This window comes from Mycobacterium sp. IDUB_28 (genome assembly GCF_055419285.1).
The window spans coordinates 169,364-227,034 of the sequence record NZ_JBVAXK010000007.1; the positions used below are offsets into that span (position 1 = coordinate 169,364).

50 protein-coding genes, 1 tRNA gene and 2 pseudogenes (2 of these 53 running past the window's edge) are annotated in these 57,671 nt (G+C 66.5%); 29 read left to right on the top strand and 24 right to left on the bottom strand.

Features of this window, described 5'->3' with window-relative positions; translation table 11 throughout:
• Together arfB and arfC are read left to right on the top strand one after the other, a co-directional pair.
• A protein-coding gene (gene arfB, locus ACZYZ9_RS16525) for a channel accessory protein ArfB (protein ID WP_463827344.1) crosses the window boundary here: on the top strand, positions 1-118 show its 3' portion. It extends 86 nt beyond the left edge of the window; 118 of the gene's 204 nt are visible here — the last part of the coding sequence; its start codon lies off the left edge, out of view; the stop codon is at positions 116-118.
• A gap of 47 nt (positions 119-165) precedes the next feature.
• Entirely contained in the window at positions 166-822 is a 657-nt protein-coding gene (gene arfC, locus ACZYZ9_RS16530) for a channel accessory protein ArfC, sunset domain variant (RefSeq protein ID WP_463827506.1), read from the top strand.
• Here arfC and ACZYZ9_RS16535 read toward each other — a convergent pair.
• Positions 819-2,159, bottom strand: coding sequence for a HAMP domain-containing sensor histidine kinase (locus ACZYZ9_RS16535; RefSeq protein WP_463827507.1), 1,341 nt, complete (start codon positions 2,157-2,159; stop codon positions 819-821). The genes arfC and ACZYZ9_RS16535 overlap by 4 nt on opposite strands.
• A gap of 16 nt (positions 2,160-2,175) precedes the next feature.
• On the bottom strand, positions 2,176-2,877 hold the full coding sequence (gene prrA / locus ACZYZ9_RS16540) for a two-component system response regulator PrrA (RefSeq protein ID WP_036364553.1): 702 nt from the start codon (positions 2,875-2,877) through the stop codon (positions 2,176-2,178).
• A gap of 275 nt (positions 2,878-3,152) precedes the next feature.
• Between prrA and ACZYZ9_RS16545 the strand changes: the two genes are divergently transcribed.
• Positions 3,153-3,794 carry a 6TM ABC transporter family protein gene (locus ACZYZ9_RS16545; RefSeq protein WP_463827345.1) on the top strand — a complete coding sequence of 214 codons (642 nt, stop codon included), beginning with the start codon at positions 3,153-3,155 and terminating at the stop codon, positions 3,792-3,794.
• Here ACZYZ9_RS16545 and ACZYZ9_RS16550 read toward each other — a convergent pair.
• Together ACZYZ9_RS16550 and ACZYZ9_RS16555 are read right to left on the bottom strand one after the other, a co-directional pair.
• On the bottom strand, positions 3,760-4,371 hold the full coding sequence (locus ACZYZ9_RS16550; RefSeq protein ID WP_463827346.1) for a TetR/AcrR family transcriptional regulator: 612 nt from the start codon (positions 4,369-4,371) through the stop codon (positions 3,760-3,762). The genes ACZYZ9_RS16545 and ACZYZ9_RS16550 overlap by 35 nt on opposite strands.
• A 105-nt stretch (positions 4,372-4,476) precedes the next feature.
• Positions 4,477-5,961, bottom strand: coding sequence for a carboxyl transferase domain-containing protein (locus ACZYZ9_RS16555; protein WP_463827347.1), 1,485 nt, complete (start codon positions 5,959-5,961; stop codon positions 4,477-4,479).
• Between the two features lie 28 nt (positions 5,962-5,989).
• Between ACZYZ9_RS16555 and ACZYZ9_RS16560 the strand changes: the two genes are divergently transcribed.
• From ACZYZ9_RS16560 to ACZYZ9_RS16595, 8 genes are all read left to right on the top strand, one after another.
• Positions 5,990-6,721 (top strand): enoyl-CoA hydratase, encoded by a 732-nt coding sequence (locus ACZYZ9_RS16560; RefSeq protein ID WP_463827348.1) that lies wholly within the window; start codon positions 5,990-5,992, stop codon positions 6,719-6,721.
• Between the two features lie 5 nt (positions 6,722-6,726).
• Positions 6,727-7,845, top strand: coding sequence for an MBL fold metallo-hydrolase (locus tag ACZYZ9_RS16565; protein WP_463827349.1), 1,119 nt, complete (start codon positions 6,727-6,729; stop codon positions 7,843-7,845).
• A gap of 58 nt (positions 7,846-7,903) precedes the next feature.
• The gene (locus ACZYZ9_RS16570) at positions 7,904-9,487 is read left to right on the top strand and encodes a serine hydrolase (protein WP_463827350.1); all 1,584 of its coding nucleotides are present in this window, start codon (positions 7,904-7,906) and stop codon (positions 9,485-9,487) included.
• Positions 9,484-11,871 carry a cation-translocating P-type ATPase gene (locus tag ACZYZ9_RS16575; protein ID WP_463827351.1) on the top strand — a complete coding sequence of 796 codons (2,388 nt, stop codon included), beginning with the start codon at positions 9,484-9,486 and terminating at the stop codon, positions 11,869-11,871. Before ACZYZ9_RS16570 ends, ACZYZ9_RS16575 begins: the two co-directional genes overlap by 4 nt.
• A gap of 70 nt (positions 11,872-11,941) precedes the next feature.
• Entirely contained in the window at positions 11,942-12,121 is a 180-nt protein-coding gene (locus tag ACZYZ9_RS16580; RefSeq protein ID WP_463827352.1) for an antitoxin, read from the top strand.
• 6 nt (positions 12,122-12,127) lie between these two features.
• Positions 12,128-12,604, top strand: coding sequence for a type II toxin-antitoxin system Rv0910 family toxin (locus ACZYZ9_RS16585; protein ID WP_463827353.1), 477 nt, complete (start codon positions 12,128-12,130; stop codon positions 12,602-12,604).
• 69 nt (positions 12,605-12,673) lie between these two features.
• A complete protein-coding gene (locus ACZYZ9_RS16590; protein WP_463827354.1) occupies positions 12,674-13,447 on the top strand; it encodes a VOC family protein in 774 nt (257 codons plus the stop codon).
• 39 nt (positions 13,448-13,486) lie between these two features.
• Complete coding sequence (locus ACZYZ9_RS16595; protein WP_463827355.1) at positions 13,487-13,921, top strand: hypothetical protein; 435 nt, start codon at positions 13,487-13,489, stop codon at positions 13,919-13,921.
• 43 nt (positions 13,922-13,964) lie between these two features.
• Here the strand turns inward: ACZYZ9_RS16595 and ACZYZ9_RS16600 are convergent, their stop codons facing one another.
• The 3 genes from ACZYZ9_RS16600 to ACZYZ9_RS16610 form a co-directional block, all read right to left on the bottom strand.
• A complete protein-coding gene (locus ACZYZ9_RS16600; RefSeq protein ID WP_463827356.1) occupies positions 13,965-15,488 on the bottom strand; it encodes a carotenoid oxygenase family protein in 1,524 nt (507 codons plus the stop codon).
• Between the two features lie 2 nt (positions 15,489-15,490).
• A complete protein-coding gene (locus ACZYZ9_RS16605; protein ID WP_463827357.1) occupies positions 15,491-16,711 on the bottom strand; it encodes an acetyl-CoA acetyltransferase in 1,221 nt (406 codons plus the stop codon).
• Positions 16,712-16,997: 286 nt separating this feature from the next.
• On the bottom strand, positions 16,998-18,188 hold the full coding sequence (locus ACZYZ9_RS16610) for a PucR family transcriptional regulator (RefSeq protein ID WP_463827358.1): 1,191 nt from the start codon (positions 18,186-18,188) through the stop codon (positions 16,998-17,000).
• 84 nt (positions 18,189-18,272) lie between these two features.
• Between ACZYZ9_RS16610 and ACZYZ9_RS16615 the strand changes: the two genes are divergently transcribed.
• The 4 genes from ACZYZ9_RS16615 (at position 18,273) to ACZYZ9_RS16630 (ending at position 23,066) form a co-directional block, all read left to right on the top strand.
• Positions 18,273-19,400, top strand: a complete 1,128-nt coding sequence (locus ACZYZ9_RS16615; RefSeq protein ID WP_463827359.1) for a ferredoxin reductase — start codon at positions 18,273-18,275, stop codon at positions 19,398-19,400.
• Positions 19,401-19,410: 10 nt separating this feature from the next.
• Entirely contained in the window at positions 19,411-20,559 is a 1,149-nt protein-coding gene (locus tag ACZYZ9_RS16620; protein WP_463827360.1) for a fatty acid desaturase family protein, read from the top strand.
• A 128-nt stretch (positions 20,560-20,687) separates the two neighbouring features.
• The gene (locus tag ACZYZ9_RS16625) at positions 20,688-21,446 is read left to right on the top strand and encodes a YoaK family protein (RefSeq protein WP_463827361.1); all 759 of its coding nucleotides are present in this window, start codon (positions 20,688-20,690) and stop codon (positions 21,444-21,446) included.
• Positions 21,447-21,710: 264 nt separating this feature from the next.
• Positions 21,711-23,066: a DEAD/DEAH box helicase gene (locus ACZYZ9_RS16630; RefSeq protein ID WP_463827362.1), complete on the top strand. Its 1,356-nt coding sequence runs from the start codon at positions 21,711-21,713 to the stop codon at positions 23,064-23,066.
• A gap of 51 nt (positions 23,067-23,117) precedes the next feature.
• Here the strand turns inward: ACZYZ9_RS16630 and ACZYZ9_RS16635 are convergent.
• A tRNA-Arg gene (locus tag ACZYZ9_RS16635) sits at positions 23,118-23,193 on the bottom strand.
• Positions 23,194-23,368: 175 nt separating this feature from the next.
• Positions 23,369-23,929 carry a TetR/AcrR family transcriptional regulator gene (locus tag ACZYZ9_RS16640; protein WP_463827363.1) on the bottom strand — a complete coding sequence of 187 codons (561 nt, stop codon included), beginning with the start codon at positions 23,927-23,929 and terminating at the stop codon, positions 23,369-23,371.
• Positions 23,930-24,036: 107 nt separating this feature from the next.
• Between ACZYZ9_RS16640 and ACZYZ9_RS16645 the strand changes: the two genes are divergently transcribed.
• Entirely contained in the window at positions 24,037-25,554 is a 1,518-nt protein-coding gene (locus ACZYZ9_RS16645; RefSeq protein ID WP_463827364.1) for a carotenoid oxygenase family protein, read from the top strand.
• Positions 25,555-25,628: 74 nt separating this feature from the next.
• Here the strand turns inward: ACZYZ9_RS16645 and ACZYZ9_RS16650 are convergent, their stop codons facing one another.
• The 4 genes and pseudogenes from ACZYZ9_RS16650 to ACZYZ9_RS16665 all read right to left on the bottom strand — a co-directional run bounded on the left by ACZYZ9_RS16650 (position 25,629) and on the right by ACZYZ9_RS16665 (position 29,009).
• Entirely contained in the window at positions 25,629-26,447 is an 819-nt protein-coding gene (locus ACZYZ9_RS16650; protein WP_463827365.1) for an LLM class F420-dependent oxidoreductase, read from the bottom strand.
• A 31-nt stretch (positions 26,448-26,478) separates the two neighbouring features.
• A pseudogene (locus ACZYZ9_RS16655) lies at positions 26,479-26,892 on the bottom strand (gamma-glutamylcyclotransferase family protein); the annotation flags it as partial.
• Positions 26,893-28,152, bottom strand: coding sequence for an Nramp family divalent metal transporter (locus tag ACZYZ9_RS16660; RefSeq protein WP_463827508.1), 1,260 nt, complete (start codon positions 28,150-28,152; stop codon positions 26,893-26,895).
• Between the two features lie 65 nt (positions 28,153-28,217).
• A complete protein-coding gene (locus tag ACZYZ9_RS16665; protein WP_463827366.1) occupies positions 28,218-29,009 on the bottom strand; it encodes an SDR family oxidoreductase in 792 nt (263 codons plus the stop codon).
• 331 nt (positions 29,010-29,340) lie between these two features.
• Between ACZYZ9_RS16665 and pstS (ACZYZ9_RS16670) the strand changes: the two genes are divergently transcribed.
• The 3 genes from pstS (ACZYZ9_RS16670) to pstA are packed head-to-tail and all read left to right on the top strand — an operon-like array spanning position 29,341 to position 32,344.
• Entirely contained in the window at positions 29,341-30,450 is a 1,110-nt protein-coding gene (pstS, locus tag ACZYZ9_RS16670; RefSeq protein ID WP_463827367.1) for a phosphate ABC transporter substrate-binding protein PstS, read from the top strand.
• An 11-nt stretch (positions 30,451-30,461) separates the two neighbouring features.
• On the top strand, positions 30,462-31,436 hold the full coding sequence (gene pstC, locus ACZYZ9_RS16675) for a phosphate ABC transporter permease subunit PstC (protein WP_463827368.1): 975 nt from the start codon (positions 30,462-30,464) through the stop codon (positions 31,434-31,436).
• Positions 31,433-32,344 (top strand): phosphate ABC transporter permease PstA, encoded by a 912-nt coding sequence (gene pstA / locus ACZYZ9_RS16680; RefSeq protein WP_463827369.1) that lies wholly within the window; start codon positions 31,433-31,435, stop codon positions 32,342-32,344. Before pstC ends, pstA begins: the two co-directional genes overlap by 4 nt.
• A 4-nt stretch (positions 32,345-32,348) precedes the next feature.
• Here pstA and ACZYZ9_RS16685 read toward each other — a convergent pair whose 3' ends face one another.
• The 4 genes from ACZYZ9_RS16685 to ACZYZ9_RS16700 all read right to left on the bottom strand — a co-directional run bounded on the left by ACZYZ9_RS16685 (position 32,349) and on the right by ACZYZ9_RS16700 (position 37,968).
• Complete coding sequence (locus tag ACZYZ9_RS16685; RefSeq protein WP_463827370.1) at positions 32,349-34,583, bottom strand: serine/threonine-protein kinase PknD; 2,235 nt, start codon at positions 34,581-34,583, stop codon at positions 32,349-32,351.
• Between the two features lie 299 nt (positions 34,584-34,882).
• On the bottom strand, positions 34,883-36,004 hold the full coding sequence (gene pstS / locus ACZYZ9_RS16690; RefSeq protein ID WP_463827371.1) for a phosphate ABC transporter substrate-binding protein PstS: 1,122 nt from the start codon (positions 36,002-36,004) through the stop codon (positions 34,883-34,885).
• Positions 36,005-36,118: 114 nt separating this feature from the next.
• Complete coding sequence (gene ku, locus ACZYZ9_RS16695; protein ID WP_463827372.1) at positions 36,119-37,039, bottom strand: non-homologous end joining protein Ku; 921 nt, start codon at positions 37,037-37,039, stop codon at positions 36,119-36,121.
• Between the two features lie 53 nt (positions 37,040-37,092).
• The gene (locus ACZYZ9_RS16700) at positions 37,093-37,968 is read right to left on the bottom strand and encodes a carbohydrate kinase family protein (RefSeq protein WP_463827373.1); all 876 of its coding nucleotides are present in this window, start codon (positions 37,966-37,968) and stop codon (positions 37,093-37,095) included.
• Between the two features lie 37 nt (positions 37,969-38,005).
• Here ACZYZ9_RS16700 and ACZYZ9_RS16705 point away from each other — a divergent pair, with 37 nt between their 5' ends.
• From ACZYZ9_RS16705 to ACZYZ9_RS16715, 3 genes are read left to right on the top strand one after another with little or no spacing between them, the layout of a single operon-like run.
• Entirely contained in the window at positions 38,006-40,273 is a 2,268-nt protein-coding gene (locus ACZYZ9_RS16705; protein ID WP_463827374.1) for an ATP-dependent DNA ligase, read from the top strand.
• On the top strand, positions 40,270-42,195 hold the full coding sequence (locus tag ACZYZ9_RS16710) for a fumarylacetoacetate hydrolase family protein (protein ID WP_463827375.1): 1,926 nt from the start codon (positions 40,270-40,272) through the stop codon (positions 42,193-42,195). Before ACZYZ9_RS16705 ends, ACZYZ9_RS16710 begins: the two co-directional genes overlap by 4 nt.
• Before the next feature lie 60 nt (positions 42,196-42,255).
• Positions 42,256-43,071, top strand: coding sequence for an enoyl-CoA hydratase/isomerase family protein (locus ACZYZ9_RS16715; protein ID WP_463827376.1), 816 nt, complete (start codon positions 42,256-42,258; stop codon positions 43,069-43,071).
• A 3-nt stretch (positions 43,072-43,074) separates the two neighbouring features.
• Here ACZYZ9_RS16715 and ACZYZ9_RS16720 read toward each other — a convergent pair whose 3' ends face one another.
• The 4 genes from ACZYZ9_RS16720 to ACZYZ9_RS16735 all read right to left on the bottom strand — a co-directional run bounded on the left by ACZYZ9_RS16720 (position 43,075) and on the right by ACZYZ9_RS16735 (position 47,117).
• Positions 43,075-43,944 carry a TIGR03619 family F420-dependent LLM class oxidoreductase gene (locus ACZYZ9_RS16720; RefSeq protein WP_463827377.1) on the bottom strand — a complete coding sequence of 290 codons (870 nt, stop codon included), beginning with the start codon at positions 43,942-43,944 and terminating at the stop codon, positions 43,075-43,077.
• A 1-nt stretch (position 43,945) separates the two neighbouring features.
• Positions 43,946-44,710, bottom strand: a complete 765-nt coding sequence (locus ACZYZ9_RS16725) for an STAS domain-containing protein (protein ID WP_463827378.1) — start codon at positions 44,708-44,710, stop codon at positions 43,946-43,948.
• Between the two features lie 371 nt (positions 44,711-45,081).
• The gene (locus tag ACZYZ9_RS16730; protein ID WP_463827509.1) at positions 45,082-46,014 is read right to left on the bottom strand and encodes a DUF4873 domain-containing protein; all 933 of its coding nucleotides are present in this window, start codon (positions 46,012-46,014) and stop codon (positions 45,082-45,084) included.
• Between the two features lie 197 nt (positions 46,015-46,211).
• Complete coding sequence (locus ACZYZ9_RS16735; RefSeq protein WP_463827379.1) at positions 46,212-47,117, bottom strand: AurF N-oxygenase family protein; 906 nt, start codon at positions 47,115-47,117, stop codon at positions 46,212-46,214.
• A 138-nt stretch (positions 47,118-47,255) separates the two neighbouring features.
• On the opposite strand from ACZYZ9_RS16735, the gene cobF reads away from it, so the two are divergent.
• From cobF to ACZYZ9_RS16765, 6 genes and pseudogenes are all read left to right on the top strand, one after another.
• Positions 47,256-48,008, top strand: a complete 753-nt coding sequence (cobF, locus tag ACZYZ9_RS16740) for a precorrin-6A synthase (deacetylating) (protein ID WP_463827380.1) — start codon at positions 47,256-47,258, stop codon at positions 48,006-48,008.
• Between the two features lie 194 nt (positions 48,009-48,202).
• A complete protein-coding gene (locus ACZYZ9_RS16745; RefSeq protein WP_463827381.1) occupies positions 48,203-49,963 on the top strand; it encodes a PE family protein in 1,761 nt (586 codons plus the stop codon).
• Positions 49,964-50,080: 117 nt separating this feature from the next.
• A complete protein-coding gene (locus tag ACZYZ9_RS16750) occupies positions 50,081-51,589 on the top strand; it encodes a PE family protein (protein WP_463827382.1) in 1,509 nt (502 codons plus the stop codon).
• Positions 51,590-51,604: 15 nt separating this feature from the next.
• A pseudogene (locus ACZYZ9_RS16755) lies at positions 51,605-51,847 on the top strand (DNA-formamidopyrimidine glycosylase family protein); the annotation flags it as partial.
• Positions 51,848-52,000: 153 nt separating this feature from the next.
• On the top strand, positions 52,001-52,468 hold the full coding sequence (locus tag ACZYZ9_RS16760; RefSeq protein WP_463827510.1) for a zinc finger domain-containing protein: 468 nt from the start codon (positions 52,001-52,003) through the stop codon (positions 52,466-52,468).
• An 18-nt stretch (positions 52,469-52,486) separates the two neighbouring features.
• Positions 52,487-53,236, top strand: a complete 750-nt coding sequence (locus tag ACZYZ9_RS16765; protein WP_463827383.1) for an SDR family oxidoreductase — start codon at positions 52,487-52,489, stop codon at positions 53,234-53,236.
• An 88-nt stretch (positions 53,237-53,324) separates the two neighbouring features.
• Here ACZYZ9_RS16765 and pgi read toward each other — a convergent pair whose 3' ends face one another.
• The 3 genes from pgi to ACZYZ9_RS16780 all read right to left on the bottom strand — a co-directional run bounded on the left by pgi (position 53,325) and on the right by ACZYZ9_RS16780 (position 56,414).
• Entirely contained in the window at positions 53,325-54,983 is a 1,659-nt protein-coding gene (gene pgi / locus ACZYZ9_RS16770) for a glucose-6-phosphate isomerase (protein WP_463827384.1), read from the bottom strand.
• Between the two features lie 67 nt (positions 54,984-55,050).
• The gene (locus ACZYZ9_RS16775) at positions 55,051-55,992 is read right to left on the bottom strand and encodes an esterase family protein (protein WP_463827385.1); all 942 of its coding nucleotides are present in this window, start codon (positions 55,990-55,992) and stop codon (positions 55,051-55,053) included.
• A 107-nt stretch (positions 55,993-56,099) separates the two neighbouring features.
• A complete protein-coding gene (locus ACZYZ9_RS16780) occupies positions 56,100-56,414 on the bottom strand; it encodes a chorismate mutase (RefSeq protein WP_463827386.1) in 315 nt (104 codons plus the stop codon).
• Positions 56,415-56,643: 229 nt separating this feature from the next.
• Here ACZYZ9_RS16780 and pcrA point away from each other — a divergent pair, with 229 nt between their 5' ends.
• Positions 56,644-57,671 carry the 5' end (the start) of a DNA helicase PcrA gene (pcrA, locus tag ACZYZ9_RS16785; protein WP_463827387.1) on the top strand. It continues 1,288 nt past the right edge of the window, so 1,028 of the gene's 2,316 nt are visible here — the first part of the coding sequence; it begins with the start codon at positions 56,644-56,646; the stop codon falls past the right edge of the window.

Genomic DNA, 57,671 nt, shown 5'->3' on the forward strand with positions numbered 1-57,671 from the left:
GTCCGAAGGGCCGGACGAGACCGTTGCTGAGCCGGCCATCCAACCGGAGCCGGTCCGGCCGGCCGAGTCCGCGCAGCGCGCCGAGCCCGAGTCGTCGGAGATCGGGGCGAAAAGGTGAGCGGCCAGCTGCACTGGTGGCCGGCCGCCGCCTCATTCGGGCTCGGCATGATGCTGACCCTGGCGTTGTTGTTGCGACCGGCCAGGATTCAGATGCCGGCGTGGGTGTTCGCCGACCCGACGTCGGGTCCAGGGCGCAAGCCGGCCGCCAAGGTCTCGGCCAATGATGCCCCGACACAGCGCATTCCGGTCGCCGGGCCGCGGCCGGTGAGAAAGGCTGCCGCCAAAGCGCCGCCGAAGAAGCGCAGACCGGTTTCCGCCGATGCGGTGACCGAACGGATACCGATCGCCGCGAACAGGCCGGCGAAGAAACTGCCCGCCAAAAAGGCTGCGGTGAAGAAGGTTCCCGGCGCCAAGGTCCCGGGCAAGAAGCTGCCGCCGAAGAAGGTCAGGCCCAAAGATCCGACGCGACGGGTCTCAGTCGCGAAAGATGTTGCGACGGAGAAGATTCCGGTCAGTGATGCGGCGACGGTAGAGACGCCGTTGGTGCCCTACGCGCCCTACGGTCCCGGATCGATGCGCGCCGAACCCGACGGGTCCGGGCCGCAGGGTTGGTTGGTGAAGGGCCGCACCGATTCTCGATTGTTCTACGGACCCGATGATCCGGGTTACGACGAACTCGTCGCCCAAGTCTGGTTCGAGAACGAAGATTTCGCCAAGCGCGCGTTTTTCCTGCCGGGTCGCAACAGCGCGCGAAAAGACTAGCTCGGCCCGGGCAGTCGCAGCACCAGGCGGGCACCGCCCATCGCGCTGCTCTCCAAAGACGCTGTCCCGCCGTGCAGATGGGCCTGCTGCGCCACCAGGGCCAGGCCCAGCCCGGAGCCCGAATGCGATGCTGTCGAGCCGCGGGAGAAGCGTTCGAACACCACTTGGCGCTCCTCTTCCGGCACGCCGCTGCCGTCGTCGTCGATGGCGATCTCCACACCGGCCCGCGAGCTGACCGCCGACACCCGCACGTGGGTAGCGCCCCCGTGCTTGACGGCGTTGGCAATCGCGTTGTCCACCGCCAGCCGCAGTCCGGCCGGCATGCCGACGATGATGCAGGTGGGCGACGGCACCAGGGACACCTCGAGGTCGGGATAGCTGCGGGTGGCGTCGTGCGCGGCGCGGTCGAGCAGATCGGTGATGTCCACCGGCACGTGGTCATCGGAGGTGGACAATTCGCCCTGGGCCAGCCGCTCCAGTGCGCTCAAGGTGGCTTCGATCCGCGACTGGGTACGGATGACATCGCCCAGTACCTCCTTGCGCTGGTCGTCGGGCATGTCGAGGGTGGCCAGCACTTCGAGGTTGGTCCGCATCGCCGTCAGGGGGGTGCGCAGTTCATGTGAGGAGACCGCGGCGAAGTCACGGGCCGACGCCAGCGCTTCCTGCGTCCGGTTTTGTTCGTTCCAGATCCGTTGCAGCATGCCGCGCATGGCCTCGGCGATCTCGACGGCCTCGCTGGCGCCGTGCACTTCGACCCGCGGCGCTTCGTCGCCCGCGTCGATCGAGCGGGTCTGTTCGGCGAGTTGCTTGAACGGTCGCACCGCGAAGGCCGCCAGCAGCCAGGCGAACACCGCCGCCGCACCGATCGCGAAACTGCAGATCAGCAGCACTCTGCGGTGCAGGTTGTTGGTCTCGGCGTAGGTGGTGTCGTAGGTGGCGCCGACGGCCATCGACGTCGGTTCCGGACCGGGGATCTCGACGGTGCGTACCCGGTAACGCACCCCGTGGATGTAGGTGTCGGCGTAGTCAGACTGCAGCTTGGGCAGTTCGATGTCGGAGTTCGACTTGACCACGTCGCCGCGACGCAGCGTGATCAGGGCATCCCGGTCGTCGGGGGAGGGCGGAATTTCGTTGAGTCCGCGCGGCACGAAGGGGATTGCGAAACCGGCGGCTTCGTCCAGCCGGCGGTCCAGCCGTTCCTTGCGGTCCTTGGTGATGCCCACCCACACCACGGCGCCGACGATGAGCACCGGGATCGCGGCGCCGATCACTGTCGCAACCACCACCCGGGTCCGAAGCGACGGTGTGCGGGCGAAAATCCGCGACAGGATGTTCATCAACAACGGCAGGGCCCTACTGCATCCGGAGGACGAACCCGACTCCCCGTACGGTGTGCAGGAGACGCGGGCCGCCATTGGCCTCTAACTTGCGCCGCAGGTAACCGATGAAGACGTCGACGACATTGGTGTCGGCAGCGAAGTCGTAACCCCACACCAGCTCCAGCAGCTGCGCGCGGGACAACACCGCGGTCTTGTGTTCGGCCAGCACCGCCAACAGGTCGAACTCCCGCTTGGTCAGATCGACGTCGACCCCGTTGACCCGGGCCCGCCGGCCGGGGATGTCCACCTCCAGCGGGCCCACGGTGATGGTTTCCGACGAGGACGTCGCGGTGGCGCCGCGGCGACGCAACAGCGCGCGCACCCGTGCCACCAGCTCGGCCAGCACGAACGGCTTGACCAGGTAGTCGTCCGCGCCGGCTTCCAGGCCGGCGACGCGGTCGTCGACCGAACTGCGCGCGCTCAGCACGCAGACCGGCACGTCGTTGTCCATGGCGCGCAGGGCCGTGACGACGCTGACGCCGTCGAGCACCGGCATGTTGATGTCGAGCACGATCGCATCCGGCCGGGTTTCGGTGGCGCTGCGCAGGGCCTCGGCGCCGTCGACGGCCGTCGACACCTCGAACCCGGACAGCCGCAGACCGCGCTCCAGGGAGGCGAGCACATCGGAATCGTCGTCGACGACCAAGACCCGCGGTGAGTTGACACCAGTGTCCATGGGTTTATCTTGCCTGATTGTCGGTGACCGCGGTGGGAGGCGCGAGTTTATCGCGGGATCGGGCGCAACAGCCCGCATCACGCGCCGGTGTTGCAGCTACTCGGCAGGCAACTGTTACGGATTCGACGCCGCGCAGCGACCGCCGTTCGTCAACCGACATGCCATCATCGAATCCTGTTGGCAGGTCTCGACATCCAGCGTTGCGACCGAAACTCGATTATCCGCTTGGCTTTTCGGTCAACGCTGCGCAAACGGGATCTGGAGACGAATTCGTCGTGACTGACGTGCTGAATGCCTCACCGCCTCCGTCGCCGGTCGGCCAGCGCGCCGTGTCCGACGGGTGGCGCCGGATCGCCGGCCACCTTCGGAACCGCGCACCGTGGCGGCCGACCCTGCCCGGTGTGATCACCATTCTGGTTGCGGCGGTGGGGATTCCGTTGATAGCGCAATCCTTGGTCGACGGACCGGTGCGACACCTCGACCACCGTGGGCTGTGGGTTCTGGGCACGGCGGCGACCGCATTGGCGGTGTCCGAAACGGTGATGTTCGCCGTTCGTCGTCGGCTCGACGGGCACGCGCGGGTCACCGCCGACGTTCTGCAAACCGCCGTGGTGACGGGGTGCCTGTTGGCACTGTATTGGCCGTTGGGGTTGGTGGTCTCGGCCACGATAATGCTGTACTACCTACATGAATCCATTCGCCGCAGCGAATCGCTGGCGGCGCCGTGGCGGGCCGTGCTGGAGGTCATCCCCAACCTTGCCGGGGTGGTGCTGCTGGGGCATGGGGCGTACGCGGTGCGCCACGGCCTGATCACCATGGGCACCCTGGTCGCGTTTCTCATGATGACGCTGTCGTTGGTCGGACCGGTCATCGCGCTGTCGGCTACCGCGTCAGGACGACGTTCATCAGCTGGGTGAGCCAGGCGCGTGCGGCCGACGGGTCGCTGTCGAGCAGCAGCTGGACAGTGACACCGTCGTAGGCGGCGACGATGGCGCGTGCGGCGTCGGCGACGCTGTCGATCGATGTGTGGAATGGGATGCCATTGGCGACCATCCGCTCCTCGATGACGTGGCGCAACTGCGCCCGATGCTTCTCCCAGCGGTGCGCGAGCTCAGGCTTGCGGGCCGCATACAGCAGGAAATCGAACTTGATGAGCAGCCAGTCACGTTCGAAGAGCAGGGTGTCCACGATGCGTTCGACGGCTCCGGGCAGGTCGTTGACGGGATCGGTACCTTCCATGGCGGCGCTGACCTGGTCGGCGGTGCGGACCGCCCACTGGTCATAGAGCAGGAAGAACAATTCCTCGAGGCTGTCGAACTGCGAGTAGAAGGCACCCCTGGTGTAACCGGCCGCTTCGCACACGTCCTCGATGGTCACGTGGCCGTAGCCCTTATCGGCGAACACCCGGAATGCCGCGTCCATCAGCCGGGCACGGGTCTCGGCACGCCGTTTGGTTACCCGCGGCGTCTTGGCGGCGGTGGTTGACGTCGGCAACTCAACCTCTCCTCGATCTGCTTACTTGACGAATACGGTGCCACACGTGATCTGTATTATCCCTGTGCCACTCGCGGTGATGAGCGGACCGCCAACCCGCTGGCGTCAGCGCGTTTCGGGCAGACCGATGCGCCGGTAACGCCGCAACCGCCCGCGCAGCCGCTCGGCGTCGGGAACCGCGCGCAGCGCGTGCACTTCGACGGCGATGGCGCGCGAGAGCCGCTTCGCGAACTCCACCGGCTCGTCGGCGGCATCGGGGTGCTCGGGTACGACGGCATCGACGATCCCGGCCGCTAGCAGGTCAGTTGACCGGATTCCCTGCGCTGCCGCGAGTTCCGGCGCATGGCAGACGTCGCGGAAGACGATCGCACTGCCACCCTCCGGCGGCAGCGGTGCCAGCCAGCTGTGCAGCGCGGCCAGCACCCGGTCGGCGGGCACCATCGCCAGCGCCGGCCCGCCGCTGCCCTGGCCCATCAACACCGACACCGTCGGGGTGTCCAGCGTCACCAGCTCGGCCAAACATTGCGCAATTTGGCCAGCCAGTCCACCTTGCTCGGCCGCGGCGGACAACGCGGGCCCGGCAGTGTCGATCACCAGCACCAGCGGCAGACGCAGTTCGGCGGCTACCGCCATACCGCGCCGGGCCTCCCGCAGCGATGCCGGTCCGACGGCGTTGCCACTGCCGCCCTGAGTTCGTTGCTGACCGAGCACCACCACCGGCTGGCCGGCGAACCGCGCCAATGCCAACAGTGTCGCCACACCCCGGCCGGTTCCGGACAGCGGCACCACATCGGTGGCGCCGTGTCGCAGCAAATCCCGCACGTCGGGGCGGTCCGGGCGGCGGGAGGCCAGCACCGAATCCCAGGCGGGCACATCGGGCAACGGTTCGCAGGGTTCGCGCGCCGGCGGCGGTTGGGCTGGATCGGCGATCACCGTCAGCGCCCTGTCCAGGGTGGCGCGCAAGTCCTCGATCGCAACGACGTCGTCGATCACGCCGTGGCGCTGCAAGTTCTCCGCGGTCTGGACGCCCGGCGGGAACGGTTCGCCGTACAGCAACTCGTACACCCGCGGGCCGAGAAACCCGATCAGGGCACCCGGTTCGGCGAACGTGACATGGCCCAGCGAGCCCCACGACGCGAAGACCCCACCCGTCGTCGGATTGCGCAGATAGACCAGATACGGCAACCGCGCCTGCCGGTGCAGGCGGACGGCGGCGGCAATCTTCACCATCTGCAGGAACGCGACCGTGCCCTCCTGCATGCGCGTGCCACCAGAGCACGGCGACGCCAGCAACGGCAGCCCCTCAGCGGTCGCCCGCTCTACCGCCGAGGTGATCCGTTCGGCCGCGGCCACCCCGATCGAGCCGGCCAGAAAGTCGAAGTCACAGACCACCACCGCCACCCGGCGTCCGAACACCCGTCCCTCGCCGGTGGACACCGACTCGTCGCGGCCGGACTTCGACCGGGCTTCGGCCAGTTCACGCGCATAGGCCGGCGGAATCGGCAATGCAGGCGGAGCGCTGTCCCAGCTCAGGAACGAACCCTGGTCAAGGACCGCATCACGCAGTTGATCGGTCGTGATACGGCTCACACAGATGAGGCTATATATCGTGGTGCCCATGATCGGTATCACCCGGACCGAAGCCGTCCTGACCATTGAGCTGCAGCGGCCGGACCGGCGTAACGCGCTGAACTCCCAGCTCGTCGAGGAGCTGCGCGAGGCGCTGCTCAAGGCGGGCGACGGGTCGGTACGGGCGATCGTGCTGACCGGCCAGGGGTCCGCCTTCTGCGCGGGCGCCGACCTGTCCGGCGACGCTTTCGCCGCCGACTATCCCGACCGGCTCGTCGAGCTGCACAGGGTCATGGACGCCACATTGATCCCGGTGATCGGCGCCATCAACGGCCCCGCGATCGGCGCCGGGCTGCAGCTGGCCATGCAATGCGACCTGCGAGTGGTCGCGCCGGATGCCTTCTTTCAATTTCCGACCTCGAAATACGGTCTGGCGCTGGACAACTGGAGCATCCGACGGCTGTCGTCGCTGGTCGGCCACGGACGGGCCCGGTCGATGCTGCTGACCGCGGAGAAGCTCACCGCCGACACCGCGTTGCAGACCGGAATGGCCAACCGGATCGGCACGGTGGCCGACGCGCAGGCGTGGGGCGCCGAAATCGCCGGACTGGCACCGCTGGCTATCCAGCATGCCAAGCGGGTACTCAACGACGACGGCTCCATCGAGCAACCCTCACCGGAGCACAAGGAACTCTTCGACAAGGCCTGGGCCAGTCAGGATGTGATCGAGGCGCAGGTGGCCAGGATCGAGAAGCGGCCACCGAAATTCCAGGGAGCTTGACGGACATGACGAACCGGGCGCTGCGACTGGCCGCCGGCACCGCCTCGCTGGCGGCAGGTGGCTGGTTGATGCGGGCCCTGCACGGTGCACCCTCGGCGTTGGGCGCCGACCCCGCGGCCCTCGAAGCCGCCGCAGCGGGGTCACCGAACTACCGCGACGGGGCCTTCGTCAACATCGACCCCGGCTCGCTGTACGTCATGAACCGTGAACAGCTGCGTCAGATCGCCTGGGAGCTGGTGGGAGCGCGCGTGCACAGCCGCCCCGCGCGTCCCATCCCGCTGGCCTCGCCCGCCATCTATCAGGGTGAGCCGGCGCAGCTGGCGGTCAGCTGGTTCGGTCACTCGACGGCGCTGCTGGAAATCGACGGTTACCGCGTGCTCACCGACCCGGTGTGGAGCGACCGGTGTTCACCGTCGGATCTGGTGGGCCCGCAACGGCTGCATCCGCCGCCGGTGCAGGTGGAAGGCCTGCCCGCGGTCGACGCCGTGGTGATCAGCCACGACCACTACGACCACCTCGACATCGACACCGTGCTCGCGCTGGCCCGCATGCAGCGGGCGCCGTTCTTCGTACCGCTCGGTGTCGGCGCACACCTGCGCTCCTGGGGCATCCCCGAGCAGCGCATCGTCGAACTCGACTGGAATCAGAGTGCCCAGGTCGACGAGCTCACCATCGTCTGCGTGCCGGCGCGGCACTTCTCCGGGCGTTTCCTCAGCCGCAACAACACCCTGTGGGCGTCGTGGGCGTTCGTCGGGCCATCACGTCGTGCCTACTTCGGTGGCGACACCGGCTACACCAAGAGCTTCGCCGAAATAGGCGCCGAGCATGGACCGTTCGACCTGACTCTGATGCCGATCGGTGCCTACAACACCGCGTGGCCGGACATCCACATGAACCCCGAAGAGGCAGTGCGGGCCCATCTGGATGTCACCGACTCCGGGTCGGGCCTGCTGGTGCCGATTCACTGGGGGACGTTCCGGTTGGCGCCGCATCCGTGGTCCGAGCCGGTCGAGCGGGTACTCAAAGCGGCCGAGCCCGATGGGGTTCAGGTTGCGGTACCCAACCCGGGACAGCGGATCGACACGGTCTCGCCGGTGCGGTTCAACCCGTGGTGGCGGCTCTGAGTCGGTAAGTGATGTGCGCCGTGGCCGGCGCGCATCGTCGTCGGGCTAGTGTGCGGCCATGACGAATCGCGCGGCGGCAGCCGCAGTCGTACTGCTGATGGCGGCTCTCGTCGGATGCGGGCCCGGGCAGCCGGCAGCCAACCCCTCGTCTCCGCTGCCCCAGGTGCCCCCCAACGAATTCTCGGGCCTGCAGATCCCGGCCAGCCGCATCGACGAAGCCGTCGCCCGGGTGGACGGCCTGGTGGCCGAGCTGATGAAGAACAGCGGTATCCCGGGGCTGGCGGTGGCCATCGTGCACGGCGGAAAGACGTTGTACGCCAAGGGCTTCGGTATCAGAGATGCCGGCAGACCGGACAGCCCGGAGAACAGGGTGGACGCCGACACGGTGTTCCAGCTGGCCTCGATCTCGAAGTCGGTCGGTGCGACGGTGGTGGCGCACGAAGTCACCACCGGTTCGATCACCTGGGACACCCCGGTGGTTTCGAAGCTGCCGTGGTTCGCGCTCAGCGACCCCTACGTCACCGAGCACGTGAGCGTCGCTGACCTGTACTCGCATCGCTCCGGGCTGCCCGATCACGCCGGCGATGCGTTGGAGGACTTGGGTTACGACCGTCGGCAGGTGCTGGAACGACTGAAGTACCTGCCCCTGGCGTCGTTTCGAAACAGCTACGCCTACACCAATTTCGGTGTCACCGCCGCCGCCAGCGCGGTAGCCGCTGCGGCCGGTGAGTCCTGGGAAGACCTGTCCCGCGAGGTGCTCTACCGGCCCCTGGGCATGGAGTCGACCAGTTCGCGGTTCGCCGATTTCCTGGCCCGCCCCAACCGGGCGGTCGGCCACCTCAAGGTCGGTGACAAATGGGAGGCCCGCTTCCAGCGCGACCCCGATGCCCAGACCCCGGCGGGCGGGGTGAGTTCCTCGGTCAACGACATGGCGCGCTGGCTGACCATGCTGCTGGCCGGCGGCACCTACAACGGGCAACGGATCGCCTCGCCCGAAGCGTTGCTCTCCGCGTACACCCCGCAGGTGATCTCGACCAAGACGCGGAACCCGAAGGCACGGTCCGGCACCTACGGATACGGATTCAACGTGTCGGTGACCTCGTCGGGGCGCACCGAGTACAGCCATTCCGGCGCTTTCGGACTCGGCGCCGCAACGAATTTCGTAGCGCTGCCGGCCGAGGACATCGCCATCGTCGCCCTGACCAACGCGGCCCCGTACGGCGTGCCGGAGGCGCTCACCGCCGAGTTCATGGATCTCGTGCAGTATGGCCAGGTACGGGAGGATTGGGCCACGTTGTACCGTCAGCAACTCGCCCCGATGAACAATCCGGACGGTTCCCTGGTCGGTAAGCAACCACCGGTCAGCCCTGCCCCGGCCCGGCCGCTGAGCGAGTACGTTGGGGTGTACGCGAGCGACTATTGGGGGCCCGCCACCGTGACCGATCACGACGGCCGATTGCAGCTGATGCTGGGGCCGAAGAACCAGATATACGACCTGTCGCACTGGGACGGCGACATCTTCACCTTCGGGCTCTCGAACGAAAACGCATTGCCCGGAACGATTTCCAAGGCCACCTTTACCGGCGGCGAACTGAACCTGGAGTATTACGACTCCGACAAACTCGGAACCTTCCACAGATGACCGCCCCGCCGTCCGTCGCCGGACTCACCGATGCCGAAGTGGCGCAACGGATTAACGACGGCCGCAGCAACGACATCCCGGAACGCGCCACCCGCAGCATCGCGCACATCGTGCGGGCCAACGTCTTCACCCGGATCAACGCCATCCTGGGTGTGCTGTTCGCCATCGTGCTGGTGACCGGCTCGGTGATCAACGGGCTGTTCGGGCTGCTCATCGTCGCCAACAGCGTCATCGGGATGTTCCAGGAGATCCGCGCCAAGCAGACGTTGGACAAGCTGGCCATCGTGGGTCAGGCAAAGCCGGTGGTGCGCAGGCAGTCTGGGACTGGCGAGATCCCTCCCGACCAGGTGGTGCTCGACGACGTCATCGAGGTCGGCCCGGGCGACCAGATCGTGGTCGACGGCGAAATCCTCGAAGCCGACAACCTGGAGGTCGACGAATCGCTGTTGACCGGCGAGGCGGACCCGATCGTCAAGGAACCCGCAGACCTGGTGATGTCGGGCAGTTTCGTCGTCGCCGGCACCGGAGCCTACCGCGCCACCAAGGTCGGCCGCGATGCCTACGCTGCCCGCCTGGCCGCCGAGGCCAGCAAGTTCACCCTGGTCAAATCCGAACTGCGCAATGGCATCAACCGAATTCTGCAGTTCATCACCTACCTGCTGATACCGGCAGGCCTGCTCACCATTTACACGCAGATGTTCACCACGAACGTGGGTTGGCGCCAGTCCGTGCTGGCGACCGTGGGAGCGCTGGTGCCGATGGTGCCGGAAGGTCTGGTGCTGATGACCTCGATCGCGTTCGCGGTCGGCGTCGTCCGACTCGGCCGGCGGCAGTGCCTGGTCCAGGAATTGCCCGCCATCGAGGGGCTGGCCCGGGTCGACGTCGTCTGCGCCGACAAGACCGGAACGCTGACCGAAAACGGCATGCGGGTCGCCGACGTCGAAGAGCTGGACCCCGCCGGGGAGAGCCTCGACGAGGTGTTGGCCGCCCTGGCCGCGGCCGACCCCCGCCCCAACGCCAGCATGCAGGCGATCGCCGAGGCGTATCCCACCGCACCGAATTGGACCGCCACGGCCACAGCGCCTTTCAAGTCCGCGACGAAATGGAGCGGGGTGTCCTACCGCGACCACGGCGACTGGGTGATCGGTGCGCCCGATGTGTTGCTCGAACCGGATTCGGCTGCCGCCGCGCGGGCCGAGGAGATCGGCGGGCAGGGCTTGCGGGTGCTGCTGCTGGGGGCGAGCGCCACCGCGGTGAACGATCCTGACGCGCCGGGCGCCGTCACCCCGGCTGCGCTGGTGGTGCTGGAACAGAAGGTACGTCCGGATGCCTGCGAGACCTTGGAATACTTTGCCGCCCAGGGTGTCACGGTCAAAGTGATGTCCGGCGACAATGCCGTGTCGGTGGGCGCGGTGGCCGGCGCACTCGGCTTGCACGGCGAGACGATGGATGCCCGTCGCCTGCCCTCCGAACCCGCTGAACTGGCCGACGCGCTGGATTCCCACACCACCTTCGGCCGGGTCCGGCCCGACCAGAAGCGCACCATGGTGCACGCCCTGCAGACACGCGGGCACACCGTGGCAATGACCGGCGACGGGGTCAACGACGTGCTCGCCCTCAAGGACGCCGACATCGGCGTAGCGATGGGAGCGGGCAGTCCCGCGGCACGCGCGGTGGCCCAATTGGTGTTGCTGGACAACAGGTTCGCGACGTTGCCGTATGTGGTGGCCGAAGGCCGCCGGGTGATCGGCAACATCGAGCGGGTGGCCAGTCTGTTCCTGACCAAAACGGTGTACTCGGCGCTGCTGGCCTTGCTCGTGGGGATCGAGTGCCTGCTCGCCAAGCCGCTGGGGGCCGATCCGCTGCTGTTTCCGTTCCAACCGATTCACGTCACGATCGCGGCCTGGTTCACCATCGGCATTCCGTCGTTCATCTTGTCGCTGGCGCCCAACGACGAGCGTGCCTACCCGGGTTTCGTTCGGCGGGTGGTGACGTCGGCGTTGCCGTCCGGCCTGGTGGTCGGAATCGCGACCTTCACCTCGTATCTGACCGCCTATCACGGCCGCCACGCGACCGGGGTACAGCAGGACCAAGCGTCGACCACGGCGTTGATCACCTTGCTGGTCACCGCGGTGTGGGTGCTCGCGGTGGCGGCGCGACCCTATAAATGGTGGCGGTTGGCGCTGGTGATCGTTTCGGTGTTGGCCTACGTGCTGATCTTCAGCCTGCCGTGGGCGCAGCAGAAGTTCTTCCTCGATCCCTCGAATCTCTGGGCGACGACCAGAGCGCTGGGTATCGGTGCGCTGGGGGCGGCGGCAATCGAGGCGATCTGGTGGCTGCGGGCCCGGATCCTCGGCGTCAAACCGCAGGTGTGGCATCGATAGCGGCGGCAAGTAGGGTGGACCGGCGAATCAGGGTTTCCCCGGGGAGGAGACCCTGGGAAAGGGAAATGGCATGGGATTCATCGACAAAGCCAAGGACCTGCTGTCGCAGAACGCCGACAAGGTCGAGACCGTGATCGACAAGGCCGGCGATTTCGTGAACGAAAAGACGCAGCACAAATACTCCGACACCATCCACAAGGTGCAGGAGGGGGCCAAGAAGGCGGCCGGCCCCGGCGGCCGGCAGGGCTAGCGGCAGATGGCGAAACTTTCCGGGGCCATCGACGTCCCGCTTTCGCCCGACGAGGCGTGGCGGCACGCCTCGGACCTGACGCGGTACAAGGACTGGCTGACCATCCACAAGGTCTGGCGCAGCAAGCTGCCCGAGGTGATCGAGAAGGGCACGGTCCTCGAGTCCTACGTCGAGGTCAAAGGGATGACCAACCGGATCAAATGGACGATCGTGCGCTACAAGCCGCCGGAAGGCATGACGCTCAACGGTGACGGCGTGGGCGGTGTGAAGGTCAAGCTGATCGCCAAGGTCGCACCCAAAGACGACGGGACCTCCGTGGTCAGCTTCGACGTGCACCTCGGCGGCCCGGCTCTGTTCGGACCGATCGGCATGGTGGTGGCTGCGGCACTGCGCAGCGACATCCGGGACTCGCTGCAGAATTTCGTCCGGGTGTTCACCCGTCCCGACCCGGGTATGAACGGCGATCGAGTCGCGCAGCGCTGAGCTGTCGATGAGTTTCCGGGTCGGGCCGAGTCACTACTTGCGACCCCCAACCGACCGAGGAGGAAACTCGTGCCAACCCGTACCGACGCCCCGCTGGGCGCCCCCTGCTGGATCGACCTGACGACATCGGACGTCGACCGCGCCCAGGACTTCTACGGCACCGTGTTCGGCTGGACCTTCGAGTCCGCCGGACCCGACTACGGCGGTTACATCAACGCCGCCAAGGACGGTCGCCCGGTCGCGGGCATGATGGCCAACAACCCGGAATGGCAGATGCCCGACACCTGGGCCACGTACTTCCACACCGCCGATATCCAGGCCGGCGTCGCGGCGCTGAAGGCCGCCGGTGGCCAGGGATGCCTGGAACCGATGGAGGTGCCCGACCAGGGCTTCATGGCCGTGGGCACTGACCCGTCGGGGGCGACCCTGGGTTTGTGGCAACCCCTCGAGCACCGCGGTTTCGAGGTGATCGGCGAGGCCGGCGCTCCGGTCTGGCATCAGTTGACCACCCGCGACTATCGCGCCGCCGTCGACTTCTACCGCGAGGTCTTCGGCTGGCACACTCAGCAGGAAAGCGACACCGACGAATTCCGTTACACCACCGCGTGGTTCGGTGATCAACAGCTGCTCGGTGTGATGGACGGCGCTGCGGTCCTGCCCGCGGGCACGCCGTCGCAGTGGAGCATTTTCTTCGGCGCGGAGGATGTCGACAAAACCCTGCAGATGGTCGTCGACCAGGGTGGGGCGGTGGTGCGGCCGGCCGAGGACACCCCCTACGGGCGACTCGCCGCTGTCACCGACCACACCGGTGCACGGTTCAACTTGTCGTCGCTGCAGGGCTGACACCCGGCGGCGCGGATCGCGTCAGATAACCTCGCACCCATGAGTCGCCGCCCGCGCCCCGGCTGGATGGTGGCCTTGTGTGCCGTGGTGCTCTCGGCCAGCACCTGGATGCCGTGGTTGACGACGAAGGTCAACGGCGGCGGCTGGGCGAACGCGATCGGCGGCACCCACGGCAGCCTGGAGCTGCCGCGTGGATTCGGCGCCGGCCAGCTCATCGTGTTGCTGGCATCGGCGCTGTTGGTGGCCGGTGCGATGGTTGGCCGGGATTTGTCGGCGCGGGCGGCTTCGGTTGCGGCACTTGTGATTTCATTGCTCATCAGTGGCTCGCTGGTGCTTTACTACCAGCGCAATGTCAGTGCGCAGGTATCGGCCGAGTACGGGCTCTACGTCGCAGCGGGCGCTGCTGCCGGCGCGGTGGTGTGCGCACTGTGGGCGGTGGTCGCGGCGACATTGCGGGGTCGGTCCGAACGGTAGTCCGGCGGTGACATCACCGATTCGCAGGAGAACCCGACGAGGCTCACAGCCCGATCGCTGATGCTGCCGACTCCACATCGTCCCACCGGCGGAGCTCCGCGCCGGCCACCCACGTCGAATGCGTGCCGCTGGAAACACGTTCGGGCAGTGCGAGTTTGCAGACGGGTCCGGCGCTGACCCGGGCCGCGTCGAACACCAGGCAATACGATGCGTCGGCGTTCATGTCGGTTGTCAACGTCACCAGGTACCCGTCGTCCTCACCGGCACCGCCCACCCGTGGTGCCATGGCGGTTTCGCTGCCGTACACACCGTCGCCGAAGTCGAACCGCTCCTCACTGCCGGTACGCAGATCGTGTTTGACCAGCCCGTCGAACAGGAACCAACCGGGTTTGCCGCTGGCCGCATACACGTAGCGGTAGTCGCGGGTCAGGTAGTCGGCGTTGATCATCCCGAACTCGGTGATCGACTCGGACAGCGGACCTTCCCGCACCTGGCCGGTGACCAGATTCAACCGCCACCGGTGTAGGCGGGCCTCCATGCGATCCAAGGCGAGGAAGCGAAACAGTTTCTCCCACTTGCCGCTTGGCCCGGCACCGCTCTCCAGCGGTTGCGGAGCCCCTTCGAAGAAGCCGTCCAGCACGATCTCGTCGCCGTCCTCGTAGGCATTGGTGAAATGCAACACGAACGTCGGGTCGGCCTCGAACCAGCGGATGTCGGCAGTGTCGCCGCGGCGTGGTATCACGGCGAACCGCGACGGCATGTCCGGGTAGAAGCGCGGCAGGTGGACCTGATGCTCGAGCAACCGGGGATCCCAGAACAGCGGGAAATCGTTGAGGATGGCGTAGTTTTCGGTGAACGCCATGTCGTGCGGGAGCCGCGGGCCGGGCAGCGGGATGTCGACGTAGTGAGCCAGATCGTTGTTCGCGTCGACCACGCCGTATCGCAGATACGGATCCTGCTTGCTGTAGTTGAAGAACAGCAGTTCGCCGGTGGTGCTGTCCACCTTGGGATGTGCCGACACCCCCCAGTCGGACGGAAAGGCGCCGTTCCAGTTCTCTTTGCCCAGCGTGTTTCCCGAGCGGGGGTCCACCCGGTACAGGTCACCGCACTGGTAGAAGCTGGTCAACGCGACGCCGCGGTGCACGATCACATCGGTGCTGGACGCGTCTTTCATCAACCCCCGTGCACCCCAACCCGTTTCCCGCTTGGCGAACTGCACCGGCTCTGCCAGTCCGGGCCAAAGCGGTTCACCCGCTTCATTTTCTGCGAGGAATCCGGTTGTCTTGACGAACCGGTTGCGGTAGAAGGCGGTGCCGTCGCGGAACCCCACGACGTGCAGCATGCCGTCGCCGTCGAACGGGTGATAGGTCTTGAACGCCGGGTGCAACGGATTCTCGGTGTTACGCAGATAGATGCCGTCCAAGTCGCGGGGAATCGCACCTTCGACCACAGTCAGGTCGTCGGCATCCCATTCGGTGGTCTGCGGTCGCCACGGACCCGTGCGGTACGGGTGGTCATCGTCCTCGGGCAGCGTCGACAGATATTTCCCGACGATGTCCACATCCATCGTCAAACGCCTTTGCTGACAACGAAACTGACCGTGGTAGCGGTGCTGCCCCCGAAGTTGAGGGTGCCGAATCTCCGCGCGCCTTCCACCTGGTAGTCGCCGGCTGCGTCGCTGACCTGTTTGGCGGCGTCCAGCAACATCCGCACCCCGGACGCCCCGACCGGGTGCCCCCCACCGATCAAGCCGCCACTGGGGTTGATCGGCAGCCGGCCACCGATCTCGATGTCGCCGTTCTCGATCGCCTTCCACGATTCACCCGGCCCCGTCAGCCCGATGTGGTCGATGGCCAGGTATTCGCTAGGTGTGAAGCAGTCGTGCACCTCGAACCCGTCGACCTCGTCGAGGCTCACCTGTGCGCGGCGCAGCGCGTCGAGCACCGCCGACCGCACGTGCGGCAGCACGTAGGGATCCTCGGCCGCACGGTCCAGCTTCTGCCGCAGTCCCAGGCCGACGGTGCGATGCCCCCAGCCGTCGATTCGCCCGATCGGCCGGGCCGACGGGTGCTTGCGCAGGTAGGCATCGTTGACCAGCACCACACCCGCGCCACCGTCGGTCATCTGGCTGCAGTCGAACCTGCGTAACCGGCCCTCGGTCACCGGGTTGGATTCGTCGTCGTCGGTGATCGGGTTCGGGACGGCCCAGTCGCGGGTCTGGGCGTTCGGATTGCGACGCGCATTGGCGAAGTTGAGTTGGGCGAGTGCCCGCAGATGCGTGTCGTCCAACCCGTACCGCCGGTCGTATTCATCGGCGACCTGCGCGAACATCGAGGGCCACAGGTAGCGCGCCCCGGCCCCTTCATGCCCGGTCCAGGCCGCCGCGCCGAGATACTGCGCGGCGGTATCGCCCGGAACGGTCTTTTCCAATTCCAGCCCGACCACGAGCGCGGTGTCGTAGGCCCCGGATCGCAGGTCGGCGATCGCCGCTAGGGCGGCGATGCTGCCTGAGGCGCACGCGGCCTCGTGCCGGGAGGCGGGTGTGTCCCACAGCCCGTCGCACACCGTGGCCGGCATGGCACCCAGGTGGCCCTGGGCGGCGAACATCTCGCCGAATGCGTTCCCGACGTGCACGACGCCGATGTCGGCCGCCGTCAACCGCGCCGCAGCCAGCGTGGCGCGCACCACCTCGGCGGTCAGGGCGGCGAAGTCACGCCGCTCCCGGGTGAGGTTGCGAGCGAAGTCGCTCTGGTAGCCGCCCAGAACCCACACGCCGGTGACACCGTCCATACCGGCACGGTACTCCCGCGTGCAGGACCTGATCGGGGCTTCGCCCGACCCGACGAAGGGGCCGAAAATTAAAGCGGTCCCGTCGGCTCTCGGGCTGAACCGACGGGACCTCGGTGGGCATATTGGCCGGCCGATATGCCCACCTCTTTTGGGTCATTGCCAGCAATGTCGATTGACAAACATGTTGGGTGATTTCTCTGGCTAACGAACTCGCATCGGGGTGCCGGTGCAGTTGGTCTGCCGACCTTCAAGGCGGAACGCTGGTATCTGCTGCTATGGCAAGGGATTACGCGTGTCCGCCGAGGGCGACGGTCAGCTCCAGCACGGTGCGGGGGTCGCTGAGCCGGTCGCCGTACAGTTCGCGAAGTTGGGTCATCCGATAGCGAACGGTCTGGGCGTGGACGAACAGATCGGCGGCCATCGCCTCGCGCCGACCCTGGTTCAGCACCCAAGAACGGAGCGTCTCGGTGAGCCGTGCGGCGGTGTTCGGCGACAGCCCGGACAGCGGTGCCAGGACGCGGACGCTGAGATCGTCAGCAGCTTCCGGGTCGGCGCCGAGCACGATTTCCACCAGGTGGTCGTCGGTGTCGACCGCGGTGTGGGTGCTCACCAGCGTGCGGGCCTGCAGCGTGCGCTGGTAGGACACCTGGACGCGATGCCACGGTCGCGCCGGCCCCACCACGGCCCTGCGGTTCGTCACTGCCGACAGCAGGTGACGTCGCTGGATTCCCGCCATGTCTGGCACCAGCAACACTGCCAGGGCTTCTGACCTGTCCACCCCGGGCAGGTCCTCGGACAATTGCAGCGTCGACTGGCCGAACTGCGCGGCCAGACCGCGCGTCTGGGTCTGCGGCAGCAGCACGGCTGTCAGCGTGTCGGCCGGCTGCCAGCCCGCCATCTCTGCATCGGCGAGCAGAGTCGACTCGGGTTGGCCGACCAGCAGATCCTGGGCCAGCCGTTCGAGGTAGCGCTGTCGAACGCGTCCCGATGTCGCCAATTCGTCGGCGTGGCCGGACACGCTGGACGCGGACAGTTCGTCGATGTAGGCGAACACCAATTCGGCGAATCTGGCGATAGTGTCTGCGGGCACACCGGCTGCCACTGCGGTCGTGGACAACTCGCGCCAGGCCACCCGCGCACCCACCCGGAAAGCTGACAGCAGGGCATCGATCGAGCGGCCTTGGCGCGCCTCCCCGCGACCGAGCTCATAGGCACCATCGAGCGCGGGCGACAGCGGCGGACCGGGATCGGCGTCGTCTGCCCGGGTCGCCAGGCGCAGGAAGACGCCCAGCGAGGTCTGCACCGCGTCCTCGATGTTCTGGCCCATCCGCCCGCTGAACGCGCGGGCATAACTGGGCACTTCAATGGTGATCGCTGTCACTGTTCGCTCGGCCATGGCCGGCAACGTCGCTTCCAACGCTCTGACCACGGGCTCGTCCAGGTGCAGCCCGGTCAGGCGGGGGGACAGATCCGGCAAGATTGTTCCTTTCGAACAAATATGTCCTGAATATTCACTCAGGTAAGTCAAGACTTTACATCTAGGCACAACGACGATGGAGTCATGACAATCACGGCGCTTCGACCCAACGTCGGCGGTGCATTGCGTTCGCGGGTGATGAAGTTTGCCGAGCGGATCGCGATGCCGCTCGCCACGCCGCTGGTCCCGGCCGATTACCTCGACGTCATCGACCCGCTCCGCTCGGCTACGACGCTGCGGGGTCGGATCGTCGCGATCAACCCAGAAACGCGCGACGCCGCCAGCCTGGTGATCAAGCCCGGTCGGGGCTGGCGCCCGCACCTGCCCGGTCAGTACGTGCGGGTCGGGGTCGATGTCGACGGCGTCCGACAGTGGCGGGCCTACTCGCTGACCTCCACGATTCACCGGCGGGACGGCTGCTTCGCGATCACCGTGAAGGCCATCCCGGGTGGCGTCGTCAGCAACCATCTGGTGCGGCGCGCCACCGTCGGCACCGTCATCCACCTCGACCGGGCTGCCGGTGATTTCACCCTCGGCGATCGGCCGCCCGCCAAGATTCTGTTCCTGACCGCGGGCAGCGGCATCACACCGGTGATGGGGATGTTGCGCAACATGGCCGACGTCGGTGACGGCAGCCCCGACATCGTGGTGGTGCATTCGGTACCCACGGCCGACGACGTCATCTTCGGCTGGGATCTGCGGATGCTGGCGCGGCAGGGCCGAATTCGCTTGGTGGAGAGGCACACCGACACCGACGGAATGCTGGACGTGGCGCGCTTGGCCGAGGTGGTCCCGGACTTATCCGAGCGCCACACCTGGGCGTGCGGTCCAGCCGGGTTGCTCGACGCGATCCAGCAGCGTTGGGCCGCTGACGGGATCGCCGACCGGCTGCACATCGAACGATTCCGCCCGGCCGTCGTCGCCACCGGAGAAGGTGGCACCGTCACATTCGCCAAGAGCGGCAGGGTCGTGCAGGCCGACGGTTCCCAGACGTTGCTCGACGCCGGGGAGCGGGCCGGAGAGCTGATGCCTTCCGGGTGCCGGATGGGCATCTGCTTCGGCTGCGTCGTCCCCCTCAACAAGGGTGCCGTACGCGATCTGCGTAACGGCGCGATCACCATGGCCACCGACGACGGCGGCGACCCCGGATCCCGGGTGCAGGTCCAGACCTGCGTGTCAGCTGCCGCCGGCGCTTGCGAGCTCGAACTTTAGAGGAGCCAATATGACTGTGTCCCAGACCGACCCGACCGCTCACCTGTCCGACCGCGACATCGAGGAGCTGGGCCGCGAACTCGACGCGATCCGCGAACACATCCTGGCCAGCCGCGGCGAACGGGACGCCGCCTATATCCGCCGGGTCATCACCGGTCAGCGCAGACTCGAACTCGCCAGTCGCGCAATACTGTTGTTCTCGCTGTTTCCGCCGGCCTGGGTGATCGGCACGGCCGGCCTGGCGATTTCCAAGATCGTGGAGAACATGGAAATCGGACACAACGTGATGCACGGACAGTGGGATTGGATGCGTGATCCCAAGATTCATTCCACCACCTGGGAATGGGACAACGCATCGCCGGCGTCCATGTGGAAGCACTCGCACAACGAGGTGCACCACACCTACACCAACGTGCTGGGCAAGGACCACGACCTCGGTTACGGCATCATGCGGGTCGACGAGAATCAGCGGTGGAAGCCGTTCTACTTGGCCCAGCCGCTGTGGAACTTCATCAACGCCTGCCTGTTCCAATACGGGATCGCGGCTTACGATCTGGAGATCGGCAAGTATCTGCAAGGCCGCAGCGACAAGGACGAGTTCCGCCGCCAGGGCAGGCAGGTGCTGGCCAAAGTGCGCAAGCACCTGGCCCGCGACTATGTATTGCACCCGCTGTTGTCCGGACCCGCAGCGGTGACGACGTTGACCGCAAACCTGACCGCCAACCTGATCCGCAACTGGTGGACCCATTCGGTGATCATGTGCGGGCACTTCCCGGACGGCGTGCAGACCTACGAAAAGTCGTCCATCGTTGGCGAAACCCGCGGTCAGTGGTACCTGCGCCAGATGCTGGGTTCGGCGAACATCAGCGGGAATGCCTTCCTGCACTTCATGACCGGCAACCTGTCCTTTCAGATCGAGCACCACCTGTACCCCGACCTGCCCAGCAATCGCTACCAGGAGATCGCACCGAAGGTGCAGGAGTTGTTCGAGCGTTACGGGCTCACCTACACCACCGGTAGCCTGCCGCGTCAGGTGGCGTCGGCGTGGAAGAAGGTCTTCAAGCTCTCGTTGCCCAACGATTTCCCGCGCCGAGCAGTGCGGACCATCGCCGGCGAGTTGAACGTCGGCAGTCCGCGTCCGGTCGGTCGGGCCGCCTAGGTCGACCCTGAGCTCGAGGAAATACCTGCGACGAAAACACAAGGGTGGCTTATGGTTTCGTCCCTGGGCTAGCGAGTTCGCCAGGCGGCGGTGTTTCACCGGACGGCACCACCGGGTATGCATCGGTAATGCCGCAGTCCAAAACCCGGGAGTCCGGGTCGCCGCCGCGTGGGCTGACGCTGGGCTACACCGCGGTTCTGGCGCTGATCGCCGGCTTCGTCAACGCGGTGGCGTTGCTGATCCTGGCCTTCCCGGTGGGCAATCTCACAGCAGTAACGACCCAGCTGGGCATGAAAACCGCCAACCCGTGGCTCTACGAGGGCTACATCCTGGTCGCCATTCTGGTCGGATTCCTGGGCGGCGCCACGCTCGCGGGGGTGCTGCTGGCGCCCACCCAGGCTCTCACCGGTCGACGGCATGCCGTGTTGCTCATTCTCGAGGCGGTGCTGCTGGTGCTCGCCGTGGTGGGGGTGGAGTTGCGCCCGATCAAAGATTTCATTGCCGCGACCCCCATCGAGCCCGCGTCCGTGCAGGCGATGCTGGCGGCCGCGGCACTCGGCCTGCAGAACGGTTTGACATCGAGCATCCGCGGAATGTCGGTGCGCACCACCCATTTCACCGGAACCGTGACCGACCTCGGGCTGCTGCTCGGCCGCAGTCGCGAGCACGGAATCGACAAGTGGAAGGCGGCGATCCTGTCCACCACGCTGTTGCTGTTTCTCGCCGGTGGCGCGATCGGGCTGCTGTTCGGCGCCCGGATAGGCGTGCACGCCCTGCTGATACCGGCGGCCTCCTGCGTCGCGGTAGCGGTCGCCAGCGTGCTGTACAGCCGCAGTTATCGCGATGACCAGCGCGACGACGCCGTCGAATCGGTCCCGGCCAACTGAGCGGACCGGCTGTGACAATGCTTACCTACCGCAGGCCGGGCGTGGGCATCGTGATAGCGTGCAGTTAACCGTCTGACGTGCCAATCGCCTGCGCGTCGTAGACCGTTCTCTCGCTGGCGAAACTGGGTTTATCCAATCATCCAGCCCTCGAAGCTTTGAACGTAGTTGCCGGGCAACCGCTTCGGCGCTATTGCGGCGATCGATTTTGCCCACCGGCAATCTCGCCACCTCGGTCCGAACCGAAGACTCTGAAAGCACTCTCCTATGACAACAACTCCATCCTTCGCCGACCTCGGTGTCGGCGAGCCGATTGTCCGCGCGCTCGCAGCCGGCGGCATCACCACTGCGTTTCCCATTCAGGTTGCGACGCTTCCCGATACGCTGGCCGGTCGGGACGCGCTCGGTCGCGGCAAGACCGGAAGCGGTAAGACACTGGCCTTCTCCATTCCGCTGGTGGAGCGAGTGGCCCAGCAGCGCCCGTCCCGCGGACCACGAGGACTGGTGCTCGCGCCCACCCGGGAATTGGCCTCCCAGATCGCCGCGGTCCTCGAACCGTTGGCAGCCGCACACCGACTGAAGGTCACCACGATCTTCGGTGGGGTGCCCCAAGGCCGGCAGGTGGCAGCCCTACGGGGCGGCATCGACATCGTCGTCGCGTGCCCGGGCCGACTCGAAGACCTGATGAAGCAACGGCTGGTCAGTCTCGATGCGGTCGCGGTCACGGTGCTCGACGAGGCCGACCACATGGCCGACCTGGGTTTCCTGCCGGCCGTCACGCGCATTCTGGCCGCGACGCCGGCGGACGGCCACCGGATGTTGTTCTCGGCGACGCTGGACAACGACGTCGACAAACTCGTCCGGCGATTCCTCCGCAACCCGGTGACACACAGTGTCGATGCTGCCGACTCGCCGGTACCAGCCATGACCCATCACGTGTTCCACGTCGACGGCGTGACAGCCAAAAGAGAGCTCGTGCATCGACTTGCCTCCGGCAACGGCCGCAGGGTGTTGTTCATGCGGACCAAGCATCAGGCCCGGAAACTGGCCAAGCAGCTCACGGAGGCCGGCGTGCCTTCAGTTGACCTGCACGGCAACCTGTCTCAGCCTGCGCGGGACCGCAACCTGGCAGCTTTCACCACCGGCGCGGCGCGCGTCCTGGTGGCCACCGACATCGCAGCGCGGGGCGTGCACGTGGACGCGGTGGAACTCGTCGTGCATGTGGATCCGCCCGCCGACCACAAGGCCTATCTGCACCGCTCCGGTCGTACCGCGCGCGCCGGCAACGCCGGCGACGTGGTCACCGTGGTGCTTCCTGAACAGCGCAGAGAACACCAGTTGTTGATGCGTAAGGCGGGTATCGACGTACGGCCGCAACAAGTCACCGTTGATTCCGCGCCGGTGCATGCCCTGGTGGGTGAGGTTGCCCCGTTACGGCCGTTCGTTCCGGCGGCACCGGTGGCAGTGCAGGCTCCCAAGAGTGGTGGGTCCCGCAGGCGGCGGTCCGCGACTCCGCAGCAGCGCAGGTCGCCGCATCGTGTCCAGGGGACGGTGAGTGCCGAGGCGGTCAGCCGTCAGGGCGCTCGGCGGCGTCGGGCGGTGCGTCCGCAACAAGCCCGGTGAGGCGCGGACCTCGACACGTTAGCGCCTGTCGCGCAACGCGATACCGACATTTGGTGCCCCCGGCAGGATTCGAACCTGCGACACCGGCTTTAGGAGAGCCGTGCTCTATCCCCTGAGCTACGAGGGCGGGGCGACCGTCGGACTGGCGGCAAACGCCCGACTGATCGATTTGCGTTGCGGCACTCCGCGACGTTCGCATCGCGGCGTGCGGCCTCAGCGTACCGCCAGCGGGCGTCGTAGCGCTGCCGGGTCGGCGCAGCCCGTCCGCGCCTCAGACACCGCCGGCGACGAATCGGGCCGGTTCAACCGACGGTGATCGCGCGTGTCACCGCGGCGGCGACCTCGTCGTCGGTCAGCGTGCTGCGTTCGATCAGCGTGTGTGAAAGCACTGTGCGAACAATGATTTCGGCCGCCTGCATGGCCGGCAATAAGGGACGCGGGTATTCGGTGGCGGCAATCGCCGGGGCCACGGTGGCAGCTACGGTCTGGACGACGTTCAGCCTCGCGTCGCCGATCCGAAGCACTGCCTGCAGCAAGTAGTGCGGTTCGTGGTCGCGCACATAGCTGAAGGCGGCGTGGTCTCGCAGGTACCGCAGCGCCGCAAGGACGGTCGACGAGACTATCGTCGTCGGATCCGCGTCCGTACCGACCCTGGTCATCACATCGCTGGCCATGTGCTGAATTTCGTGCTGGGCCACCGCGGAGATCAATCCGTCTTTGTCGCCGAATTCGCGATAAGCGGTGGCGCGGGAGACGCCCGCGCGCGCAGCCACCTGGCTCAGGGTCAGGGAATCGATGCCGCTTTCGGCGATCAATACCAGCGTCGCCTGTCGCAGGGATTCGGACGAACGGGTTGAGGCCATCACCGGTATTTGTACCGCAGGACACCGGTGGCGGACTGTTGACGGCCACTCCTGTTGAGACTAACGTCGACATCAGTCTCAGTAACTAGCAGCGAGGAGTCTGCCTGGTGGTCAACTCGACGCAGACGCCCGACCTCGACCTGACGGACTTGCCGGCGCTGCGCCGCTACCTGGCGTCGCTGTCACCAGGTGAAAAGGCGCAGGCCACCGACCGACTCGCAGCGCTGTCCAGCGCAGACCTGCTCAGTCTCGGCGTCAGCGAACCGCAGTACACCGAATACGACTACCAGGTGGAGGACGTCGAGGGGACCATCCCTCCGGACCTGCGTGGCACCCTGTACCGCAACGGTCCCGGACGCTGGGAGGACCACGCCGGCCGACCACTTCACCACCTCTTCGACGGCGACGGCATGCTCTCCGCCTTCACCATTGGCGACGGCGGTGTCCACTATCGAAACCGCTACGTGCGTACCCGCCACTACCGGGGCAGGTCCGGAACCACCCATCTCGGCACCGCAGCGCCGGGCGGTTGGCGAGCGAATATTGCGAAGACGCCACCAAACCTGGCCAATACCAACGTGATCGAGCATGCCGGGCACATCTATGCGCTGTGGGAGGGTGGCGCTCCCTACGAGATCGATCCCGAATCGTTGGAGACGGTCGGGGTATGCCGATTCGACGGGCAACTACGCCCGATGGCGACGTTCTCGGCGCATCCCAGCGTCTGTCCGGACAGCGGTGACATGTTCAACTTCGGTGTCGAATTCCTGCCGCGGCCGCACCTGCGCATCTACCGCGCCGATCCGCGAGGTGCCCTGCGACATGAGCGATCGGCCCGGTTGCCCTATCTGGCGATGGTGCACGATTTCGCCATCACGCAGCGCTACCTGGTCTTCCTGGTTTCGCCGATAGTCGCCAATCTGCTGGACATCGGGTTGGGCCGCAAGCCGATCGGCGATGCGTTGTGTTACCGGCCGGAACGGGGAAGCGCCTTCATCCTGGTGCCGCGCGACGGCGGCCGGATCCGTCACATCGACACACCGGCGGTGCTGCAATTTCACCTCAGCAACGCCTACGACGACGGCGACGACGTCGTCGTCGACGTCATCACCTACGAGAACCCGCGCCTATTGCGTAGCATCGCGCGGTTCCAGACCACGCCGCTGCGTGGGTCGCCGTCGGAATTCACCCGGTTCCGTCTCACCAGGTCGGGCCGCGTCATCCGAGATAGGTTGAGCAACAGCGTCTGTGAGTTTCCGCGTCACCATCCGGACCGCGAGGGCCGCCCGTACCGCTACGCATATCTCAACACCCGCCGGGAGCTGTCGTCGCTGTACGACTCCGTCACCAAACTCGACCTCGACGACGGTACTGAGACGACGTTCACCGCCGCCGGGCCCGGAAACAGTTTCTGCGAACCGGTTTTCGTGCCCCGTCCGCAGGCGGACAGCGAGGACGACGGGTGGTTGTTGACCGTCGAGTACCAGGCCGGCCAACACGTGTCCCGGCTGGTCATCTTCGACGCCAGGGACCCCGGCCGTGGCCCGATCGCCAGCGCCCAACTCACCCAGCACATCCCGCAGGGATTCCACGGCAACTTCGTGCCGCGGCGGCGCCCAGCGTGAACGGCGCGCCGCCGACTCGGCGTGTCGTGCCGCGATATCCACGGTCGGGGACGGCGGTCATGGCCGTGCAGCGTTCAGCGCAATTCGGCGATCACCTTGGAGAAGTTCTCAATGTTGTTGTCCTGCACGGTAATAGACGTGATTCCGTAGATATCGCGGTATTGCCGCAACGTGTCGGCGATCTCGCGTGGCGACCCGCTGAGCACTGAGGGCAACGCCAGCAGTTCTTCGTCGGACAGGCCCGGTGTGTACCGGCGCGTCATCGCCAAGTCGGGTTGAGTTTCGCCGTCCCGAGGCATCGACGTGACCGCCAGATTCAATTCCAGCGAGTCGAAGCGGTCGCCGGCCGCGGCACGGACGAACTCGACCCGTTCGGCCAACGGGTCCTCGACATCGCGCACCCGGGCTCCGGTCAGCCCGATGATGTGCGCGTGCCGCGCGGCCAACGTCAACACCCGGTCTCCGTTGCCGGCGATCAGGATAGGCATCTGCGGGTGGTGCTCGCTCAGATACCTCGTCATGTGCCCGAGGTAATCGACCCGTGCCCCGGCACTGGGATACGGCAACTCGGCGGCCTCGAATTCCTCTCGCACGTAACCGGTTCCGAGGCCCACCTCGAGCCGCCCCCCGCTGATCAGATCGAGCCCACCCAGGTCGCGCGACAACAGGGCCGGCTTGTAGAAGGCGGCATTGAGCACGTACATACTCAACCGCAGCCTGGTGGTGACCATGGCGACCGCGGTCAACGTCGGGAAGGGTGCTGCGGCGCCGAGGTGATCTGGCACACAGAGGATGTCGAATCCGTTATCTTCGGCACGCCGGGCGGTGTCCACCAGCGCATCGCGGGACTTGAAGAAACGCATGCTCAACCCGAAGCGAAAATCCTTGGCCACCAATAACCTCCATCTAGTCCGAAGAAACCTGGCGCAGGAAGTCGATCCAATGTTGCGGCAGGCCGTGGTGGACGGCGCCGTCGAGGATGCGCGGCAGGTAGCCCTGCCGCGGCGGGCCGGTCGTCACCCGCGGGTCGATGTACACCCAGGCCGGTGCCGGTCCGCCGCGGGTCTGCACGGTCAGTCGGTCCCGCCGGTAGCGCACCGGCACTCCTTCGGCGCTGTCCAGGCGCGCCAGGTCGTAGTCGGACAGCCACCACAGCACGCCGTGTACTTCGCCGCCGGCCCGCGGCTCGACGGTGGCCACTCCGCGTTCGTTGATCAACCAGTTGTGGTCGCACAGCACTGCCGGCTGTGCGCGGCCTGCGTCGGGACAGCGTGCCGCCATCTGCTGTACGCACAGGTTGGATCCGTATGCGAAGTAGGGGTGCCGGCGGACCGGCATTCAGCCGGTCACCGTCAGATAGATCAGCGCCACGTTGAGCAGACTAATCATCGTTGCGACCACCCAGCCAATGACGGTGGTGACCCGGTGGTTGACGTCGACACCCATCAGCCCACGGTCGGCGGTGAGCCTGACCAGGGGCAGCACCGCGAACGGGATGCCGAAGGACAGCACCACCTGGGAAAGCACCAGGGTGCGGGTGGGGTCGACGTGCAGCGCGAGCAGTGCGACCGCGGGAGTCACCGTGACGAGGCGGCGCACCAGCATCGGGACCGACCAGTTCAGCAAACCCTGCATGATCATCGCCCCGGCGTAGGCGCCCACCGACGAGGAAGCCAGACCGGAGGCCAACAGCCCGAGGGCGAACAGCACGGCGATGCTCGGGCCCAAGGTGTCGCGGACCGCGGCGTAGGCGGCGTCGATAGACCCGACGTCACCGTGGCCGCGCATGTTCAACGCGGCCACCAGCAGCATTGCGGCATTCACCCCGCCGGCGATCACCATCGCCACACCCACGTCCCAGCGGGTGATGCGCAGAATCCGGCGCCGGGGGGGGCCGGGGTCGGGTTGGCCGTGCCGGTCGCGCGCCAGTCCGGAGTGCAGGTACACCGCGTGCGGCATCACGGTGGCGCCCAGGATGGCTGCGGCCAGCAACACGCTTTCGGTGCCCTGGAAGCGCGGCACCAACCCGGACAGCACGTCGGCGGCCGGCGGGGTGGCGACGAAGAAACTGGCGGTGAAGCCCAGCGCGATCACCAGCAACAACCCGGTGATGACCACCTCGAAAAGGCGCTGGCCCCGTCGGTCTTTGATCATCAGCAACAGCAGGGAGATCACGCCGGTGATCAGCCCACCGAGCGGCAACGGCAGACCGAACAGTATGCGCAACGCGATGGCCCCGCCGATCACCTCGGCGACATCGGTGGACATGGCCACGATCTCAGCCTGTGCCCAGAACACCAGTCGGGCCGGCCGCCCCATCCGCTGGCCGATCGCCTCGGGCAGCGAGTGCCCGGTCACCAGGCCGAGTTTGGCCGAAAGGTACTGGACCAGCCCGGCCATCACGTTGGCCGCGACGATGACCCACAGCAGCAGGTAGCCGAACTGGCTGCCCGAACTGACATTGGCGGCGACGTTACCCGGGTCGACGTAGGCGATCGCGGCAACGAACGCCGGACCCAGCAGGTACCAGCTCGCCTTGCCCGGGGTGGTTGTTACCTGCGCCAACTCACCACCCCTTCTTGATCCACATGACCGAATAAAAAAGTGAGGGTATCCGAAACCAGCCGGGCGTAGCCAGCGGCCGGGCTGCCCCGGCTTACCCGTCACAGGTCCGGGACTGGGATCTCCAGGTTGGGGAAGGTCAGACCGCCGTCCACCTCCAGCGTCTTGCCGGTCAGGAAGCTGCCGGCTGGTGCGGCCAAATAGACTGCGGCAGCGGCGATGTCGAGAGGATCGCCGAGCCGGCGCAACGGTGTGGCCTGCTCCATCGGCGTACGTAGCTCGTCGTTTCCGGCCACCACGTCGAGCGCTGAAGTCAGGATCGACCCGGGCGCGATCGCGTTGACCCGGATGCGCGGGCACAGGTCCAACGCCGACAACCGGGTGTAGTGCGACAGCGCGGCCTTGGCGGTGCCGTAGGCCGCGAAACCGCGGCCGGCCAGCCTGCCGATGGCTGAGGTGATGTTGATGATGCTGCCGCCACCGGAGTGCTCGAGCATCAATGGCGCCGCGGCAACGGTGAGCGCATGCGCGGTGGCCACGTTGAACGTGAAGGCGTCCCGGAGGTCCTTTGTCGAGGTGGTCAGCAGCGTGTTGGGCATGCTGCCGCCGACGTTGTTGACGACGATGTCCAGTTTCCCGAACGCGTCGATCGCCTGTGCCGCCAACTGCGCGGTGTCCTCGGGGTGGGCGAGGTCGGCGGCGACGACATGCGCGCGGCGACCCACGGCGCGGACCTGCTCGGCGACCTCGTCGAGTTGGGACTGAGTCCGTGAGGCGATGACGACATCGGCTCCGGCTTCGGCGAACGCCAGTGCGATGGCCGCACCCAGACCGCGTCCGGCGCCGGTGATGACGGCGACCTTGTCGTCGAGGCGGAAGCTGTCGAGGATCACTGCGGTCTCGTTTCACTGTCGGCCGCCACGGCGGGCTCGCCACCACGTCGGCGGAGTTCTGTAACAGGTTCTAGTTTCGCACAGCGGCTCGGACCGGCGGCCGGTGGCGCGGTATCGGGCGTTCGGGCTGCCAATACCGTTGCGGCCCACAATAACCGGCGTCACAGGTGAAGATGACGTGGCCGGATACCGAGGATCGGGAATCATCGACTCTTTCACCCTGCGTAACCTGTTGTTAATGTAGCTGAAAGGCTGCAATGAAAGGGGTTATTGCGAGCCGCGACGGGTGGGCGGCATCTGATATGTTTCATCACTACCGTTAGGAACTGGATTGAAACTCAACCGATTTGGTGCCGCGCTGAGTGTCCTGGCCGCAGGCTCACTCGTGTTGTCGGCGTGCGGCAGCGACAATAACAACGCAGGCGGGGGAGGCCAGAGCTCGTCCTCGGGCAACGTCAGTTGCGGCGGGAAAAAGGCGCTGAAGGCCAGCGGTTCCTCCGCGCAGAACAACGCGATGACCCGCTTCGGTAAAGCCTTCGAAACGGCATGTCCCGGTCAGACCCTGAATTACACATCCAACGGCTCGGGCGCCGGCATCAGTGAATTCAACGGCAACCAAACCGATTTCGGCGGTTCGGACTCGCCGCTGAGTAAGGATGAAGCGGCCGCGGCGCAGCAGCGGTGCGGATCCCCGGCGTGGAACCTGCCGGTGGTGTTCGGGCCCATCGCAGTCACGTACCACCTCGACGGCGTGAGTTCGCTGAACGTGGACGGGCCCACCCTGGCCAAGATCTTCAGCGGCGAGGTCAAGACCTGGAACGACCCCGCGATCGCTGCGCTCAACTCGGGGACCAACCTGCCGGCCACCGAGATCCACGTCGTCTTCCGCAGTGACGAGTCAGGAACGACGGACAACTTCCAGCGTTACCTGGACGCTGCTTCCAACGGTGCCTGGGGCAAGGGCGCCGGCAAGGCATTCAAGGGTGGCGTCGGTGAGGGTGCGGCCAAGAACGACGGCACCGCACAGGCGGTCAAGACCACCAACGGTTCGATCTCCTACGTCGAGTGGTCGTTTGCTCAGGCCCAGCAGCTGAGCATCGCCAAGATCATCACGTCGGCGGGTCCGGATCCGGTCACCATCGGCACCGAATCGGTCGGCAAGACGATCGCCGGAGCCACGATCGCGGGCCAGGGTAACGACTTGGTGCTGGACACGATCTCGTTCTACCGGCCGACCCAGCCGGGTTCGTACCCGATCGTGCTGGCCACCTACGAGATCGTCTGCTCGAAGTACCCCGATGCTCAGGTCGGGATGGCGGTGAAGGCCTTCCTGCAATCGACCATCGGTGCCGGCCAGAATGGCTTGGCGGACAACGGGTATGTCCCGATCCCGGACTCGTTCAAGCCGAGGTTGTCGACCGCCGTCAACGCCATCTCCTGAGCTGAGTTGACATGACCACAGCCCCGCTGGCAAAAGAAGCGCTAGCGGAGGTGAACGCTCGCGCGGCGCGGCGGGCCGACCGTCTGTTCAAGTCGGCCGCCGCGGCCGCCGGGTCCACCATCGTGGTGGCGATCGTGCTGATCGCGGTATTTCTGTTGATCAAGGCGATTCCGTCGCTGCGGGTGAACACGGTGAACTTCTTCACCAGCGCGCAGTTCGACACCGCCAGCGACCGCAAACTGGCGTTCGGTATCCGGGACCTGTTCATGGTCACCGTGCTCAGTTCGGTCACCGCGCTGGCGTTGGCGGTGCCGATCGCCGTCGGCATCGCGGTGTTCGTCACCCAGTACGCGCCGAACCGGCTCTCCCGCCCGTTCAGCGCCATCGTGGATCTGCTGGCGGCGGTTCCGTCGATCATCTTCGGGTTGTGGGGCATCGCCGTACTGGCGCCCTATTTGGAGCCGATCGCGAGGTTCCTGAACCGGAATCTGGGGTGGCTCTTCCTGTTCAAGCAGGGCAATGTGTCGCTGGCCGGCGGTGGCACGATCTTCACCGCGAGCATCGTGCTTGCCGTGATGATCCTGCCGATCGTGACGTCGGTGTCGCGCGAGGTGTTCCGGCAGACACCGCTGATGCAGATCGAAGCCGCGCAGGCGCTCGGTGCCACGAAGTGGGAGGTGGTGCGGATGACCGTGCTGCCGTTCGGTCGAAGCGGCGTGGTGGCCGCCTCGATGCTGGGGCTGGGCCGCGCCTTGGGAGAAACCGTCGCGGTGTTGGTCATCCTGCGTGCCGGCGCCCGCCCGGGCAACTGGTCGCTGTTCGACGGCGGCCACACGTTTGCCTCCAAGATCGCCTCGGCGGCAGCCGAATTCAGCCGGCCGCTGCCTACCGGTGCTTACATCTCCGCGGGTTTTGCGCTGTTCGTGCTGACCTTCCTGGTCAACGCCGCCGCTCGCGCCATCGCCGGCGGAAAGGTCAACGGATGAGCCAGCTCAGCGCCGACGCGCTCGAGCGGCCGGTCAAGGCCGTCGTCTTCCGCCCGTTGAGCACCGCGCGTCGGGTCAAGAACTCTGCGGCGACGGTCTTCTTCTTTGCCTCCTTCCTGATCGCCCTGGTGCCGTTGATCTGGTTGCTCGGGGTAGTGGTCATCCGCGGCTACTACGCAGTCATCCGTCCGCAATGGTGGACCCATTCGCTGCGCGGTGTGCTGCCCGAAGAGTTCACCGGGGGCGTCTACCACGCCCTGTACGGCACCTTGGTGCAGGCCGGGATGGCCGCCGTCATCGCGGTGCCGCTCGGGCTGATGACGGCCGTCTACCTGGTGGAGTACGGCACCAGCCGGCTGGCGCGGGTAACCACCTTCATGGTCGACGTGCTCGCCGGGGTGCCCTCGATCGTGGCGGCCCTGTTCATCTTCAGCCTCTGGATCGCGACCCTGGGATTTCAGCAGAGCGCATTCGCCGTGTCGTTGGCGCTGGTGCTGCTGATGTTGCCGGTGGTGGTGCGCTCCACCGAGGAGATGCTGCGGCTGGTCCCCGACGAACTGCGCGAAGCCAGCTACGCGCTGGGCGTTCCGAAGTGGAAGACGATCGTGCGGATCGTGACTCCCATCGCCATGCCCGGCATCGTGTCGGGCGTGCTGCTGGCGGTCGCCCGGGTGATCGGGGAGACCGCGCCGGTGCTGGTGCTGGTCGGGTACGCCCGATCGATCAACACCGACATCTTCAGCGGCAACATGGCCTCGCTGCCGCTGCTGATCTACACCGAGCTCACCAATCCCCAGCGCGCCGGATTTCTGCGGGTCTGGGGAGCCGCGCTCACCCTGATCATCATCGTTGCGGTGATCAACGTGGTAGCCGCGGTGGTGCGGTTCCTTTCCACCAGGCGAGCCTGATCGGTCACTGCGCGATGCGCAGCACCCTGCCGTTGCCGCGGTCGGCGACGTAGACGTTGCCCTTCTTGTCCACCGCGACCGACAACGGCGTGTTCAAACCGGTGAACGGCAACTCCACCGATGTGGTGGCGCCGGCGGGGAGTTTCAGCACCGTGTTGTTGTCGTGGTCGGTGACGTAGACGTTGGCGGCACCGTCGACCGCGATCCCCCACGGCGCGGTCAACCCGGTGAAGGGCAACTCCACCTGGTTGGTGGTCCCCGCATCCAACCTCAGCACTCGATGGTTGTCGGTGTCAGTGACGTAGATGTTGCCGTCGCTGTCCACCGCCACCCCGTCGGGGCTCTTCAACCCGTTGAACGGCACCTCGACCTGCTCAGTGGCACCGGCCGGCATCTTCCACACCTTGCTGCTGCCGCGGTCGGCGACGTAGACGTTGCCCTGAGCATCGATCGCCACACCTTCGGGGTAGCTCAGGCCCTTGAACGGCACCACCACCTGGTTGTTGGAGCCGGCCGACAACGACACCACCCGGTTGTTGAAGTCGCTGACGTAGACCTTCCCGGAGGCATCCACCGCGATGCCCTGGGGTTCGTAGAGCCCGTTGAACGGTTTGACCGTCGGTGAGGACGAGCCTTCGGGCAACGTCACCACCTTGCCGTACATGGTCTGGTTGGTGACGTAGACGGCGCCGCTCGGGTCGACGGCAACCCCGCCCGGCGCGAACCGGAAATTCAGGCCGTTGAACGGCATCACGACCTGGCCTTTGGCCTGCCCCGAGTCGCCGCCCGCCCCGCCGTCGTCCTTTCCGAACAGCAGGAACCCGGTGACGGCCGCCACCACCAACAGGACCGCGGCCGCCGCCGCGCCGATGATCAGCGGCTTGCGCGACTTGCCGGCCGGGGGTGGCGTCGTGGTGGCATGGGGGCCGGACGGTTGGTGGTACGCCGGCGGGCCGCTCTCGCCGCGTCCGGCGGCGGCTCCGGGCTGGCTTGCCCAGCCCGCTCCCACCGGGGCGGCCTGCGTGAACTGCTCGGAGTTGCCGGCCGGGGCGGGAGGCCAGCCGCCGGCATTCGACGGCAACGGCTGGGCCATGGTCTGGTCCCCGCTGTGATACTGGGCGGCCGGCAACCGCTGGGTGTGATCGCCGCTTTGGAACGGCGGAACCGGGGTCCGCAGTGTCTGATCGCCGGTGGGGAACGGCGGAACCGGGGTGCGCTGGGTTTCTCCTCCGGTGTGGTAGCCGGGGGCAGGTGAGTGCATGGTCTGCGCACCCGACGACTGCGGACCTGCGCCGCTCTGGCTGTTCCAGCCGCCGTTCAAACTCGGGTCCACGACCGGCGCGATCAGCGTCTGGTTGTCGCCCTGCCGCAGGATGGTGGCTTCCTGGCGCTGCTCGGGCGTGGTGAGCGCGTCGTGGGCGGCGCTGGCCAGATCCCCGGCGGTCAAGTAGCGCTCGTTGGGGTTCTTGGCCATGCCCTTGGCGATCACCTGGTCCAACGCCTCCGGCACGCGACCCGGCCGCAGCACGCTGGGCCGTGGCACCGGCTCCATGAGATGCGAGGCGATCAGTCGTTCGACGCTGTCCGCCCGGTAGGGGGGTGCACCCGTCAGACACTCGCCCAGCACACAGGCCAGCGCATAAATGTCAGCCCGGTAGGTGACCTCGTCGCTGGTGAACCGTTCCGGGGCCATGTAGTTGTAGGTCCCCACCGCCATCCCGCTCTGCGTCAGGCCCGGGTCGTGGGCGGCGCGGGCGATGCCGAAGTCCACCAGGTAGGCGAAGTCGTTGTTGGCGATCAGGATGTTCTCGGGTTTGACATCGCGGTGGGTGATGCCGCTGGTGTGGGCGGCGTCCAGCGCGGCGGCAATCTGCTTGACGATGGCCACCGCCCGCGCCGGAGTCAGCGGACCGTACTGGGTCAGCATTGAGCGCAGCGACACCCCGTCGATCAGGCGCATCTCCACATAGAACTGACCGTTGATCTCGCCGTAGTCGTGGATCGGCACGATGTGCGGCTCGGTCAGCCGGCCGGCGGTGTCGGCCTCGCGCTGCATCCGGGCGGTGAAGACCGGGTTGTCGGAGTAGGCCGTCGAGATCAACTTGAGCGCGACGACGCGGTGTTTGCGGGTGTCCTCGGCCTCGTACACCTCGCCCATGCCGCCGCGACCGATGAGACGCACCAACTGGTAGGGCCCAAACTGCGACCCCACCCGCGATTCCGACCCGGTACTGGTCACCGTTCGCTGCTCCCTTCCTCGGCCACCCGGCGGCGTGACCGCTACGGCAGCGACGACATTCGGACGCGGTCAGCGCAGGTCGCACCCAAACTGATGGTTAACACACGGTAAATCCTAGGAGAGCAGGCACACAACACAATCTCGGGACTCGACGTGAATTTCCAATCACGAGTGCGTAACGGACCCGGACAATGCCGGCGGCGGGGCATGGCGCCGACCGTGGCCGACATACGCGGCAGATGGCCAAAGCCGTTCGGATGCAACGTCGTTGAGCCGGGGCCCGTCGCCGCGGTGGCCGATCACGCGATCGCGTTGACGACCGGCACCAGTTTCGAGCGGAACGATTCCGGCAGCGGGATGTAACCGTATTCGTCCAGACCGACTTGGCCGTCGCCAATTGTGGCCTGCATGAACGCCTTTACCGCTTGCCCGGTGGGGGTGTCGGGGTACTTCGAGCACACGACCTCGTAGGTGACCAACACGATCGGATAGGCACCGGGTGTCGTCGGCAGATAGAACGACGAGGTATCCACGATCAGGTCGCGCTCGTCGCTGCCGGGCTTGAACTTGACTCCACTGATCGTCTTGCCGACCGTCTCCGCGCTGATCGACACCGGCTGAGGGCCGGCCGAGGTGATGATCTGGGCCTTCCTGAGCTGGTGGCCCTCGGCGAAGGACCACTCGTTGTACGTGATCGAACCGTCGGTCTGCTTCATGGCCTGCGAGGTGCCGTCGTTACCGTTGGCGCCTTCGCCGACGCCGCCGTTGAACACCTGACCGGCGCCTTTGCCCCAGGCGCCGTTGGACGCCGCGTCCAGGTACTTCTGGAAATTGTCCGTGGTGCCGGACTTGTCGGCACGGAAGACGACGTGGATGGGCGTCGCGGGTAGGGCGGTGTTGGTGTTCAGCGCCTTGATCGCGGGGTCGTCCCACTTGGTGATGGCGCCGTTGAAGATCTTGGCGATGGTCGGACCGTCCAGGCTGAGCGAACTGACGCCGTTGATGTTGTAGGTGACCGCGATCGGGCCGAACACGACGGGAATGTCCCAGGCCGGCGAACCGCAGCGTTCCCGCGCGCGGTCGGGCTCACCTTTGTCGGCGTTCATCGGGGAGTCGGAACCGGCCAAATCGGTCTGGCCGCCGATGAACGATGCCATCCCGGCGCCCGACCCGTTGGCGTTGTAGTCCAGGGTGTGACCCGGACACGCGTGAATGAACGCATAGACGAACTGTTCCATCGCGTTCTTCTGTGCCGTGGATCCTGCTGCCAGAATCTTCTTCTTGCCGCCGCAGTCCACCGGTACGACGGGAGTTGCCGAACCCGACGACGTCGCCTTGTTGGAACTGCCGCCACAACCGGCGAGCAGCAGTGCGCTGACCACCAGCAAGCTGAGTGCGACGCCAGATCGGGTGAACTTCACGGCAACTCCTCTGCAGACTCAGGGCCGGCAGCACGCGACGGGCTTATGTGAACAGCCGACCCTCTGAAGGTGAACTCAGGATGTCACTGGTGACCCCGTGCCGGTCAAGGTCTATCAGGATTTCGAAGCCGCTTTGGAACCCGCCTTCTTGGCGGGGGCTTTCTTGGCCGGTGTTTTCTTGGCCGCCGTCTTTTTCGCGGGCGTCTTCTTGGCTGCCGACTTCTTGGCCGTAGCCGTGCTGTCACCCGAGCGCGCCTTGACGCTGGCTTCCAGCTTGGCGAGCAGATCGGAGACGTCCTCGGTCTCGTCCAGCTCGGTGGGCTTTTCGTCGACGGTAAACGCTTCCCCCCCTTCGAGTTTGGCGTCGACCAATTCTTGCAACTGCTGTTGGTAATCGTCGTGGTAGCGATCGGGGTCGAACTCGTCGGCCATGGACTCCACCACCTGACCGGCCATCTTCAGCTCGGCCGGCTTGACCTCCACTTCCTTGTCCAGCACCGGAAAGTCGGGGTCGCGGATCTCGTCGGGCCACAGCAGGGTGTGGATCACCATGACGTTGCGCTTACCGAAGTCTTTGACGCGCAACGCGGCCAGTCGGGTCTTGTTGCGCAGCGAGAAGTGCACGATCGCCATCCGGTCGCTGTCGGCGAGCGTTTTCGCCAGCAGCACATACGATTTGGATGACTTGGAGTCCGGCTCCAGAAAATAGCTGCGGTCGAACAACATCGGGTCGACTTCGCTGGCCGGCACGAATTCCAGTACCTCGATCTCGCGGCTGCGCTCCTCGGGCAGGGTGGCGATGTCATCGTCGGTGATCACCACCGACCGACCGTCGTCGGATTCGAAGGCACGCGCGATGTCGCCGTATTCGACGACCTCGCCACACACCTCGCAGACCCGCTTGTAGCGGATGCGGCCGTTGTCCTTGGCGTGCACCTGGTGGAACTTGATGTCGTGGTCCTGGGTGGCGCTGTACACCTTGACCGGGACGTTGACGAGCCCGAACGCGATCGAGCCCTTCCAAATGGAGCGCATTTGGCCAGTATGCCGCTACTTGACGGCCACCCGCGTCAGGTGGGCATGCCTGCTCAGTGCGCGCCCGCGTGCCCGATGGCCAGCGCCGACCTCAGGGCCGCCGCATCGAGAGCCGATGTCAGCGCGTCGAGTCCGATCTGGTGTAGGGCATTTCGCCGGTCCCCGCCCAGCAACCCGTGCTCCCAGAGTGAGTCGAGCAGGCCGACCATGAACGCGTCGCCGGCGCCGACGGTGTCCACCACCTGCACCGGACGCGCCGGCACCGCGACCTCGCCGGCGGCACACAGCGCCAGCGCGCCCTGCGCGCCCATGGTCACCACCACCACCGCGGGTCCGGAGGCCAGCCAGCCGCGCGCGGTGTCCCGCGGTAAACGGTCGGGTGCGAGCCAATGCAGGTCCTCGTCGCTGACCTTGACGAGGTCACTGCGCTGCACGAACTTGGCGACGCGGTCTCTGGCCTGCTCGCGGTCGACGATCAACGACGGCCGAACATTCGGGTCGAAGGTGATGGTGGCCGAGACCCGGTAGGCATCCAGCAGCGCGGCCACCGCCAGGCAGCCCGGCTCGCGCACGGCGGCAATGGAGCCGGTGTGCACGAACAGCGGCGGCGGGACCGGTGGGGTGCCCGACAGTTGCCAATCCAGGTCGAACGAATACGTCGCCGACCCGTCCGCGCCGATCGTGGCCACCGCGGTGGACGTCCTGGCCGCGTCGACGCTGCCCGAAACCAGCTGCACCCCAGCAGCTTTGACGTAGTCCGCGATTCGACGGCCGGGCGGGTCATCGCCGATGTGGGTCAGGAAGTCGACACCGCGTCCCAGCCTGGCCAATCCGACGGCGACATTGAGTGGACTGCCGCCGACGTGCTCGGTGCGAGTCGCCCCCGCGACGATGTCGATGAGTGCTTCGCCGATCACGAGGCCCTTCACGTGCCGTGCCCCATGTCGGACAGGTTACGTTGACTCTATGGGTTCGGCACCGGCGCAGCAGGTGAAGCTGACCAATGCCGACAAGGTCCTCTATCCGGCAACGGGGACCACCAAGCAGGACATCTTCGAGTACTACACCAGCATCGCCGAGGTGATGGTGCCGCACATCGCCGGGCGAGCGGCGACCCGCAAGCGCTGGCCCAACGGCGTCGACGAGCCGGCGTTCTTCGAAAAGCAACTGGCGTCGTCGGCGCCCGCGTGGCTGCCGCGCGCCAGTGTCACCCACCGGTCCGGTACCACGACATACCCGATCATCGACAGCGCGGACGGGCTGGCCTGGATCGCGCAGCAGGCGGCGCTGGAAGTGCACGTGCCGCAGTGGCGGTTCGTCGCCGAATGGACGCGGAAGGGCGCTGAAGAATTCAAACCCGGGCCGGCCACCCGCCTGGTGTTCGATCTGGACCCCGGCCCGGGGGTGACGATGACCCAACTGTCCGAGGTGGCTCGCGCGGTGCGGGAGCTGATGACTGACATCGGGCTCACCGTCCACCCGCTGACCAGCGGCAGCAAAGGCCTGCACCTGTATGCGCCGCTGGCCGAGCCGGTGAGCAGTCGTGGGGCCACGGTTCTGGCCAAACGTGTTGCGCAGCAATTGGAAAAGTCGATGCCGAAGCTGGTCACCTCGGTGATGGCCAAGAACGTGCGGGCGGGCAAGGTCTTTCTGGACTGGAGTCAGAACAGCGGCTCGAAAACCACCATCGCGCCCTACTCACTGCGTGGCCGCGAACAGCCCACCGTCGCCGCGCCCCGCAGTTGGGACGAACTGGACGACCCCGAACTGCGGCAGCTGCGGTACGACGAGGTGTTGGAGCGCGTCGCCCGCGACGGCGACCTGCTCGCCGAGTTGGATGCCGATGTCCCGTTGCCGGACCGGTTGAGCAAGTACCGCAGCATGCGCGACGCCGCAAAGACCCCGGAGCCGGTGCCGCGCGCCAAACCGGCTATCGGACAGGACAATACGTTCGTCATCCAGGAGCACCATGCCCGGCGGCTGCACTACGACTTCCGGCTGGAACGAGACGGCGTCCTGGTGTCGTGGGCGGTGCCGAAGAACCTGCCCGAGACCACGTCGGTGAACCATCTGGCGGTGCACACCGAAGACCATCCGCTGGAGTACGGCAGCTTCGAGGGCTCCATCCCGAAAGGGGAATACGGCGCGGGCAAGGTGGTCATCTGGGACTCCGGCACCTATGAGGCGGAGAAGTTCCTGGACGACGAAGTGATCGTCAACCTGCATGGCAGCAAGATCTCCGGCCGGTACGCACTGATCCAGACCAACGGTGACCAGTGGCTGGCGCACCGGATGAAGGACCAGAAAGTCTTCGATTTCGACGGGCTGGCACCGATGTTCGCCACCCACGGGTCGGTGGCAGGTCTCAAACCGGGCCAGTGGGCATTCGAAGGTAAGTGGGACGGCTACCGGTTATTGGTCGACGCCGAGCACGGTGCGCTGCGGCTACGCTCGCGCAGCGGTCGGGACATGACGCACGAGTACCCCCAATTACGCGCACTGGCAGCAGATCTCGCTGACCACCACGTGGTGCTGGACGGTGAAGTGGTGGCACTCAACGATGCGGGAGTGCCCAGCTTCAACGAGATGCAGAACCGGGTGCGCGCCACCAGAATCGAATTCTGGGCCTTCGATCTGCTCTACCTGGACGGGCGTTCATTGCTGCGCGCCAAGTACGCCGACCGGCGCAAGCTGCTGGAAACCCTGGGCAGTGCAGGGGATCTCATCGTTCCGGCGTTGTTGCCCGGTGACGGCGCCGAGGCGCTGGACTATTCCCGCCGGCACGGATGGGAAGGTGTGGTCGCCAAGAGACGCGACTCGAGCTATCAGCCGGGCCGCCGTTCGGCGTCCTGGATCAAGGACAAGCATTGGAACACCCAGGAAGTGGTGATCGGTGGCTGGCGGGTCGGGGAGGGGGGACGCAGCAGCGGGATCGGGGCGCTGGTGCTGGGAATTCCCGGTCCGGACGGACTGCAGTTCGCCGGACGGGTGGGCACCGGATTCACCGATCTCGAGCTGGCAAGTTTGAAGAAGACGCTGGCGCCCCTGCAGACCGACGAATCACCGTTCCACCCGAAGCTTCCGGCCCGGGAGGCACGCGGGGTGACCTATGTCGAACCCGTGCTGGTGGGCGAAGTGCGCTACAGCGAGTGGACTCCGGACAACCGGTTGCGGCAATCGAGCTGGCGTGGGTTGCGACCGGACAAGAAACCAAGTGAGGTGGTGCGCGAATGAAGTGGGTGACCTACCGGGACGGAGATGACGAGCGCGTCGGGGTGCTCTCCGGGACAGATATTCACGCACTGCCCTCGGGGGCAACGCTTTTGGCATTGCTCGAGAGCGGTAGTCTGCATGCGGCCGGTGAGACGGCGCTGCGTTCGCCGACGGATGTCGTGGCTCTGGCCGATGTGTCGCTGGCAGCCCCGATCCCGCGCCCACCGTCGATCCGCGACACGCTGTGCTTTCTGGACCACATGCGCAACTGCCAGGAGGCCGCCGGCGGCGGCCGGGTGTTGATGGACACCTGGTATCGCATCCCGGCGTTCTACTTCGCCTGTCCGGCAACGGTACTGGGCCCATATGACGACGCACCGATGGCTCCCGGGAGCGTGTGGCAGGACTTCGAGTTGGAGATTGCCGCGGTGATCGGGACCGCCGGTAAGGACCTGACCGTCGAGCAGGCCGAACAGGCCATCGTCGGCTACCTGATCTTCAACGACTGGTCCGCACGCGACCTGCAGACGTTCGAGGGGCAACTGCGGATCGGGCAGGCGAAGGGGAAGGACAGCGGTGTCACGTTGGGCCCGTACCTGGTCACCGCCGATGAGCTGGCCCCTTTCAGCCGGGACGGCAGACTGAACCTGGAGGTGACGGCGCTGGTCAACGACACCGTCGTCGGGTCCGGATCGACCGGCACCATGGACTGGACCTTCGGCGAGGTCATCTCCTACATCTCGCGCGGTGTGCCGTTGCGCCCGGGTGATGTGATCGGCTCGGGCACGGTGCCGACGTGCACACTCGTCGAGCACTTGACCAAGCCGAGCTTCCCGGGCTGGCTGCGCGACGGGGATGAGGTGCGGCTGCAGGTGCAGGCGCTGGGGGAGACCCGGCAGACGGTGCGGGCTTCGCCGGCGCCGTATCCGCTGGCGCCGCGGCTCAATCCGGCGACGGCCCCCGGCCCGCAACGGGTCAACCCGGCACCGGCGAAGGTGCCCTACGTGCGCGGGTTGCACCAGGTGGGCGACCGGGTGTGGGCCTGGACCCTGCCCGACGGCGGATACGGTTGGAGCAACGCGGGTTTGGTGGCCGGCGACGGCGCGTCGCTGTTGGTGGACACACTGTTCGACCTGAGTCTGACCCGGGAGATGCTCGCGGCGATGCGGCCCATCATCGACGGTGCGCCGATCACTGATGCGCTGATCACCCATTCCAACGGGGACCACACGCACGGCAATCAGCTACTGGACGCCGCGGTCCGGATCATCGCGGCGCGAGGCACCGCCGAGGAGATCGCGCAGGAAACAGGCACCGACCGGCTCCGGGGTATCCAGCTGGCAGACCTCGGACCGGTCGCAACGTCGTTTGCCCGAGATCGATTCGGCCACTTCGATTTCAGTGGCATCGCTGTGCGCAACGCCGACGAGACCTTCGACCGTTCGATGAGCATCGACGTCGGTGGCCGCCGGGTCGATCTGTTGAACCTGGGGCCCGCGCATACCGCCGCCGACTCGGTGGTGCACGTGCCCGACGCCGGTGTGCTGTTCGGCGGGGACCTGCTGTTCATCGGTTGCACACCGATCGTGTGGGCCGGGCCGATCGCCAACTGGATCGCGGCATGTGACGCGATGATTGCGCTGGATGCGCCGGTGGTGGTGCCGGGGCACGGTCCGATCACGGACCCGGACGGAATCCGCGGCGTGCGAGGCTATTTCGTGCACCTCATCGAGCAGGCCGACGCGGCTCACGGGAAAGGCCTGTCACTGGCCGAAGCGATCGACACCGTCGACCTCGGCGAGTATGCGTCGTGGCTGGACTCCGAACGCATCGTGGTCAACATGTTCCGGCGGTACTGCGAACTCGATCCCGACACCCCGCAGCCCGAGTTGCTGGGGCTGTTCGCGATGCAGGCGGAGTGGTTGGCCAAGCGGCAGAATTAGCGGCATCCAGGAAAACAGGCCCGGTTCCGGGACTCCTCAGCAGTCGCCTACCGTTCCGGTATGGCATCCGAACCCGCAGTGCTGCTGGAAACCATCGACGACGGCATCGCCTGTGTCACCCTCAACCGGCCCAGGCTGCTGAATGCGATCGACGGGTCGTTGATCAACGCCACCGACCACGCCCTGGATGTCCTGAGCAGCGGTGAGCACCGGGTGGCGATCCTGACCGGGGCCGGGCGCGGTTTCTGCGCCGGCGCCGACCTGAGCGGTACCGGCGAAGCGTGGACCGAGGTCAAACCGTCGACTCCGGGTTTCAAGGTCAGCTACGACGCGCAGGTGCGACTGGCGGACCTGTTCACCCGTCTCTACGAGCTGCCGATCCCGGTGATCGCCGCGGTCAACGGCGTCGCGGTGGGCGGTGGGCTGGCGTTCGCGTTGCACTCCGACATCCGGATCGCTTCGGAGACGGCACGATTCGGTTCTGCCTTCATCAAGGCCGGCTTTTCCTCGATGGACATGGGCACCAGTTACCTGTTGCCGAAGATGGTCGGTGCCGGGGTGGCGCGGGAACTGATGCTGACCGGGCGGATGATCGACGCCGACGAGGCGTACCGCATCAAGCTGGTGCACGACGTGGTGCCCGCCGAGGATCTGATGGCCGCCGCTGTGAACAAAGCCCGCGAGATCGCCGGCAACAACGCATTCGGTGTGTGGCAGACCAAGATCGGCCTGAACGCGGCACTGGATGCACCGAGCCTGCGGCATGCGATCGAGATCGAGAACCGCACCCAGATCCTGACCGGCTTTACCAACAACCCTGCCGAAGCGGCCAAGGCGCATCGCGAGAAGCGGGCGCCAAATTGGGATACGTTGTGAATCTTAGACTTTCGACATCACTTTCTCGGCGTACTTCTCCAGGTTCTTGATCTTGGTCTGCAACGGTTCGGGGTCGGGTCCCTCAACGTAGGGCCAGCGGAACCCGACGATCACATCGGTGACGCCCTTGTCTTCCAGTCGTTTGATGCCGTCGACGGTGTAGGCGTCCGCCGAGATGACGTGAATTTCGAACGGTCCAGTCTGTCCTGCTTCGTCACGAAACTGTTTGACCCGGGCAATGAGTCGGTCCAGTTCGTCGGGATCGCTGCCGCCGCCGTGCATCCAGCCGTCCAGGCGGGCAGCCCGGCGCAGCGCGGCGTCGGCATGTCCGCCCACCAGGATCGGGATCGGTTGAGTGGGTGCGGGACTCATCTTGGTCTTGGGGATGTCGTAGAACTCGCCGTGGAACTCGAAATAGTCGCCGGTGGTCAGGCCTTGGACGATCTCGATACATTCATCGATTCGTTTGCCGCGCTTGGCAAATGGAATACCCATCAGCTCGTAGTCTTCGGGCCACGGGCTGGTGCCCACGCCCAGACCGAGCCGGTTGCCGTTCAACACCGCCAGTGAACCGGCCTGCTTGGCGGTGAGCGCCGGGTGCCGCACCGGCAACTTCAGGACGAAGAAGTTGAACCGCAGCGTCGTCGTCACCGCACTCAAAGCAGCTGTCAACACGAAGGTTTCGACGATTTCCTTGCCGTCCAGGAACTCGCGGCTGCCGTCGGGCGTGTACGGATACTTCGAGTCCGACTCGAAGGGGTAGGCGAGGCTGTCGGCAATGGTCATGCTGTGGTAGCCGGCTGCTTCCGCTGCTTTGGCCAGGGGAACGTAAAACTGCGGGTCGGTCAACGACTCCGCGTAACTGAACCGCATCTCAGAGCTGGTTTTCGGGACCGATGATCGCCCAGACCGTCTTGCCCGTCGATGTCGGCGTGCTGCTCCAGGCACGCGACAACGCGTCGACAATGGCCAGACCGGACACATCGATACCTTTGGGCGGGGCTGCCAGGCGAAGCGCGGGCGCGGTGCTGGTGTCGGACACCGCGATGGTCGCCGCCTGGCCGTCGCACTCGATCCTCATCATCGGTTCGCTGCCGGTGTGTTCCAGCACGTTTTCGATGAACACGTTGACCACCACGAGTGCGACGGGGATCAGTCCCGGTTTCGACCAGTTGGTGAGCCACTCGCGGACCAGCTGGCGAGACTCGCGAAGGCTGGTCAGATTGGCCGGCAGCTTGGCCTGCGCGTGGTGCAGCTTGCGGCGCCCAAGTCGGGTGACGGCCTTGGTGGCTCCCTTCTCCGTCGGATAGACCGGCATGAAGCGGGCCGCTCCGCTGCGCTCGATCGCCTCGCGGGTGGCGCGGTTCGCGGCGACCAGCACGATCGGCACGTCGGGGCGGGCGTCCATATTCCAGCGCGCGCTGGTGAACACCGACCAGCCTGCCTCGTCGGGAACTTGCAGGGCGTTGACGTCGACGATGACCGCGGTGGGCACGTCAAGGGTGGCTCTGGTGACCGCGTCACGCAGCTCGGCGGTGTTCTTGGCGTCGAGCACGCCGTCGGCGGTCAACAACACCACTGATTCCTCGGCCCGAGATACCACCGCGAGGGAGTTGGACGATTTCGCCACCGAACTCATATGGTCCCTCCCTGGCAGCGGACCCTCAGGTCGCGTGCCGATTGCGCCATGTCATCCGGTTCCATGTCCCGCTCCTTGAACACCTTCCCCGCCGTCTACTGGTCCCCCACGTCACCGGCCTTGCCGCGACATTGAGAGCTCCATCTTCGGGTAAACATCCCCCATTGCGAAAGGGGAACGGGTCGGACATCGAAGACCGCGAAGCAGTATCCGGTGCGAAACCGGTCCGCCTCACTATGTCGTGCCAGGCGCCCGATCGCTACTGCGCCGAACTCATCGTTGCTGCCCAGCGCGCACACCTATGGCTAATTACCCAGCGTCGCCGACAGTCAATCCCCGGCCCACGAATCGCCGGTAGGACGCCCAGAGTCTCAGGCCAGTGCGTACGGGGGTGTGCCCACGCCGGCGACCGAGTGGGTGCCCCAGGGTGTCTGTTCGACGATGCGGGCGGGCACGCTGTGCTGGCCAACGCTCAGCGTGACCGCCCGCGCCCGTGTGAGGGAGTCGGGCACCGCGTCCAGCACGGTCCCTTGCCAGTGGTAGTTGCCGTCGAGTGGGTCGAGGTGACCGACCAGGCGGACGCGCACCGGATAGCGGGCGCCGCCGATCTCCAGCGTCGCGGCGCCGTCGTAGGTGTCCTCGTAGTCGGGTGCGCTCGACGACAAGTCGAATGTGTCGAACGCTCCGAGCACCGCGGGGGGCTGGGCCGCAGCGAGTTGGACCCGCTCGTTGAACACCTGCTGGCTGGAACGGCGCACCTCGATACGACGGCTGCCGGTGCGCGTCATGACGTCGAGGCAGGAAGCGACGTAGCGCGCCTGCGCCGCGGTGTCCGGCCCGGTGAGGAAGAAGTAGTTGGGCAGACCGCGCACGGCCACGCCGTGGAAGGGTTCCATCCCGTCGACCCAGTTGTCGCGGACGGACTCACCGACCGCCGCCTGGTCACCGATTGCGAATCCGGTGCCGTAGATGATCGCGTCGACCGGGTGCTCGACGCCGTCGCGGGTCCGGATGGTTGTCGCCGTGATGGCGTCGATCGCCGACGTCACCACTGGTGGTCCGGGCTGTGGGCGGCGGCGCCAGGGCGGCGTCCAGGGCCGGGCGCTGGAGACCATGCGCCGGGGTGCGTGCGCGAACACGGTCACCGTTCCCGCGGCTCGGACAAGTTGGCTGAGGCGGTGCGCGGCCCAGGAGTCGGTGCCCACCAGTGCAATGGACTTGCCGGCCGGGCGGAACCGGGGGTCCCAGGCTGCCGCATGGAAAGACTCGCCTTGAAAGTCGTTGCGGCCATTGATGTCCGGCACCCACGGGACGAACAAACGGGGGTTCGTGGCAATGACCACATCAGCTCGGACGTGCTCGCCGGCCGCGGTGTGCAGCACCCACGCGTCGTCGTGAAACTCAGAATGCGAGATCTCGGCCTCGAGAGTCGCGACCTCGGTGAGACCGGCGGTGTGCAGCGTGGAGGCGAGGTCGGCGGCGCCCGCTCCGACGACCAGTGTCACAGAAACCTGCTGCGTTTCCAGCCGCGGCGCGCGATCGGGCCCATCAGGCCTACCTCGGTCAAGAACGCTGCCAGCGGCGCGAATCCGGCCTGTTGAACCTCTCGGCGGTGTGCGCTGGTGCGGGCGAGGTGTCGTGCCCGTTTGACGTCCAGGCCGGCGCGCGCGTACTGCACGCGGTTGCTGAACAGGTAGTTGAAGAAATATCCGCCGAGACCGTTGATGTTGGCCATGAACCACCGGTTGAGCCGCGGCATCTCGGCAACCCGTTTGCGGGCACCGTCGCGCGCGAACTGAATGTGGCGGGCCTCTTCGGTGACGTGAATCCGCATCAGCCGCTGGATGATCGGTTGCAGTTCGGGGTCGTCCATCATCTGCCGCTGCAGCGAGTCGAAGATCTCCTCACCGATCAGCGCGGCCACCCACAGCATTGAGCCGCGCTGAAACGCCAGCGGCAGCAGATTGATGATGTAGCGATGAAACCGGGTGGGCCGCACCGGTTTTGCGCCGATACGCTCGATGGCCTTGCCGAACATCACCATGTGGCGGGTTTCGTCGCCCAGTTCGGTCAGCTTGTAATGCGTGGACCGGCTGGTGGGGTCCTCGTGCAGGATGGTGCGCAGCAGCGACTGGTTGAGCATGTTCTCGAACCAGATACCGGCCGATAGCGTGTTGACCAGTTCCTGACGGGACAGTTCGATCTGTTGCTGGCGGGACATCTCCTCCCACATCGGTGTGCCGTACAGCGACACCAGCTTGGCGGGCAGAAAGAACTTGTCCGGGTCCAGGGGAGCGTCCCAGTCGATGTCGACGACCGGTTCGTAAGACTTCTTGACCGACCCTTTGAGCAGACGCTCGGAGAATTCTTCGCGACTCGGTCCGCTTGGTCGCACCGCAGTGGTCATCGTTGGCGTCCCTTCGTGTCCCGGTGGCCGGGGGCTGATTCAGACGTTAGGCAGATCACATTCTCTAGTCAATACCCACGGTACCGGGTACCGACGGTCCCCGGTAGATGGCGCGCGGTCTCAATTAGGTTGAGCTGCATGAGTCGGCACATCCATGTGATCGGGATCGGTGCCGGCGACCCCGACTACGTGACCGTCCAGGCAATCGAGGCGCTCAACGACACCCAGGTGTTCTTCGCGATGGACAAGGGAGAGGTCAAGAGCGACCTGGTCGCGCTGCGCCAGCAGATCTGCGCGCGGTTCATCCGCGAGCCCGGGTATCGGTTCGTCCAGCTGCCGGATCCGCGGCGATCCACCGCCACCGACTACCGGGCCGCCGTGTCGGACTGGCACGCGGCGCGCGCCCGGCTCTGGGCGGCTGCCATCGCCGAAGAACTGGAGCCCGACGGCGTCGGAGCCTTCCTGGCCTGGGGTGATCCGTCGCTCTACGACAGCACACTGCGCATCCTGGATCTCGTCGCCGCCGAGGTGCAGATCAGCTACGACGTGATACCCGGCATCACCGCGATACAGGCACTCACCGCGCGTCACCGCATTCCGCTCAACGACGTCGGCGAACCGGTGCTCGTCACCACCGGTCGGCAGTTGCGTGCCCACGGGCTGACCGGTGCGGCCGTGGTGATGCTCGACGCGGACTGCTCGTTCCAGACCTGTGCGCCCGACACCTGGATCTGGTGGGGCGCGTACCTGGGGACCGCGGACGAGATGCTGATGGCGGGACCCGTCGGCGAGGTGGGCGCGCGCATCGTCGAGCAGCGCACGCAGGCCCGAGCGCGGCACGGCTGGATCATGGATACCTATCTGTTGCGGCCCCCCGGCCAACCGGCTTAGCCGTTGGCGTGCAAGGCCCCGTCGACACTTCTGTACAGCTGCGCCGGCTGGTGCGTCGCGGATTTCCTGCCGCGAATTTGACGTGTCGGCAAGAACACGTGCTCCGGATTCCGGGTGACGGGTTACGATCCCCTCTAGTGTGCTAAACACGTGCCTAATCGCGGGCTCGTCGTAGGGTTGAGAAGGGTCGGCGTATGTCCTACGTGTTCGCTCAGCCGGAGTGGGTCACTGCTGCGGCAACGGACTTGGCGAGCATCGGTTCGTCGATCAACGCCGCCACCTCGGCCGCGGCCGCGCCCACAGCGTCGGTGCTGGCTGCCGGCGCCGATGACGTGTCCACGGCGATCGCCGCGCTCTTCGGCGCGCACGCCCAGGCCTACCAGCAACTCAGTGCCCAGGCGGCGCTCTTTCACGAGCAGTTCGTGCAACTGATGAGCGGCGGAGCGACGCAATACGCCGCTGCTGAAGCCCTTAACGTGAGCACGCAGTCCCTCGAAGAAAACGTCCTCGGTGCTGTTAACGCACCGGCTATGGCGCTGTTCAACCGTCCACTGGTGGGTAACGGCGCGGACGGCGCGACCGCCGGAGCCGATGGCAGGGACGGCGGCATCCTTTGGGGGAATGGCGGCAACGGTGCAACCGGTGGCGTCGGCCAGAGCGGTGGCAATGGCGGAAACGCGGGCTTGTTGGGTAACGGCGGCCGCGGCGGAGCCGGTGGGATCGGAATGACCGGAGTCGCCGGCGTGGCTGGTGGCACCGGCGGTACCGGCGGTACCGGCGGCTGGCTCTACGGCGCGGGCGGTAGTGGCGGTTTCGGCGGCAACGGCGGAATCGGCGCCCCTGGTCAAGCCGGTGGTGCGGCAGGTGACGGTGGCGCCGGTGGTGCCGGCGGGTTCTTCACCGGCGTCGGCGGAGCCGGTGGTGCCGGTGGTGTCGGCGGCCAAGCCAGCGATGCCGGCCCGTCCGGCGCAGGCAACAACGGGGGACAGGGCGGTGACGGTGGAGTCGGCGGTCGCGCGGGACTGCTGGTCGGCAATGGCGGCGCCGGAGGAGATGGTGGCAAGGGCGGCGCCAGCACCGGCGCTCTGACGTCCAGCTCATTCGGGGGCGAAGCCGGAGCCGGTGGTTCCGGTGGCGACGGCGCGCGGGCCGGCCTGTTCTCCGGTGACGGGGGCGCGGGTGGCAACAGCGGCGACGCCGGCAACGGCCTGGACAACAGCCCCGCGGTACTTGTTGGCGCGCATGGCGGTTCGAACACCGGCGTGCTGGGCGGCAGGGGTGGCGACGCCGGCTTCTTCGGTAACGGTGGTGCCGGCGGCAACGGCGGGCTGGGCGGCAACGGCGCACTCGGCACGAACACCGGTGGTGACGGCGGCGAGGGCGCGCTCGGTGGTCAAGGTGGCAGGGGTGGTTGGCTCTACGGAAACGGCGCCGACGGCGGCCGCGGCGGGACCGGCGGTACCGGCGGGCTGGCTACGAATCCGTCGCTTTCCGGTTCCGGTGCCCGCGGCGGCTTCGGCGGTGACGGTGGCTCGGCCGGCCTGTTCGGCAGCGCCGGGAACGGCGGCGGCGGCGGCAACGGCGGAAACTTCTTCGGTACCGGTCCCAGCTTCGCGGCGCCCGGCGGCAACGGCGGTGACGGTGGAGACGCCGCGTTGGTCGGTCGCGGCGGCGCGGGGGGCGCCGGCGGTACCACGGGCAGCGGCAGCGTCCTGGCTTCGAGCAGTAACGGCGGAAACGGTGGGGACGGCGGTCTGTTCTACGGCGACGGGGGTGCCGGGGGCAACGCCGGCCCGGTGGGCATCGGTCCGGACGGACGCGGCGGCAGCGGCGGTAATGCACAGCTGATCGGCAACGGCGGTGACGGCGGCGACGGCGCCAATGGGCAGCCGGGTGGCCGGGCTGGCACTGGTGGCGCGCTGTTCGGCCAGAACGGACAGCCGGGTCAGACCTAGTTCGCAAAGCGAACGATGTGGCGCCGAATTCTGTTAAGCGCGAACGAATTCAGGCGAATCGGCCCACACATCATCCTTGATCGCCGTAGCATGCGGATCGGTTGAGGAGGTCCGCTTGTGTCGTTTGTGAACGCTGCCACGGAACTGGTCGCGGCAGCCGCGTCCGATCTGGCCGGTGTGGGATCGACAATCAGCCAGGCGAATCTGGCTGCCGCGTTCCCCACGTCGAGCGTGCTCGCCGCCGGCGCGGACGAGGTGTCGGTGGCCATCGCCGCGATGTTCGGTGCCCACGCCCAGGCTTACCAGGCCCTGAGTGCCCAGGCGGCGCAGTTTCACCAGCAGTTTGTCCAGTTGATGAGCGGTGGTGCGGCGCAGTACGCGGCCGCTGAGGCGGCCAATGTGTTGCAGACCGCGGAGCAGGAAGTGCTCGGCGCTGTCAACGCGCCCACGATGGCGTTGCTGAACCGTCCGCTGATCGGCAATGGCGCCAACGGCGCCACCCCCGGAGCCAACGGTCAGGACGGCGGCATCCTCTGGGGCAACGGCGGGAACGGTGCGATCGGCGCGGCCGGCCAAAGCGGTGGCAACGGCGGCTCAGCTGGCTTCTTCGGCAACGGCGGGTCAGGCGGAGCCGGTGGAGCGGGTGCCAACGGTGCCACTGCGGGTTCGGCGGGCCTGGCCGGTGGCAACGGTGGCGTCGGAGGTGCCGGCGGTTGGCTGTGGGGCAACGGCGGCAGCGGCGGACTCGGCGGCGTCGGGGGAAACGCGACTGAATTCAGCAGCGGCAGTGGGGGATCTGGAGCCAACGGCGGCGTCGGCGGCAACGGTGGGGCCGGTGGTCGCGGTGGCTTGTTCTTCGGTGACGGTGGCCGCGGGGCGGCCGGCGGTGCCGGCGGGCAGGCAACCGGCGCCACAAGTCACAGTCCTTCCGCGGTGGCGGGCACCGGCGGGACCGGCGGCCTGGGCGGCGACGGTGGTCAAAGCGGATGGCTATCCGGCAACGGCGGTCGAGGCGGGGACAGCGGTGCTGGTGGCGGCGCCAACACCAGCGGGATTCCGGCAGTTGACGGTGCCAATGGTGGATCGGCCGGTCTGAGGGCCGGAGCCGGAGGCAACGCCGGGTTGTTTGGCAGGGGAGGTGCCGGCGGTAATGGGGGCCTCGGTGCGGCCGGTGTCAGTGTCGGTGCGACGTCTTACGACGGAGGCGACGGCGGTGCCGGTGGCAACGGCGGACTTGGCGGCCGGGGTGGCTACTTCCTCGGCGACGGCGGTGCCGGCGGATTCGGTGGAGGCGGTGGACAAGGGGGCAACCCGGGCGGCGCCGCCATCACTCCCGTGCCCGGCAATGGTGGCCTCGCCGGCTCCGGAGCCGCGGGTGGGGCGTCGGGGTTGATCGGCAACGGCGGCGATGGCGGCGATGGCGGCAAGGGAGGGGTCCCGGGCCAGCGAACGGTGAATGGCACGACGTATATCGGCAACACCGGCGCCAACGGCAGCGGCGGCCAGGGTGGCAACGCCAGCTTGTACGGCAACGGCGGCCGTGGCGGTCACGGCAACCCGCCGGCTGCCGGCGGCAATATGGGTTTGATTTCGGGGACCGCCGGAACACCGGGCGCGCCCCTGTAGGGGCACACTGGACCGGTGCCCGAACTCCCCGAGATCGAAGCGCTGGCTGATCATCTGCGCCGGCATGCCGTCGGCTTGACCGTCGGCCGGGTCGACGTCGCCGCGCTGAGTGTGCTCAAGACCTTCGATCCGCCCGTCAACGCGCTGCACGGCCGCGCCGTCGTCACCGCCGGCCGGTGGGGCAAGTACCTGGGCCTGCAGGCCGGCGACCTCTGGCTGATCACGCATTTGTCGCGGGCCGGCTGGCTGCGCTGGTCGGACAAATTGGCCGCGGCTCCGTTACGGCCGGGCAAGGGGCCGATCGCGCTGCGGGTGCATCTGGGCACCCCCGGTACGGCGCCAGGCTTCGACCTCACCGAAGCCGGCACCCAGAAACGGCTCGCGGTCTGGCTGGTCAACGATCCCCGGCAGGTGCCGCAGATCGCCGCACTCGGACCCGATGCGCTCGAACTCGGCCCCGATGACCTGGCCCGCATCCTGGCCGGCAACACCGGGCGGATCAAGACCGTCATCACCGACCAGAAGGTGATCGCCGGCATCGGCAACGCCTACAGCGACGAGATCCTGCACGTCGCGCGGATCTCACCGTTCGCGACCGCGGCGAAACTGTCCGACGAGCAGCTCACCGTCCTGCACGACGCGATGATTTCCGTCCTCACCGACGCGGTGAGCCGGTCCGTCGGGCAGGGCGCTGCCATGCTCAAAGGAGAGAAGCGCTCTGGGCTGCGGGTACACGCCCGCACCGGACTGCCCTGCCCGGTCTGCGGCGACACCGTGCGCGAAGTGTCGTTCGCGGACAAGTCTTTTCAATACTGTGCGACCTGTCAGACCGGCGGCAAAGTGCTGGCCGACCGGCGCATGTCCCGGCTGCTCAAATAGCCCCGATATGCTGCCCGGGTGACTCGCCAGAGAATCCTGATCACCGGAGCCAGCTCCGGCCTGGGCGCCGGCATGGCCCGCGCCTTCGCCGCCAAAGGCCGCGACCTGGCCTTGTGTGCCCGCCGCACCGACCGGCTCGAGGAATTGAAAGCCGAACTGTCGCAGCAGTATCCGTCGGTCAAGATCGCGCTGGCGGCGCTGGATGTCAACGACCACGAACAGGTGCCGAAGGTGTTCGCCGAACTCAGCGACGCGCTGGGCGGTATCGACCGGGTAATCGTCAATGCCGGTATCGGCAAGGGCGCCAAGCTGGGCTCGGGCAAGGTGTGGGCGAACAAGGCGACGCTGGAGACCAATTTGATCGCCGCGCTGGTGCAGATCGAGACCGCGCTGGAGATCTTCAACAAGAGCGGATCCGGTCACCTGGTGCTCATCTCCTCGGTGCTGGGCAACCGCGGTGTGCCGGGCGTCAAAGCCGCCTACTGCGCCAGCAAGGCTGGGCTGACGTCGCTGGGCGAGTCGCTGCGCGCCGAGTACGCCAAAGGTCCCATCAGGGTGACCTCCATCGAGCCGGGCTACATCGAGTCGGAGATGACGGCCAAATCCAACAGCACAATGTTGATGGTGGACAACGAAACCGGCGTCAAGGCACTCGTCGCCGCCATCGAACGCGAGCCGGGCCGCGCCGTGGTGCCGCGCTGGCCGTGGGCACCGCTGGTCCAGCTGCTGCGGGTGATGCCACCACCGCTGACCAAGCGCTTCGCCTGACCCTTCTGAGGCCCACTGTGCAATCCACGACACCTGAGCGGCGTGTCGCGTCGTGGGATGCACACTCGGCGCAACAGCAGGCGAATCGCTATTCCGCGCGGCCCCGCTCGGCGCGGTAGCGGCGCACCAACGCGTCGGTGGAGCTGTCCGACTGCTTGGCCGGGGATTCGTTGCTGGTGAGTACCGGGATCAGCGCCTTGGCCTGCGTCTTACCCAGTTCCACACCCCACTGGTCGAAGGAATCGATGCCCCAGATGACACCCTCGGTGAAGACTTGGTGCTCGTAGAGCGCGATCAGCTGGCCCAGCACCGACGGTGTCAACCGGGTGCCCAGGATCGAGGTCGACGGCCGGTTGCCGGGCATCACCTTGTGCGGCACCACCTCGGCCGGGGCGCCCTCCTGAGCGATCTCCTCGGCCGTCTTGCCGAATGCCAGGACCTGGGTCTGGGCGAAGAAGTTGCTCATCAACAGATCGTGCATGCTGCCGTCGCCTTCTGCTGTCGGCAGGTCGTCGAGGGGCTGACTGAAGCCGATGAAGTCGGCAGGTATGAGTCGGGTGCCCTGGTGCAGCAACTGGTAGAACGCGTGCTGGCCGTTGGTTCCCGGCTCGCCCCAATAGATTTCGCCGGTGTCGGTGGTGACCGGAGTGCCGTCGGCGCGCGTCGACTTGCCGTTCGACTCCATGGTCAGCTGCTGCAGATAGGCCGCGAACCGCGCCAGATCGTCGGCGTAGGGCAGTACCACCCGCGACTGGGCGCCGAAGAAGTTGTTGTACCACAGCCCGATAAGCCCAAGCAGCGCAGGCGCATTGGCGTCCAGCGGTGCCGTCCGGAAATGTTCGTCGACGATGTGAAATCCGGACAGGAAGTCCGCGAACGCTTCTCGGCCGATCACCGCCATCACCGACAACCCGATTGCGGAATCCACCGAGTAGCGGCCACCCACCCAGTCCCAGAAACCGAACATGTTGTCGGTGTTGATCCCGAATTCGTCGACGAGACGCTTGTTGGTGGACACGGCCACGAAATGCTTTGCCACCGCGGCATCCCCGAGTTTGTCGGTGAGCCAGCGGCGGGCCGCCGTCGCGTTGGTCAGCGTCTCGAGAGTGGAAAAGGTCTTCGACGCGACGATGAAAAGTGTTGTGGCAGGGTCTAAGTCGGCCAGTACACCGACCAGGTCGGCGGGATCCACGTTGGAGACGAAGCGGGCCGAGATGCCCGCGTCGGCGTAGTGGCGCAGTGCCTGGTACACCATCACCGGGCCCAGGTCGGAACCGCCGATGCCGATGTTGACCACGGTGCGGATCCGCTCGCCGGTGGCACCTTTCCAGTCCCCGGTACGCAGCCGGTCGGTGAAGTCGCCCATCGCGTCCAGCACTTCGTGGACATCCCTGACCACGTTCTGGTCCCCGACGATCAGGTGGGCATTACGCGGCAACCGCAGCGCGGTGTGCAGCACCGCCCGATCCTCCGAGGTGTTGATGCGCTCACCGGCGAACATGGCGTCCCGGCGCTCCTCGAGCTTGGCTGTGCGCGCGAGGTCGATCAGCAGTCCGACCGTCTCGCGGGTGATCCGATGCTTGCTGTAGTCGATGTAGAGGTCTCCCACCGTCAGGGTGAGCTCGCGACCGCGGTCCGGATCGTCGTCGAAGAACTGCCGTAAGTGGGTTTCTCCGATCTGATCATGGTGCTTGCGCAGGGCGTCCCAGGCCGGGGTGGCGGTGATGTCTGATGGCGCGGAGGTCATAAGTCGACCCTAGTGCCGGGACGGTCAGGGCTCGAGACTCATCCGGCGATCTGCAGCCAGAGACCTCTCAGCGTGCGGGCGTGCTGCCCAGCACCTGCTGCAGATCCGGCAGCATCGCCTGCAACTGCTCTCCCCAGTACTGCCAGGTGTGCGTGCCGTTGGCGGGGAAATTGAATACGCCGTTGTGGCCGCCCTTGAGTTTGTAGCGGGCCGCGAAGACCTTGTTGCTGATGCGGGTAGCGCTTTCCAGCAGGCTGGCGTCCAGCTTGGTGCCGAGGTCTGACTCGCCACCGTTGCCGGTGTAGATCCAGATGCGGGTGTTGTTGGCGGCCAGCTTGGCGGCGTTGACCGTGGGGTCGTGATCGGCCCACGCGGGGTCACCGGCGGGCCCCCACATGGCGTCGGATCGGAAGCCGGCTGCTCCCATCTGCACCGCGCTGAGCAGGGTGGGCCAGTTACCCGCGGACAGATTGAGGAAACCCGACATCGACGCGGCGTAGGCGAAGTTCTGCGGATGATCGGCCGCCAGGATCAATGCCGCGGAACCGCTCATCGAGGCGCCCACGACGGCGTTCCCGGTCGTGCTGGTGCCCTTGTTCGTCGCCAACCAGGCCGGCAGCTCCTGCGTCAGGAATGTCTCCCACTTGTAGGTCCACATGCCCTTGTTGCCGACTGCCGGCCGATACCAGTCGGAATAGAAGCTGGCCATGCCACCGGTCGGCAGCACCAACGACAGTCCGGACTGGCCGAACCACTCGAATACCGGCAGGTGGATGTCCCACCCGTTGAAGTCGTCGCGGGCCAGCATCCCGTCGAGCAGATACACCGCGTGCGAGCTCCCGCCGGTTGCCCGGCCCTGGTACTCCACCTTGACTTGGCGATTCATCGACGGCGAGGGGACCATCAGGTACTCGATCGGTTGACCCTGGCGGGACCAGGCGGAACAGATCGCCGTGCTGGCCGAGAACCCACCCGTGACGGCGAGCAACGCTGCGGCTGATAGCGACATCAGCCGACGTAACGGTGAAAGTGCAGCTCTTGACGACGCAGCCATGTCCGGCGGAGCTTACCGGGGCAAATCAGCAAACTGCCGAATGTAACGGCAGGAGTAACCGATTAGTGGCCGAGTCGTCCCCGGCCCAGACGCAGCAGCAGCATCGCGAGGTCTTTTCCTTCCGGACCCAACTCGCTGTAGCGTTCGATGACTTTCATCTCCCGGGTGTGCACCAGCCGAGTGCCGCCGGATGCCATCCGGGCTTTGCCGATCGCCTGGGACACCTCGGCGCGTCTCTTGACGGCGGCAAGGATCTCAGCGTCGAGCCGGTCGATCTCTTCGCGCAATTCGTCGATATCGAGCTCTGCGGTATCGATGGTCTCGGTGTTCATTTCTGCTATCTCCGCATTTTCGTGAGGTGGTGGGTCTGGTCTCATCCGGTTCGGGCCTCACACGAAAGACGAGCCCCGATCGCCGAAGCGGACCACGGGGCTCTGCGAAAGCAGCTACGCCACGGGCACCGCTGACGGGTACCCGTAGAAAAATCGGGGCTGCACGTTGAGCACCAACCGAGTGTGCCACCAATGGCCGCACGCACGCAAAAACTCGGTAATTAGTGGCGGGAAGGGCGTGGGTGTCGGGCAGCGGCGGTAAGTTTGGACGGACATGAGTGTGCACGCGACTGACGCAAAATCCGAAGCCGAGCAACTGCTCGACGGTCTCAATCAGCAACAGCGCCAGGCGGTGGTCCATGAGGGCTCGCCGCTGCTGATCGTCGCGGGTGCCGGCTCGGGCAAGACGGCGGTGCTCACCCGCCGCATCGCCTACCTGGTCGCTGAGCGCGGCGTGAGCGTCGGTCAGATCCTGGCGATCACGTTCACCAACAAAGCGGCCGCCGAGATGCGTGAACGTGTGGTCAACCTGGTCGGTCCGCGGGCCCGCTACATGTGGGTGTCGACGTTCCACTCGTCGTGTGTGCGGATCTTGCGTAACCAGGCATCGCTGATCGACGGGCTCAACTCCAACTTCTCCATCTACGACGCCGACGATTCCCGCCGGCTGCTGCAGATGATCGGCCGCGACATGGGCCTGGACATCAAGCGGTATTCGCCCCGGCTGCTGGCCAACGCCATCTCCAACCTCAAAAACGAGCTGATCGATCCGCACCAGGCGGTGTCCAACCTCACCGACGAGTCCGACGACCTGTCCCGCACCGTGGCATCGGTTTTCGGGGAGTATCAGCGCCGGCTGCGGGCGGCCAACGCCTTGGACTTCGACGACCTGATCGGCGAGACCGTCGCGGTGCTGCAGACATTCCCCGACATCGCGCAGTACTACCGACGCCGGTTCCGCCACGTTCTGGTCGACGAGTACCAGGACACCAACCACGCGCAGTACATGTTGGTGCGGGAACTGGTCGGTCGCGACACCGAGGATGGTGTGCCACCCGGGGAGTTGTGCGTCGTCGGGGATGCCGACCAGTCGATCTATGCGTTCCGCGGTGCCACCATCCGCAACATCGAAGACTTCGAACGTGACTACCCGGACGCGAGAACGATTCTGCTGGAACAGAATTACCGCTCGACGCAGAACATCCTGTCCGCGGCGAACTCGGTGATCGCCCGCAACACGGGGCGCCGCGAGAAGCGGCTGTGGACCGACGCCGGCGAGGGTGAACTGATCGTCGGTTACGT

What these genes read in the sequence shown, in the direction of transcription:
- arfC (WP_463827506.1), top strand. Translation starts at nt 166, where the DNA reads ATGATGCTGACCCTGGCGTTGTTGTTGCGACCGGCCAGGATTCAGATG.
- ACZYZ9_RS16535 (WP_463827507.1), bottom strand. Translation starts at nt 2,159, where the DNA reads ATGAACATCCTGTCGCGGATTTTCGCCCGCACACCGTCGCTTCGGACC.
- prrA (WP_036364553.1), bottom strand. Translation starts at nt 2,877, where the DNA reads ATGGACACTGGTGTCAACTCACCGCGGGTCTTGGTCGTCGACGACGAT.
- ACZYZ9_RS16560 (WP_463827348.1), top strand. Translation starts at nt 5,990, where the DNA reads ATGATCGGTATCACCCGGACCGAAGCCGTCCTGACCATTGAGCTGCAG.
- ACZYZ9_RS16565 (WP_463827349.1), top strand. Translation starts at nt 6,727, where the DNA reads ATGACGAACCGGGCGCTGCGACTGGCCGCCGGCACCGCCTCGCTGGCG.
- ACZYZ9_RS16570 (WP_463827350.1), top strand. Translation starts at nt 7,904, where the DNA reads ATGACGAATCGCGCGGCGGCAGCCGCAGTCGTACTGCTGATGGCGGCT.
- ACZYZ9_RS16575 (WP_463827351.1), top strand. Translation starts at nt 9,484, where the DNA reads ATGACCGCCCCGCCGTCCGTCGCCGGACTCACCGATGCCGAAGTGGCG.
- ACZYZ9_RS16580 (WP_463827352.1), top strand. Translation starts at nt 11,942, where the DNA reads ATGGGATTCATCGACAAAGCCAAGGACCTGCTGTCGCAGAACGCCGAC.
- ACZYZ9_RS16585 (WP_463827353.1), top strand. Translation starts at nt 12,128, where the DNA reads ATGGCGAAACTTTCCGGGGCCATCGACGTCCCGCTTTCGCCCGACGAG.
- ACZYZ9_RS16595 (WP_463827355.1), top strand. Translation starts at nt 13,487, where the DNA reads ATGAGTCGCCGCCCGCGCCCCGGCTGGATGGTGGCCTTGTGTGCCGTG.
- ACZYZ9_RS16600 (WP_463827356.1), bottom strand. Translation starts at nt 15,488, where the DNA reads ATGGATGTGGACATCGTCGGGAAATATCTGTCGACGCTGCCCGAGGAC.
- ACZYZ9_RS16605 (WP_463827357.1), bottom strand. Translation starts at nt 16,711, where the DNA reads ATGGACGGTGTCACCGGCGTGTGGGTTCTGGGCGGCTACCAGAGCGAC.
- ACZYZ9_RS16615 (WP_463827359.1), top strand. Translation starts at nt 18,273, where the DNA reads ATGACAATCACGGCGCTTCGACCCAACGTCGGCGGTGCATTGCGTTCG.
- ACZYZ9_RS16620 (WP_463827360.1), top strand. Translation starts at nt 19,411, where the DNA reads ATGACTGTGTCCCAGACCGACCCGACCGCTCACCTGTCCGACCGCGAC.
- ACZYZ9_RS16625 (WP_463827361.1), top strand. Translation starts at nt 20,688, where the DNA reads ATGCCGCAGTCCAAAACCCGGGAGTCCGGGTCGCCGCCGCGTGGGCTG.
- ACZYZ9_RS16630 (WP_463827362.1), top strand. Translation starts at nt 21,711, where the DNA reads ATGACAACAACTCCATCCTTCGCCGACCTCGGTGTCGGCGAGCCGATT.
- ACZYZ9_RS16640 (WP_463827363.1), bottom strand. Translation starts at nt 23,929, where the DNA reads ATGGCCTCAACCCGTTCGTCCGAATCCCTGCGACAGGCGACGCTGGTA.
- pstC (WP_463827368.1), top strand. Translation starts at nt 30,462, where the DNA reads ATGACCACAGCCCCGCTGGCAAAAGAAGCGCTAGCGGAGGTGAACGCT.
- pstA (WP_463827369.1), top strand. Translation starts at nt 31,433, where the DNA reads ATGAGCCAGCTCAGCGCCGACGCGCTCGAGCGGCCGGTCAAGGCCGTC.
- ku (WP_463827372.1), bottom strand. Translation starts at nt 37,039, where the DNA reads ATGCGCTCCATTTGGAAGGGCTCGATCGCGTTCGGGCTCGTCAACGTC.
- ACZYZ9_RS16705 (WP_463827374.1), top strand. Translation starts at nt 38,006, where the DNA reads ATGGGTTCGGCACCGGCGCAGCAGGTGAAGCTGACCAATGCCGACAAG.
- ACZYZ9_RS16710 (WP_463827375.1), top strand. Translation starts at nt 40,270, where the DNA reads ATGAAGTGGGTGACCTACCGGGACGGAGATGACGAGCGCGTCGGGGTG.
- ACZYZ9_RS16715 (WP_463827376.1), top strand. Translation starts at nt 42,256, where the DNA reads ATGGCATCCGAACCCGCAGTGCTGCTGGAAACCATCGACGACGGCATC.
- ACZYZ9_RS16720 (WP_463827377.1), bottom strand. Translation starts at nt 43,944, where the DNA reads ATGCGGTTCAGTTACGCGGAGTCGTTGACCGACCCGCAGTTTTACGTT.
- ACZYZ9_RS16725 (WP_463827378.1), bottom strand. Translation starts at nt 44,710, where the DNA reads ATGAGTTCGGTGGCGAAATCGTCCAACTCCCTCGCGGTGGTATCTCGG.
- ACZYZ9_RS16735 (WP_463827379.1), bottom strand. Translation starts at nt 47,117, where the DNA reads ATGACCACTGCGGTGCGACCAAGCGGACCGAGTCGCGAAGAATTCTCC.
- cobF (WP_463827380.1), top strand. Translation starts at nt 47,256, where the DNA reads ATGAGTCGGCACATCCATGTGATCGGGATCGGTGCCGGCGACCCCGAC.
- ACZYZ9_RS16745 (WP_463827381.1), top strand. Translation starts at nt 48,203, where the DNA reads ATGTCCTACGTGTTCGCTCAGCCGGAGTGGGTCACTGCTGCGGCAACG.
- pgi (WP_463827384.1), bottom strand. Translation starts at nt 54,983, where the DNA reads ATGACCTCCGCGCCATCAGACATCACCGCCACCCCGGCCTGGGACGCC.
- ACZYZ9_RS16775 (WP_463827385.1), bottom strand. Translation starts at nt 55,992, where the DNA reads ATGTCGCTATCAGCCGCAGCGTTGCTCGCCGTCACGGGTGGGTTCTCG.
- ACZYZ9_RS16780 (WP_463827386.1), bottom strand. Translation starts at nt 56,414, where the DNA reads ATGAGACCAGACCCACCACCTCACGAAAATGCGGAGATAGCAGAAATG.